At 38.2% G+C, this 55820-nt stretch carries 71 protein-coding genes, 1 tRNA gene, 1 rRNA gene and 1 riboswitch (2 of these 74 cut by a window edge); of the genes, 66 read left to right on the forward strand and 7 right to left on the reverse strand.

Annotated features, from left to right (window positions below; translation table 11 throughout):
• The 10 genes from polA to comGG form a co-directional block, all read left to right on the forward strand.
• Nucleotides 1-975 carry the end of a DNA polymerase I gene (polA, locus tag OZX68_00550; GenBank protein WEV60779.1) on the forward strand. Its footprint begins 1659 nt before the window's first position, so only the last 975 of its 2634 coding nucleotides appear in the window; the start codon falls outside the window, past its left edge; the stop codon is at nucleotides 973-975.
• Between the two features lie 108 nt (nucleotides 976-1083).
• Entirely contained in the window at nucleotides 1084-1527 is a 444-nt protein-coding gene (locus tag OZX68_00555) for a CoA-binding protein (GenBank protein ID WEV60780.1), read from the forward strand.
• A 40-nt stretch (nucleotides 1528-1567) separates the two neighbouring features.
• Nucleotides 1568-1993: a DUF1033 family protein gene (locus OZX68_00560; GenBank protein WEV60781.1), complete on the forward strand. Its 426-nt coding sequence runs from the start codon at nucleotides 1568-1570 to the stop codon at nucleotides 1991-1993.
• 79 nt (nucleotides 1994-2072) lie between these two features.
• Entirely contained in the window at nucleotides 2073-3014 is a 942-nt protein-coding gene (comGA, locus tag OZX68_00565) for a competence type IV pilus ATPase ComGA (GenBank protein WEV60782.1), read from the forward strand.
• Nucleotides 2980-3981 (forward strand): competence type IV pilus assembly protein ComGB, encoded by a 1002-nt coding sequence (comGB, locus tag OZX68_00570; protein WEV60783.1) that lies wholly within the window; start codon nucleotides 2980-2982, stop codon nucleotides 3979-3981. The genes comGA and comGB overlap by 35 nt, the downstream gene beginning before the upstream one ends.
• The gene (gene comGC / locus OZX68_00575) at nucleotides 3978-4292 is read left to right on the forward strand and encodes a competence type IV pilus major pilin ComGC (protein ID WEV60784.1); all 315 of its coding nucleotides are present in this window, start codon (nucleotides 3978-3980) and stop codon (nucleotides 4290-4292) included. Before comGB ends, comGC begins: the two co-directional genes overlap by 4 nt.
• Nucleotides 4252-4686, forward strand: a complete 435-nt coding sequence (comGD, locus tag OZX68_00580; protein ID WEV60785.1) for a competence type IV pilus minor pilin ComGD — start codon at nucleotides 4252-4254, stop codon at nucleotides 4684-4686. The genes comGC and comGD overlap by 41 nt, the downstream gene beginning before the upstream one ends.
• On the forward strand, nucleotides 4658-4954 hold the full coding sequence (gene comGE, locus OZX68_00585; protein ID WEV60786.1) for a competence type IV pilus minor pilin ComGE: 297 nt from the start codon (nucleotides 4658-4660) through the stop codon (nucleotides 4952-4954). The genes comGD and comGE overlap by 29 nt, the downstream gene beginning before the upstream one ends.
• A complete protein-coding gene (gene comGF / locus OZX68_00590) occupies nucleotides 4938-5369 on the forward strand; it encodes a competence type IV pilus minor pilin ComGF (GenBank protein ID WEV60787.1) in 432 nt (143 codons plus the stop codon). The genes comGE and comGF overlap by 17 nt, the downstream gene beginning before the upstream one ends.
• 1 nt (nucleotide 5370) lies before the next feature.
• Nucleotides 5371-5706: a competence type IV pilus minor pilin ComGG gene (comGG, locus tag OZX68_00595; protein WEV60788.1), complete on the forward strand. Its 336-nt coding sequence runs from the start codon at nucleotides 5371-5373 to the stop codon at nucleotides 5704-5706.
• Here the strand turns inward: comGG and OZX68_00600 are convergent.
• Together OZX68_00600 and OZX68_00605 are read right to left on the reverse strand one after the other, a co-directional pair.
• Nucleotides 5703-6305, reverse strand: a complete 603-nt coding sequence (locus OZX68_00600; GenBank protein WEV60789.1) for a YdhK family protein — start codon at nucleotides 6303-6305, stop codon at nucleotides 5703-5705. The genes comGG and OZX68_00600 overlap by 4 nt on opposite strands.
• 46 nt (nucleotides 6306-6351) lie before the next feature.
• Nucleotides 6352-6810: a YdhK family protein gene (locus tag OZX68_00605; GenBank protein ID WEV60790.1), complete on the reverse strand. Its 459-nt coding sequence runs from the start codon at nucleotides 6808-6810 to the stop codon at nucleotides 6352-6354.
• Between the two features lie 168 nt (nucleotides 6811-6978).
• Between OZX68_00605 and ispE the strand changes: the two genes are divergently transcribed.
• The 4 genes from ispE (at nucleotide 6979) to OZX68_00625 (ending at nucleotide 10313) form a co-directional block, all read left to right on the forward strand.
• Nucleotides 6979-7827, forward strand: coding sequence for a 4-(cytidine 5'-diphospho)-2-C-methyl-D-erythritol kinase (gene ispE / locus OZX68_00610; GenBank protein WEV60791.1), 849 nt, complete (start codon nucleotides 6979-6981; stop codon nucleotides 7825-7827).
• A 72-nt stretch (nucleotides 7828-7899) separates the two neighbouring features.
• A complete protein-coding gene (locus OZX68_00615; GenBank protein WEV60792.1) occupies nucleotides 7900-8808 on the forward strand; it encodes a metal ABC transporter substrate-binding protein in 909 nt (302 codons plus the stop codon).
• Nucleotides 8809-9504, forward strand: coding sequence for a metal ABC transporter ATP-binding protein (locus tag OZX68_00620; protein ID WEV60793.1), 696 nt, complete (start codon nucleotides 8809-8811; stop codon nucleotides 9502-9504).
• Nucleotides 9501-10313, forward strand: coding sequence for a metal ABC transporter permease (locus OZX68_00625; protein ID WEV61344.1), 813 nt, complete (start codon nucleotides 9501-9503; stop codon nucleotides 10311-10313). Before OZX68_00620 ends, OZX68_00625 begins: the two co-directional genes overlap by 4 nt.
• 55 nt (nucleotides 10314-10368) lie before the next feature.
• On the opposite strand, the gene OZX68_00630 is transcribed toward OZX68_00625, so the two are convergent.
• Complete coding sequence (locus tag OZX68_00630) at nucleotides 10369-11235, reverse strand: RluA family pseudouridine synthase (GenBank protein WEV60794.1); 867 nt, start codon at nucleotides 11233-11235, stop codon at nucleotides 10369-10371.
• Nucleotides 11236-11345: 110 nt separating this feature from the next.
• Between OZX68_00630 and pbp2a the strand changes: the two genes are divergently transcribed.
• The 34 genes from pbp2a to rplQ all read left to right on the forward strand — a co-directional run bounded on the left by pbp2a (nucleotide 11346) and on the right by rplQ (nucleotide 30826).
• Nucleotides 11346-13493, forward strand: a complete 2148-nt coding sequence (gene pbp2a / locus OZX68_00635) for a penicillin-binding protein PBP2A (GenBank protein WEV61345.1) — start codon at nucleotides 11346-11348, stop codon at nucleotides 13491-13493.
• A gap of 51 nt (nucleotides 13494-13544) precedes the next feature.
• Entirely contained in the window at nucleotides 13545-13694 is a 150-nt protein-coding gene (gene rpmG / locus OZX68_00640) for a 50S ribosomal protein L33 (protein ID WEV60795.1), read from the forward strand.
• A 21-nt stretch (nucleotides 13695-13715) separates the two neighbouring features.
• Nucleotides 13716-13898 (forward strand): preprotein translocase subunit SecE, encoded by a 183-nt coding sequence (gene secE, locus OZX68_00645; GenBank protein ID WEV60796.1) that lies wholly within the window; start codon nucleotides 13716-13718, stop codon nucleotides 13896-13898.
• 80 nt (nucleotides 13899-13978) lie between these two features.
• Nucleotides 13979-14533 carry a transcription termination/antitermination protein NusG gene (gene nusG / locus OZX68_00650; protein WEV60797.1) on the forward strand — a complete coding sequence of 185 codons (555 nt, stop codon included), beginning with the start codon at nucleotides 13979-13981 and terminating at the stop codon, nucleotides 14531-14533.
• Between the two features lie 91 nt (nucleotides 14534-14624).
• A complete protein-coding gene (gene thrC, locus OZX68_00655; GenBank protein ID WEV60798.1) occupies nucleotides 14625-16115 on the forward strand; it encodes a threonine synthase in 1491 nt (496 codons plus the stop codon).
• 250 nt (nucleotides 16116-16365) lie between these two features.
• Nucleotides 16366-16674: a 30S ribosomal protein S10 gene (gene rpsJ / locus OZX68_00660; GenBank protein ID WEV60799.1), complete on the forward strand. Its 309-nt coding sequence runs from the start codon at nucleotides 16366-16368 to the stop codon at nucleotides 16672-16674.
• 14 nt (nucleotides 16675-16688) lie between these two features.
• Nucleotides 16689-17315 carry a 50S ribosomal protein L3 gene (gene rplC, locus OZX68_00665; GenBank protein ID WEV60800.1) on the forward strand — a complete coding sequence of 209 codons (627 nt, stop codon included), beginning with the start codon at nucleotides 16689-16691 and terminating at the stop codon, nucleotides 17313-17315.
• A 24-nt stretch (nucleotides 17316-17339) separates the two neighbouring features.
• Complete coding sequence (rplD, locus tag OZX68_00670; protein ID WEV60801.1) at nucleotides 17340-17966, forward strand: 50S ribosomal protein L4; 627 nt, start codon at nucleotides 17340-17342, stop codon at nucleotides 17964-17966.
• Nucleotides 17966-18253 (forward strand): 50S ribosomal protein L23, encoded by a 288-nt coding sequence (locus OZX68_00675; protein WEV60802.1) that lies wholly within the window; start codon nucleotides 17966-17968, stop codon nucleotides 18251-18253. The genes rplD and OZX68_00675 overlap by 1 nt, the downstream gene beginning before the upstream one ends.
• 16 nt (nucleotides 18254-18269) lie before the next feature.
• A complete protein-coding gene (rplB, locus tag OZX68_00680; protein ID WEV60803.1) occupies nucleotides 18270-19103 on the forward strand; it encodes a 50S ribosomal protein L2 in 834 nt (277 codons plus the stop codon).
• Nucleotides 19104-19309: 206 nt separating this feature from the next.
• On the forward strand, nucleotides 19310-19588 hold the full coding sequence (rpsS, locus tag OZX68_00685) for a 30S ribosomal protein S19 (protein WEV60804.1): 279 nt from the start codon (nucleotides 19310-19312) through the stop codon (nucleotides 19586-19588).
• A gap of 15 nt (nucleotides 19589-19603) precedes the next feature.
• Complete coding sequence (gene rplV, locus OZX68_00690; GenBank protein ID WEV60805.1) at nucleotides 19604-19948, forward strand: 50S ribosomal protein L22; 345 nt, start codon at nucleotides 19604-19606, stop codon at nucleotides 19946-19948.
• 12 nt (nucleotides 19949-19960) lie between these two features.
• Complete coding sequence (rpsC, locus tag OZX68_00695; protein WEV60806.1) at nucleotides 19961-20614, forward strand: 30S ribosomal protein S3; 654 nt, start codon at nucleotides 19961-19963, stop codon at nucleotides 20612-20614.
• Nucleotides 20615-20617: 3 nt separating this feature from the next.
• A complete protein-coding gene (rplP, locus tag OZX68_00700) occupies nucleotides 20618-21043 on the forward strand; it encodes a 50S ribosomal protein L16 (protein ID WEV60807.1) in 426 nt (141 codons plus the stop codon).
• On the forward strand, nucleotides 21033-21239 hold the full coding sequence (rpmC, locus tag OZX68_00705; GenBank protein ID WEV60808.1) for a 50S ribosomal protein L29: 207 nt from the start codon (nucleotides 21033-21035) through the stop codon (nucleotides 21237-21239). The genes rplP and rpmC overlap by 11 nt, the downstream gene beginning before the upstream one ends.
• A 19-nt stretch (nucleotides 21240-21258) precedes the next feature.
• Nucleotides 21259-21522: a 30S ribosomal protein S17 gene (gene rpsQ / locus OZX68_00710; protein WEV60809.1), complete on the forward strand. Its 264-nt coding sequence runs from the start codon at nucleotides 21259-21261 to the stop codon at nucleotides 21520-21522.
• 22 nt (nucleotides 21523-21544) lie between these two features.
• On the forward strand, nucleotides 21545-21913 hold the full coding sequence (rplN, locus tag OZX68_00715; protein ID WEV60810.1) for a 50S ribosomal protein L14: 369 nt from the start codon (nucleotides 21545-21547) through the stop codon (nucleotides 21911-21913).
• Nucleotides 21914-21996: 83 nt separating this feature from the next.
• Nucleotides 21997-22302: a 50S ribosomal protein L24 gene (gene rplX / locus OZX68_00720; GenBank protein ID WEV60811.1), complete on the forward strand. Its 306-nt coding sequence runs from the start codon at nucleotides 21997-21999 to the stop codon at nucleotides 22300-22302.
• A 23-nt stretch (nucleotides 22303-22325) separates the two neighbouring features.
• Complete coding sequence (gene rplE, locus OZX68_00725; protein WEV60812.1) at nucleotides 22326-22868, forward strand: 50S ribosomal protein L5; 543 nt, start codon at nucleotides 22326-22328, stop codon at nucleotides 22866-22868.
• A gap of 17 nt (nucleotides 22869-22885) precedes the next feature.
• On the forward strand, nucleotides 22886-23071 hold the full coding sequence (locus OZX68_00730; protein ID WEV60813.1) for a type Z 30S ribosomal protein S14: 186 nt from the start codon (nucleotides 22886-22888) through the stop codon (nucleotides 23069-23071).
• Nucleotides 23072-23199: 128 nt separating this feature from the next.
• Nucleotides 23200-23610 carry a 30S ribosomal protein S8 gene (rpsH, locus tag OZX68_00735; GenBank protein ID WEV60814.1) on the forward strand — a complete coding sequence of 137 codons (411 nt, stop codon included), beginning with the start codon at nucleotides 23200-23202 and terminating at the stop codon, nucleotides 23608-23610.
• 187 nt (nucleotides 23611-23797) lie between these two features.
• The gene (gene rplF, locus OZX68_00740) at nucleotides 23798-24334 is read left to right on the forward strand and encodes a 50S ribosomal protein L6 (protein ID WEV60815.1); all 537 of its coding nucleotides are present in this window, start codon (nucleotides 23798-23800) and stop codon (nucleotides 24332-24334) included.
• Nucleotides 24335-24467: 133 nt separating this feature from the next.
• Nucleotides 24468-24815 carry a 50S ribosomal protein L18 gene (gene rplR, locus OZX68_00745; GenBank protein ID WEV60816.1) on the forward strand — a complete coding sequence of 116 codons (348 nt, stop codon included), beginning with the start codon at nucleotides 24468-24470 and terminating at the stop codon, nucleotides 24813-24815.
• 21 nt (nucleotides 24816-24836) lie between these two features.
• Nucleotides 24837-25331, forward strand: coding sequence for a 30S ribosomal protein S5 (gene rpsE / locus OZX68_00750; GenBank protein ID WEV60817.1), 495 nt, complete (start codon nucleotides 24837-24839; stop codon nucleotides 25329-25331).
• Nucleotides 25332-25344: 13 nt separating this feature from the next.
• The gene (rpmD, locus tag OZX68_00755; GenBank protein ID WEV60818.1) at nucleotides 25345-25524 is read left to right on the forward strand and encodes a 50S ribosomal protein L30; all 180 of its coding nucleotides are present in this window, start codon (nucleotides 25345-25347) and stop codon (nucleotides 25522-25524) included.
• Between the two features lie 94 nt (nucleotides 25525-25618).
• Entirely contained in the window at nucleotides 25619-26071 is a 453-nt protein-coding gene (gene rplO / locus OZX68_00760) for a 50S ribosomal protein L15 (GenBank protein ID WEV60819.1), read from the forward strand.
• Between the two features lie 12 nt (nucleotides 26072-26083).
• Nucleotides 26084-27397: a preprotein translocase subunit SecY gene (secY, locus tag OZX68_00765; protein WEV60820.1), complete on the forward strand. Its 1314-nt coding sequence runs from the start codon at nucleotides 26084-26086 to the stop codon at nucleotides 27395-27397.
• 115 nt (nucleotides 27398-27512) lie between these two features.
• Complete coding sequence (locus OZX68_00770) at nucleotides 27513-28160, forward strand: adenylate kinase (protein ID WEV60821.1); 648 nt, start codon at nucleotides 27513-27515, stop codon at nucleotides 28158-28160.
• A gap of 107 nt (nucleotides 28161-28267) precedes the next feature.
• Nucleotides 28268-28486, forward strand: a complete 219-nt coding sequence (gene infA, locus OZX68_00775) for a translation initiation factor IF-1 (protein ID WEV60822.1) — start codon at nucleotides 28268-28270, stop codon at nucleotides 28484-28486.
• Between the two features lie 45 nt (nucleotides 28487-28531).
• Nucleotides 28532-28648 (forward strand): 50S ribosomal protein L36, encoded by a 117-nt coding sequence (gene rpmJ, locus OZX68_00780; GenBank protein ID WEV60823.1) that lies wholly within the window; start codon nucleotides 28532-28534, stop codon nucleotides 28646-28648.
• Nucleotides 28649-28665: 17 nt separating this feature from the next.
• Nucleotides 28666-29031, forward strand: a complete 366-nt coding sequence (gene rpsM, locus OZX68_00785) for a 30S ribosomal protein S13 (protein ID WEV60824.1) — start codon at nucleotides 28666-28668, stop codon at nucleotides 29029-29031.
• Between the two features lie 21 nt (nucleotides 29032-29052).
• Nucleotides 29053-29436: a 30S ribosomal protein S11 gene (gene rpsK / locus OZX68_00790; protein ID WEV60825.1), complete on the forward strand. Its 384-nt coding sequence runs from the start codon at nucleotides 29053-29055 to the stop codon at nucleotides 29434-29436.
• A gap of 49 nt (nucleotides 29437-29485) precedes the next feature.
• Nucleotides 29486-30424: a DNA-directed RNA polymerase subunit alpha gene (locus tag OZX68_00795; GenBank protein WEV60826.1), complete on the forward strand. Its 939-nt coding sequence runs from the start codon at nucleotides 29486-29488 to the stop codon at nucleotides 30422-30424.
• Nucleotides 30425-30445: 21 nt separating this feature from the next.
• Nucleotides 30446-30826 (forward strand): 50S ribosomal protein L17, encoded by a 381-nt coding sequence (rplQ, locus tag OZX68_00800; protein WEV60827.1) that lies wholly within the window; start codon nucleotides 30446-30448, stop codon nucleotides 30824-30826.
• Nucleotides 30827-31386: 560 nt separating this feature from the next.
• On the opposite strand, the gene OZX68_00805 is transcribed toward rplQ, so the two are convergent.
• Complete coding sequence (locus OZX68_00805; protein WEV60828.1) at nucleotides 31387-31587, reverse strand: hypothetical protein; 201 nt, start codon at nucleotides 31585-31587, stop codon at nucleotides 31387-31389.
• A gap of 264 nt (nucleotides 31588-31851) precedes the next feature.
• On the opposite strand from OZX68_00805, the gene ilvD reads away from it, so the two are divergent.
• The 12 genes from ilvD (at nucleotide 31852) to OZX68_00865 (ending at nucleotide 47867) form a co-directional block, all read left to right on the forward strand.
• Nucleotides 31852-33564, forward strand: coding sequence for a dihydroxy-acid dehydratase (gene ilvD / locus OZX68_00810; protein ID WEV60829.1), 1713 nt, complete (start codon nucleotides 31852-31854; stop codon nucleotides 33562-33564).
• Between the two features lie 49 nt (nucleotides 33565-33613).
• A complete protein-coding gene (ilvB, locus tag OZX68_00815) occupies nucleotides 33614-35323 on the forward strand; it encodes a biosynthetic-type acetolactate synthase large subunit (protein WEV60830.1) in 1710 nt (569 codons plus the stop codon).
• Entirely contained in the window at nucleotides 35316-35558 is a 243-nt protein-coding gene (locus tag OZX68_00820) for an ACT domain-containing protein (protein ID WEV60831.1), read from the forward strand. The genes ilvB and OZX68_00820 overlap by 8 nt, the downstream gene beginning before the upstream one ends.
• A 64-nt stretch (nucleotides 35559-35622) precedes the next feature.
• A complete protein-coding gene (gene brnQ, locus OZX68_00825; protein WEV60832.1) occupies nucleotides 35623-36966 on the forward strand; it encodes a branched-chain amino acid transport system II carrier protein in 1344 nt (447 codons plus the stop codon).
• Nucleotides 36967-37136: 170 nt separating this feature from the next.
• Nucleotides 37137-37403, forward strand: coding sequence for an ACT domain-containing protein (locus OZX68_00830; protein ID WEV60833.1), 267 nt, complete (start codon nucleotides 37137-37139; stop codon nucleotides 37401-37403).
• 9 nt (nucleotides 37404-37412) lie between these two features.
• Nucleotides 37413-38762: a PFL family protein gene (locus OZX68_00835; GenBank protein WEV60834.1), complete on the forward strand. Its 1350-nt coding sequence runs from the start codon at nucleotides 37413-37415 to the stop codon at nucleotides 38760-38762.
• A gap of 152 nt (nucleotides 38763-38914) precedes the next feature.
• A complete protein-coding gene (gene ilvC / locus OZX68_00840; protein WEV60835.1) occupies nucleotides 38915-39937 on the forward strand; it encodes a ketol-acid reductoisomerase in 1023 nt (340 codons plus the stop codon).
• A 20-nt stretch (nucleotides 39938-39957) separates the two neighbouring features.
• Nucleotides 39958-41211, forward strand: a complete 1254-nt coding sequence (gene ilvA, locus OZX68_00845) for a threonine ammonia-lyase IlvA (protein WEV61346.1) — start codon at nucleotides 39958-39960, stop codon at nucleotides 41209-41211.
• Nucleotides 41212-41640: 429 nt separating this feature from the next.
• Nucleotides 41641-45489 (forward strand): hypothetical protein, encoded by a 3849-nt coding sequence (locus OZX68_00850; GenBank protein WEV60836.1) that lies wholly within the window; start codon nucleotides 41641-41643, stop codon nucleotides 45487-45489.
• A 197-nt stretch (nucleotides 45490-45686) separates the two neighbouring features.
• Nucleotides 45687-46109 (forward strand): hypothetical protein, encoded by a 423-nt coding sequence (locus OZX68_00855; protein ID WEV60837.1) that lies wholly within the window; start codon nucleotides 45687-45689, stop codon nucleotides 46107-46109.
• 226 nt (nucleotides 46110-46335) lie between these two features.
• Nucleotides 46336-47154, forward strand: a complete 819-nt coding sequence (locus OZX68_00860) for an ABC transporter ATP-binding protein (protein WEV60838.1) — start codon at nucleotides 46336-46338, stop codon at nucleotides 47152-47154.
• Nucleotides 47154-47867, forward strand: a complete 714-nt coding sequence (locus tag OZX68_00865) for an ABC transporter permease (protein ID WEV60839.1) — start codon at nucleotides 47154-47156, stop codon at nucleotides 47865-47867. The genes OZX68_00860 and OZX68_00865 overlap by 1 nt, the downstream gene beginning before the upstream one ends.
• A 172-nt stretch (nucleotides 47868-48039) precedes the next feature.
• Here the strand turns inward: OZX68_00865 and OZX68_00870 are convergent.
• A tRNA-Thr gene (locus OZX68_00870) sits at nucleotides 48040-48112 on the reverse strand.
• A gap of 214 nt (nucleotides 48113-48326) precedes the next feature.
• Between OZX68_00870 and OZX68_00875 the strand changes: the two genes are divergently transcribed.
• From OZX68_00875 to upp, 5 genes are all read left to right on the forward strand, one after another.
• Complete coding sequence (locus tag OZX68_00875) at nucleotides 48327-49238, forward strand: GRP family sugar transporter (GenBank protein ID WEV60840.1); 912 nt, start codon at nucleotides 48327-48329, stop codon at nucleotides 49236-49238.
• Between the two features lie 182 nt (nucleotides 49239-49420).
• A riboswitch (purine riboswitch) is annotated at nucleotides 49421-49516 on the forward strand.
• Nucleotides 49517-49590: 74 nt separating this feature from the next.
• A complete protein-coding gene (locus tag OZX68_00880) occupies nucleotides 49591-50172 on the forward strand; it encodes a xanthine phosphoribosyltransferase (GenBank protein WEV60841.1) in 582 nt (193 codons plus the stop codon).
• A gap of 16 nt (nucleotides 50173-50188) precedes the next feature.
• Nucleotides 50189-51454 (forward strand): nucleobase:cation symporter-2 family protein, encoded by a 1266-nt coding sequence (locus OZX68_00885; GenBank protein ID WEV60842.1) that lies wholly within the window; start codon nucleotides 50189-50191, stop codon nucleotides 51452-51454.
• Between the two features lie 120 nt (nucleotides 51455-51574).
• The gene (locus OZX68_00890; GenBank protein WEV61347.1) at nucleotides 51575-52747 is read left to right on the forward strand and encodes a pyridoxal phosphate-dependent aminotransferase; all 1173 of its coding nucleotides are present in this window, start codon (nucleotides 51575-51577) and stop codon (nucleotides 52745-52747) included.
• Nucleotides 52748-52801: 54 nt separating this feature from the next.
• Nucleotides 52802-53431 (forward strand): uracil phosphoribosyltransferase, encoded by a 630-nt coding sequence (gene upp, locus OZX68_00895; protein WEV60843.1) that lies wholly within the window; start codon nucleotides 52802-52804, stop codon nucleotides 53429-53431.
• Between the two features lie 21 nt (nucleotides 53432-53452).
• Here the strand turns inward: upp and fetB are convergent, their stop codons facing one another.
• Nucleotides 53453-54223 carry an iron export ABC transporter permease subunit FetB gene (fetB, locus tag OZX68_00900; GenBank protein WEV60844.1) on the reverse strand — a complete coding sequence of 257 codons (771 nt, stop codon included), beginning with the start codon at nucleotides 54221-54223 and terminating at the stop codon, nucleotides 53453-53455.
• Entirely contained in the window at nucleotides 54220-54858 is a 639-nt protein-coding gene (locus OZX68_00905; protein WEV60845.1) for an ATP-binding cassette domain-containing protein, read from the reverse strand. The genes fetB and OZX68_00905 overlap by 4 nt, the downstream gene beginning before the upstream one ends.
• Nucleotides 54859-55419: 561 nt before the next feature.
• Between OZX68_00905 and OZX68_00910 the strand changes: the two genes are divergently transcribed.
• Nucleotides 55420-55820, forward strand: a 16S ribosomal RNA gene (locus tag OZX68_00910) (it continues 1149 nt past the right edge of the window).

Consider the following 55820-nt stretch of genomic DNA (forward strand, 5'->3'; position numbering starts at 1 on the left):
GGTTATTCAACTGCTGTTGATGTCCTTGAAACTCTTGCTCCCCAGGCACCAATCGTAAAATATATTCTTCAGTACCGCCAACTGGCAAAAATCCAGTCGACCTATGTTCAGGGTCTTGGTAATGAAATTTCTCCTGATGGTAAAATTCATACCAGATATGTGCAGGACTTGACTCAAACTGGTCGCTTAAGTAGTGTTGAGCCTAATCTGCAAAACATTCCAATTCGTTTGGAAGAGGGAAGAAAAATCAGGAAGGCCTTTGTTCCAGAATGGTCTGACAGTGTTCTGCTATCAAGTGACTACTCTCAAATTGAGCTTAGGGTTTTAGCTCATATTTCTGGCGATGAGCATCTGATTGCGGCCTTTGAACGAGGAGATGACATTCATACCTCAACAGCCCAAAGGGTCTTTGATATTAAAGATCCAAAGGATGTCAGCTCAAATGATCGTCGAAATGCCAAGGCTGTAAACTTTGGTGTAGTCTACGGAATATCTGATTTTGGCCTTTCTCAAAACCTTGGTATTTCAAGGGCTGAAGCTAAAAAATATATTGACACGTATTTTGACCGCTATCCTGGTATTAAAAATTACATGGAAGAGATTGTTCGCTCTGCAAGAGATAAAGGCTATGTTGAGACCCTTTATAAGAGGCGTCGTAAACTACCAGACATTAATGCCCGTAATTTCAATGTCCGTCAGTTTGCTGAAAGAACAGCCATCAATTCACCAATTCAAGGTAGTGCTGCTGATATTTTAAAGGTTGCCATGATAAATCTTGACGAGAAATTAACTTCGGGTAATTTTAAAGCAAGAATGCTTTTACAGGTTCATGATGAGATTGTCCTTGAAGTTCCAAATGAGGAGCTTGGGGAAGTTAAGAAGATTGTTAAAACAACCATGGAAGATGCTATAAAATTAAAGGTTCCATTAATCGCTGATGAAGATAGTGGTAAGACCTGGTATGATGCCAAATAAAAAATAAGCTTGGACTTTGGTCCAGGCTTTTTTATCTTTTTTAGAAAGACGATGTATTTGTAGAAAGAAAATGTGATAGAATTAACTTATCTAATCAGGAGGAATATTATGAGTTTTGAATTTAGAAATCCAGACAATCAGGTAATTGATGATTACCTGAAAGAAGCTGGGGTTATTGCAGTAGTTGGGCTTAGTAATGATGAAAAAAAGGCAAGTAATCGGGTGGCTAAATTCCTTCAGGAGCAGGGTTATAAAATCGTACCTGTAAATCCAAGGTTTACAGGTGAAGAAATCTTAGGTCAGAAGGTTTATGCTAGTCTAAAGGACATTCCCTTTCATGTTGATATAGTTGATGTTTTTAGGAGGAGTGAGCTTCTTTCTGAAGTTGCTCGTGATTTTTTAGAGACTGATGCTGACGTATTTTGGGCACAACTTGGCCTTCAAAGTAAGGATGTAGAAGATATTTTACGCTCAGGTTTGAGAGATAAAATTGTTATGAACAGGTGTACCAAGATAGAATTTATTAGGATGAAAGATAGGTCTAAATTTTAAAAAAGGCAAATTCTTTGTAAATATTTTATAAGTTGTTAGAATGAAGGTAGTTTTACATGTAGAAAGGAGGAAAGAGGCAGATAAGTCTTTTACTATTGTTATGTATCAAGTGGTTAAATTATTTGGTGACACAGAACCTTGGTGGTTCTTTGATGATTGGAAGAAGGATATAATTGAGTTTAAGGAATTTAAGGATTTTTATTCGGCCTTAAAATGCTATAAGGAGGGCCTTGGTGAGGCTGTTTGTTGTTATGAGCAGTTTTTAAGTCGATCAGATTTTCTAGCAACCTTTTGGGACCGAGGGGAGCAGGTTTGGTGCGAAGAATGCGGTGATGACCTGCAGCAGTACCATTCTCTGACCCTTTTGGAAGACTGGCAACCAGTGACTAGTTATGAAAAAAGGTGGGCTTATTCAAAAAAAACAGGCTGTACGCCCTTTAAATCCTGTAAAAGAAAAAGTAAATAATAAGATAAATATCCCATTTGGGATATTTTTTTGTTATAAATAAGAAATTTTTCCGTATTAGCTAGTAGGAGGACGGGAAATGATTCTTAAGAAAGCTCAGAATATTATTAAAGAAGCTGTGGATAAAGGAGTTCAGGATATTTATTTTCTGCCTAAAAAGGAGGGTTATGAGTTAATAATTAGGTCTTCTAGGGGAAGCAGTCTCCTTGAAACTTTAGATGATAAATCGGCAATTTCCTTGATAGGACACTTTAAATATCTAGCTGGAATGAATGTGGGTGAAAAAAGGCGAATTCAGCTGGGTGCCTGCCTTTATCAGCTTGAAAATGGGGAATCCCGTAGAATTAGACTGTCGACTGCAGGTGATGCCTTTGGTTTTGAAAGTTTGGTCATTAGGATTTTACACCAGGAGGAGGATGCACCTAAATTTTGGTTTGAAGGACGAAGTAAGGCAGAAGAGGTGATTAACCGCCGGGGCCTTTACTTATTTTCTGGACCTGTGGGAAGTGGTAAAACAACCCTCATGTACCTGCTTGCTCATGAAAAATTTAAGGAAAAACAAGTCATATCAATTGAAGATCCAGTTGAAATTATCCAAGATGATTTTTTACAGCTGCAAATTAATGAAACTATTGGTAATGATTATAATAGCTTGATTAAATTATCTCTAAGACACATGCCAGATTTGGTTATTGTGGGAGAGATACGGGATGAAAAAACCGCACGGGCTGTAATCAGGGCCAGTCTAACGGGTTATACTGTTTTTTCAACCATCCATGCAAGAAGTGTTGGAGGTGTTTATTCCAGATTACTTGAACTTGGGATTAAGCAGCAGGAGATAGATAATTGTCTAGTAGCAGTTACCTACCAGAGACTAATTGCAGGACGGGTATTAGTTGATTTAGAAGCTAGTAACTTTTTAAATCATAAGGGGGATGTGTGGAATGAGCAGCTTAGGCAATTATTTGAAGGGGGTCACCTATCCCTTGAACAAAAAAGTCAGGAAGAGATTATCTCTTAAGCAGCAGATAAAACTCATTCAGTTAATGAACAATTTACTGGCCAGCTCTTTTACCCTGACTGAAGTAGTTGATTTTTTAACACGCAGCAGACTAGTATCCCAAAAATTTGTTGCTATTATGGAAGACGGATTATTAGCAGGGGAAAATTTATCCACCATTCTTGAGGACTTAGGGTTTTCTAAGAATGTGGTGACCCAGGTATCCCTTGCTGATTACCACGGAAATTTACTCCTATCCTTGGGCTTGATTGAAAAACATTTAAAAAAGAGCCTTGAAATTCGTAAAAAGTTGATTCAAGTATCGACCTATCCCTTGATTCTCCTCTTCTTTTTACTGTTAATTATGCTGGGTCTAAATACCTATCTTTTTCCTCAGCTTGAAAAGGATACATTTTTAACCTTTATTATTGGAAATTTACCAGTGATCCTTAGCTTTTTTATGGCTGGACTTGTCTTTTTTACTCTTTTCATTTTTCTTTATTTAAGGAAAAAGTCGGCAATCTCAAATTATAAAAAAATAATGGTTTTACCTTATGTCTCAAGGCTTGTAAGACTTTATTTGACGGCTTATTATGCTAGGGAATGGGGCAACCTTATCGGACAAGGGATAGAGATGTGCGTGATTGCAGATATTATGCAAAATCAGAAGAGCAGACTTTTTAGGGAGCTTGGGGCTTCCCTTGAAAAGTCGATGGCAGAGGGGGTAGAATTCCATGAAAAGATTTTGAATTATCCTTTTTTCAAGGAGGAACTTGCTTTAATTATAGAGTACGGGGAGTTTAAGGCAAAATTAGGTAAAGAATTGGAACTCTATGCTAATGAATCTTGGAAGGAATTTTTTTATCAACTTGAAAGGGTACTTAATCTGATTCAACCGCTAATATTTCTCCTGGTAGCTCTCATGATTGTTGTCGTTTATGCAGCCATGTTGTTGCCCATTTATCAGAATATGGAAGGACTTGTATGAAAAAAATTTTAAAAAAAGAGGTGGCAGCCTTTACCTTAATTGAGATGCTTATGGTTTTATTAATTATCAGTGTTTTGATCTTGCTATTTGTTCCCAACCTTTCCAAACAAAAGGATAAGATTAATGAATCTGGTCAAGCAGCAGTTGTAAAGGTTGTTGAGAGTCAGGCAGATCTTTTTGAATTGACCAGCGGACAAGGGGCAAGCCTTAATAAACTTTTGGAGGCGGGTAATATAACCCAGGAACAGTACAAAAAATATAAGGAATATTATGAAAAAAATCCTAGGGAAGCTGGTAAGTTACCAGATTAGAGCCTTTACCATTTTGGAAAGTCTTCTTGCCTTGTCCATTGTTTCCTTGATTTTGCTACTATCTTCTAAATCCCTTACCCAGGTTCTATCAAAGGTTGAAGGGGAGTTATTTGTCTTAAAATTTGAAAAAATATATCGGGATACGCAGCTTCAAAGTATGGTCACAAGAAGGAGGGAGAGCTTAGAAATTAAGGATGGAATAATTTACTACCTTAACAGGAAGCTTAAGATACCAAGCATGGTAAGTTTTGAAAAATCATATGTGATAAATTTTTCCGAACGGGGTAGTAATTCGAGCCTACAAAAAATAGATATAAAATTTCCCCTGCAAAATAAGCAGGTGAGCTATCAATTATATATGGGGAGTGGTAAGTATAAGAAAACAGTTAGTTAAGGGATACGTTCTTTTAGAAAGTTTGATTGCAACCCTTCTTTTATCAGTCATTACAGGATTAATATTATGTGAGGTCGGTAAAAATAGACAGGAGCAGATCCAATCATTAAGGGAGCTGGAAGTTTTGAATACTGCTAAAATGGCCTATGATGCAAGAATAAACCATTTAGATTTGAATGGAGTTTCTGTCGAGATTAGGGAAAATTCAAATGGAGTCAGTATCTTTGACGGGAAAAAGGAGGCTATAAGGATTGAAATTAAAAATTAAGGCCTTTACCTTGCTTGAATGCCTGATAGCCCTTATTGTAATCTCAGGAAGCTTACTAGTGGTAGGAGGCCTTACAAATCTTATTGGAAAGGAGATTGCCTATGTAGCAAGAGACGAACAACTCGAGTGGCAATTATTTTGTAGCCTACTAAGGGAGGAGTTAAGGGATAGTGAATTTCTAAAGGTTGAACATAACTACTTATATGTTAAAAAAAGCAGCGAGCTTCGCTTTGGCCAGAATGAAAGAAGTTCAGATTTTCGTAAAACTCATATTAGCGGGCGTGGCTATCAGCCTATGATTTTTAATTTAAAATCAACTGAGATTAGGGAAAGTAACGGCCTTGTAACCTTTAATTTTACCTTTATTAGTGGGGCGAGCTATACCATGATTTATCAATTTGAAAAGGAGGGATAAAATGAATAGGATAAAAGTTAGAGCAGGTGTTTTAATCCAGGTTTTATTTTTAGTAGCGATATTTACTGCAATCTTAGAATTTTATCTTTTTTCAATGCTTTCTAATCGAAGAAATATAGTGGCCCAGACCAATAGAATTAAGGCTGAGTTGATGGCAGATTTGACCTTTGAAAAAATTAAGGACGAGCAAAAAGCAGGAAGCATTGTCTTTAGTGACGCTTTCTGCTTTTTTGAATTTGTTGATGGTAGATATATTTTAAAGGTTGTCTTTAGTGATAATCATGGTGAAGTATATCAAATTAGTCGGGATAAAAAATCTGAAGATACCGGTCTTTAATCTTTACTTTCAAGCTCAGATTGACTTAGCCACTTATGGTTAGTAACCATCATTTTTGATGAATCGTTTGAAGTATAGTCAACCATATAGGCAGGCCCATCGCTAATGGCAACGATAGAGCCACTCGCTCCCTTCATGCCAGACATGTGGTCAGCTTCAAGCGTAATCTTGCTACCGACAGTCAAATCTCCTTTAATTTCATCTGCTATCAGGTACTTGTGGTTGGTAACCATTTGATGGTCTTCTGTATCCATGTAGTCAACGGTGTATAATTTTGTATCATAGACACCAACAACCTTACCGCTTGCTCCTTTCATCCCAGGCATGTGATCGGCTGTAATCGTAATCTCGCTCCCTACAGGGAATTTAGGATCAGCTGCGGCCTTTAAATCTGCTGGAGCAGGGGAACCGTTCATATTCATCTTACTCATCTCGTCCATGGACATGCTGCTAGATGACATATTATCCATTTGGCTCATTGAAGATGAGTTGGTCATCTCAGATGAGGTGTTTTTTGAACTTTCCTTAGTACTACAAGCACCAAGGGATAGGGCTAATAAAAGGACTGCACTAGCCTTCAAAAAATTAGTTTTTTTCATAGTATCTCTCCTAGGTTCTACATATAAAGTTACTGCTGCTAAGTTACTAGCGTTGTTCAAGCTCAGTTTGGGTCAACCACTTATGGTTAGTAACCATCATTTTTGATGAATCGTTTGAAGTATAGTCAACCATATAGGCAGGACCGTCGCTAATGGCAACGATAGAGCCACTCGCTCCCTTCATGCCAGACATGTGGTCAGCTTCAAGTGTAATCTTGCTACCGACAGTCAAATCTCCCACGATTTCATCTGCTATCAGGTACTTGTGGTTGGTAATCATTTGGTGGTCTTCTGTATCCATGTAGTCAACGGTGTACAATTTTGTATCATAGACACCGACAACCTTACCGCTTGCTCCCTTCATTCCAGGCATGTGATCGGCTGTAATCGTAATCTCGCTCCTTACAGGGAATTTAGGATCAGCTGTGGCCTTTAAATCTGCTGGGGCAGGGGAACCATGCATATTCATCTTTGGCATATGTCCTGACATCTTACTCATATCCATAATCAAACCTCTTTCAACCATTTAATATAATAGTAGTTATTTGTGATTAAAGTATAGCAAATATTTTTATTTATTTAAAATATAAGAGAGGTATATTTAAAGGGAAGAAGTTGTTAGTAGTTTTAAACATGGATGAAAAATATACTTGAATTTGCTATACTTTAGACTATGGAAATAACAGAAAAAGCGCCCGCAAAGATAAATCTTGGGCTTAATGTAGTTGGTAAAAGAACAGATGGCTTTCACGAACTTGATATGGTAATGGCAAGTATTGATCTTTCTGATCGAATTACAATCAAGGAACTTGATGAGGATAAGATAGTCATCAAGTCTGATGGTGTTTCAGTTCCTAAAAACAATAAAAATCATGCCTATAAGGCTGCTGAATTGATCAAAAATACTTTTGGTATAAAAAAAGGAGTAGAAATATATATTAAAAAAGTTATCCCAGTGGCTGCAGGCCTTGCTGGTGGCTCAAGTGATGCTGCGGCAACCTTTAGAGCCCTCAATAAGCTTTGGAATCTTAAGCTGAGCCTGGCTGATTTGGCCAAGCTTGGCGAGAGCGTAGGAAGTGACGTTCCCTACTGTATTTACGGGGGGATTGCCCGAGTTAAAGGACGGGGAGAGCTTGTAGAACCTATCGAAGGTCTTGAAAATTATTGGGTTTTACTGGTTAAACCAAAATTTGGTGTCTCAACTCCTGATGTCTTTAAAAGAGTTGATCTAAAAACTATTAAAAATTTTGACATGGACGGTATTGAAGCTTCGGTTCTTACAAATGACTTTGATCAGCTAGCAGGAAGGCTTGGAAATTCTTTAGAGGATATAACCATAAAAATGCACCCAGAAATTGAGAAAATTAAGCAGGTTTTAGCTGAAGCAGGTGCTAGCGGTGTATTAATGAGTGGCAGTGGGCCAACAGTTTTTGCTCTTTTTGATAAAAAGGCAAGGGCAACACGCGCTGTTAATAGCATTAAAGGTTTCTGTAAGGAAGTTTATCTGGTTAGGAGTTTATGATTACACTTGTAAACGTTACTTTCTTCTGCTATAATGCACTGTATATTAATGGAAGTGTGGAGATTAAAGAAAATGAATAAGGTAGTTAAAAAGCTGCTGGGCATTATGGCGGTTAGCTTGATTGCTCTGATGCTTGGAGCATGTGGCAAGCAAAAAAGTAGCGACAAGATTAAGATAAGTACAAGTTTCTATCCCATGTATGAATTTACCAAGAATGTTGTGGGCGAACATGCCGATGTATCCTACATTGTTCCCGCAGGTCAAGAGGTTCATGACTATGAGCCAAGTGCGCGTGATATAGCAAAAATTACTGATAGCGACGTGGTTATTTATAATAATGATAATTTGGAAAAATGGTTTACAAGTGCTAAGAAGAATCTAAAATCAACCAGTCTTGTCATTGAAGCCAGTAAGGATGTTAAGCTCCTCAAATTTTCTGGCCAGTCTAGCAGCCAAGAAACAGTTGATCCTCACACTTGGTTATCCTTAAAAAATGCTCAGATTGAAGTTACTACCATCTTGAATGAACTATCTGAGAAATATCCAAACTATAAAAAAGATTTCGAAGAAAATGCTTCGGCCTACCTTGAAAAACTTGATAACTTGGATAAGGAGTATGCTTCAAGCTTTGAGGGAGCAGAAAATAAAAAATTTGTGACCCAGCATGCAGCCTTTGGTTACTTGGCTAATGATTACGGTCTAACTCAAATCTATATAGCTGGTCTAACACCTGATGCTGAACCTTCTAGTGCAACTCTTGCCAGTCTTAAAAAGACCATGGAAGCAGATAAATTAGACATTGTTTATTTTGAAGAGAATGCTGATGATAAGATTGCAAAAACCCTTGCCCAGGAAGTTGGAGCCCAAACCCTTGTTCTAAATACTGTCGAAGGTATTACAAAAGAGGAGCAAAAGGATGGTGTTACTTATATTTCAATTATGGAGCAGAATTTAGAGAATTTGAAGAAGAGTATAAAATAGATGCACTATATAAATGTTAAAGATTTATCCTTTTATTATGACGATGAGCCGGTACTTGAGAATGTGAGCTACCATGTGGATGACCGTGAGTTTGTAACCCTAACAGGTGAAAATGGGGCAGCCAAATCAACCTTAATCAAAGCTTCTTTGGGGATTCTTAAGCCTAAGGAAGGAAAGGTTGAAATTTCAAAGGTTAATAATAAGGGGAAAAAATTAAGAATATCTTATTTACCCCAACAGGTAGCAAGCTTCAATGCAGGTTTTCCAAGTACCGTTTTAGAGTTTGTAACCAGCGGACGTTATCCGCGTAAGGGTTGGTTTCGTAAAATCAATGACCATGACTGGGAACATGTAGAAAAATCTCTAAAAGCCGTAGGTATGTGGGAATTTAGGCACAAGAAAATTGGAGAGTTGTCTGGTGGACAAAAGCAAAGGGTGGTAATTGCTAGAATGTTTGCCTCAGATCCTGATTTATTTGTACTAGATGAGCCGACAACTGGGATGGATGATGTTAGTAGAAGGGACTTCTACGAACTCATGCATCATAGTGTTCATGAGCACGGAAAGTCTGTCTTAATGATTACCCATGATGCTGAGGATGTAAAGAACTTTGCTGATCGGAATATCCATCTGGTGAGAAAGCAAGATTCACCTTGGCGTTGTTTTAGTGTCCATGATGATTGGAGGGAAAAATAATGGAAATATTCCAGTATGACTTTATGATTCGGGCCTTTTTAGCCATTGTGGCCATGTCTATCTTTGCTCCCCTCCTAGGAGTCTTTCTCATATTGAGGCGACAAAGTCTGATGAGTGATACCCTAAGTCATGTATCCTTAGCGGGTGTAGCCATGGGTCTCTTTCTTGGTATATCCCCAACCCTTGCCACTCTTGTCGTTGTTATTCTTGCAGCCATTTTACTTGAATATCTAAGGACAGTTTACAGTGACTTTTTAGAGGTAGCAACGGCTATACTAATGAGTCTGGGATTATCTGTAGCCTTGATTCTAACCAGTAAATCAGGTGGTTCAAATTCGGTCAGTATTGACCAGTACCTTTTTGGATCAATTGTTACTATTTCGGAGATTCAAGTAATTCTTCTATTTGTATTAGCTTTAGTAATAGTAGTTCTCTTTCTTTTATTTATGAGGCCCATGTACATCTTAACCTTTGATGAGGATGTGGCCTTTGTTGATGGTTTGCCTACAAGATTCATGTCAACGGCCTTTAATATCATAACAGGTATTTCAATTGCCTTGATGATACCAGTGGCTGGAGCCTTACTTGTCAGTGCCATTATGGTTATGCCAGGAAGCATCGCCTTGAGAGTTGCTAAATCATTTAAGTCAGTTATGCTAATAAGTATTATTTTAGGCTTTTTTGGAATGGTTAGCGGTTTACTTATTTCATACTACTGGGCAACACCTGCCAGTGCAAGTATTACCATTGTCTTTGTGGCCATGTTTGTTGTTATGCTTATTTATAAGAAATTGCTTCAAAAAAAATAATAAAAACCAGCTGAGGAAGATTCTTAAATCTCAGTTGGTTTTTATTAAGTCCTATTTAAGAGTATTTATTTATTATCGAGTTAAATGTGCTACTTGGGGCAAAAAATTCTAATTTTTCACCAGTAAAAGGATGCGTGAGAGAAAGTTTGCTGGCATGAAGCATCATTCTTTCTTCCTTAATTTTCCCGTAGAGGGAATCTCCAATAATGGGATGATTGATACTTGCTAGATGGACTCTTATTTGATGGGTTCTACCAGTTTCGAGTATGCAGGAAAGGTAAGAATTTTGCCTGCTAGTATCAAGTAAGTTCAGGTGGGTAATAGCCCTTTTACCTGACTTAGTAACAAGCCTTTTACTCCGATTGTGGCGGTCTCGTCCGATAGGCTTATCAATGGTCATCTTATCCTCCTTAATCCTACCACCAACCAATGCCTGATAGTTCCTATAGATTTTTTTGTCCTCAAGCATTGTATTAAGAATGGGTAAAACGAATTGATTTTTAGCAAATAAGATGGCTCCGCTGGTTTCCTGATCGAGTCTGTGGACAACATAGGCAGGGTGACCAAGATAGGCTGAAACATGGTTTAAAAGAGCAAGCTCACCTGGTTCATTGGGGTGGGTTTTCATACCCTCAGGCTTATTTACAACAATTAAATGCTCATCCTCATAAAGGCAGTCAACCAAATTTTTATGACCAAGGACAACTTCCTTGTGCGGATAATCGCTTACATCAAAAATGAGGGTGATTAAATCCCCAGGCCCTACGAGGGTATCCCAAGGCTTATTTTCATTATTGATCAGAACCCCTTTTTTAGTCCTTAAAAGGTGCCTTTTTTTACGGGGAAGAAGCCACTTGTCTTCCAAAAGAATATTTAATGTCATATTTGGAGAATTTTGTGGTATTGTAATATTATATTTCATGTTTTTTATTCTAACACATATAATAAGAAATCGGATTTAAGAAATTAATACAAGTGGAGGTTAAACACTTGAGTCAAAAATACAGTCGTTCAAAAAGAACTAATAATAAGCTGAGTAAGGAAAAGGTAAGTTCTAGCCCTGAAACTTCTAATGAGGACTTAGAGCTTAAAAAATCAAAACATCCCTACTGGCATAAGTTTAGAATGTGGTGGAAGCGTCATAATCTAACAAAGATATTCCTACTAATAATTTTATCCTTCATCCTGATGATTGGGGGTTACCTCTTTTACCTAGCTAAAACAGCCAATGTATCTGACCTTCAGGAATCCTTGAGGTCAACAACGGTTATTATCGATAAAAATGGTGATTCAGCAGGGTCTATGTATGGCCAAAAGGGAACCTATGTTGACATTGATCAAATATCCCCTCATGTTATTGATGCCGTTGTGGCAACTGAGGACAGGAGTTTTTATAGTAACCGCGGCGTAAATATTCCAAGGACCCTTTTAGCTGTGGCAACCTTAGGTAAGTTTGGTGGGGGTTCAACCATTACCCAACAGCTGGCTAAAAATGCCTACTTGACCCAGAAACAGACGGTTGACCGTAAAGCCAAGGAGATTTTCCTAGCCATGGAAATCACCAAAAAATATAGTAAGAGTGATATTATGGCCATGTACCTAAATAACTCATACTTTGGTAATGGAATCTGGGGGATTGAAGATGCATCCCACAAGTACTTTGGTAAAAGTGCGGCGGAGTTGACCCTAGATGAAAGTGCAACCCTTGCTGGGATTTTAAAATGGCCCGAGGTCTATAATCCCCTCTACAAAGATGGTAAATTTGCAACTGATAGGAGAAATACCGTCCTTCAAAACATGGTCAATGCCAAATTGGCTAGCCAGGATGAGGCCAATCAAGCAGCAAATATTGATATGAATAGCAAGATTGACGATGACTATACAGGCAAAGATAGTGACTATAAATACCCATCCTATTTTGATGCGGTCATTCAGGAGGCAGCAAGTAAGTACGGCCTAAGTGAAAATGACATCTTAAACAATGGCTATAAAATATATACAGGGCTTGACCAAAATTATCAAATTGGTCTACAAGATACCTATGCAGCAACCTATCTTTTTCCAAGAGCTTCTGATGGAGTGGTTGCCCAAAGTGCAAGTGTCGCCCTTGATCCGTCAACTGGGGCTGTCGCAGCTCTAGTGGGAAGAGTTCCAACTGATAAGGATAATACCTTCAGGGGCTTTAACTTTGCGACCCAGGCTCAAAGAAGCCCAGGATCAACCATTAAACCACTTGTTGTTTATAGTCCAGCCATTGAAGCTGGTTGGACCATCAATCAGGTTCTTGAGGACAAACCTCATGACTATAATGGCTATAACCCGCAAAATTATACCAGAACCTACCAGGGGCAGGTGCCCATGTATGAAGCCCTAGCTCAGAGTTTGAATCTACCTGCCGTTTATACGGTAAACAAATTAGGAGTTAAGACAGCTGTTGCTAAGGGTAAAGCCTTTGGTCTTAATTTGACTGATAAAAATGAGGAGCTTCAAGTAGCTCTTGGTGGTGGAGTTGTGACCAACCCTTGGCAGATGGCCCAAGCTTATGGAACATTTGCCAACAATGGTATAATGAATGAAGCCCATTTGATTACAAAAATTGAAAACTCTAGTGGTCAGGTCATTAAAAGTTACAAGCAAAACCAAAAACGTGTCTTAGATAAGAGTACCAATGACAAGATGACCAGCATGATGCTTGGAACCTATTCAAATGGTACAGGGGTTTATGCTGAGCCTTATGGCTACACTTTAGCCGGAAAAACAGGAACAACAGAGACGGCTGACGGCAATAATACCAATGACCAGTGGGTTATTGGCTATACGCCAGATGTTGTAATCAGTCTGTGGCTTGGCTTTGAAAAAACAGATGAGACCCACTACCTAGAAGGTGCAAGTAGCGGTCAAGCTTCTAAGATATTTAAGCAGGCAGCATCTTACATTCTTCCTAATACTAAGGGTACTAAGTTTTCAGTTGAAAATGCCTATGCCTTAAATGGCAAGTCGCCAGTAGACACAGGTGAGGATGATAAGGATAGTATTATCATCGGTAGTGATTCCAACCTCTTAGATGATGCCCAGGAAAAGGCTAAGGATTTTAGTAACAGGGTTAAAGAACAAGTTGAAAAATCTGGCATTGGTGAAAAAATTAAAGATTTTTGGAATAATCTTAAATCTAAATTTTAGGCAATTGTCAGTAAAAGAATAATATGATAGAATGAATCGATAGGAGACGATATGTTAAAAAAAGCATCTCTTGCGTGTGGAGTATGTGGATCACGCAATTATTCAATAAACCTAAGTAGCAATGCTAAAGAAAAACGTTTAGTCGTAAATAAGTTTTGCAAGCATTGTGGGAAATACACAGAACATAAAGAAACGAGGTAGGGCATTAGCTCATAAGAAAGTATGAAATTTATCAAAAGCGTCTTAAGTTTAATGAATAAAGTTACATGGCCAACTAAAAAAGAGGCAGCAATTGATTTCGCAGGCGTTATCGAGTATTCTGCTTTCTTCCTGCTCATTATCTTTGTATTTGATAAGCTAATCAAATTAGGTATTACATCAGTTTTAAGTTTATTTGTAAAATAGTATAACTTAATTTAACTTTTGTGATATAATAAAAAAAACGAAGTCCTTAGGGGCTTTTTTAGTTGAAAAAAGGAGACAAAATGGACAACTTAACAAGTTTTGACCAAGGTTGGTTTGTAATCCAAACCTACTCAGGATATGAAAATAAGGTAAAGGAGACACTACTTGAGCGTGCTCATACCTATAATATGACGGACAATATTCTTCGTATTGAAATTCCTACAGAAACAGTTACTCGTGACGTTAACGGGAAAATCAAGGAAACTGAAGAAAACATGTTCCCAGGATATGTGTTAGTTGAGATGAATATGACAGATGAAGCTTGGTTTGTCGTGCGTAACACACCAAACGTTACAGGATTCGTTGGGTCTCACGGTAACCGTAGTAAACCAACACCTTTATTTGAAGAAGAGATTCGCCATATTCTAAACGGTATGGGCAAAACGCTTCGTAATCATGAAATCGACCTTAAGGTTGGGGATCCAGTTAAGATTATTGACGGAGCCTTTGCTGACATGGTTGGTAATGTTACAGAGATTGTTGATAGCCGTAAGCTTAAGGTATCAATTGAAATGTTTGGTCGTGAAACAGTAGTAGACCTTGAAGTTGATCAAATCGACGAAATTAGTAAATAAATCAAAGGAGCCTAGCTCCTTTTTTAAAATCCATTAATTTATTGGTAATTTTTGTTATAATAATAAAAATAAAATCAAGGAGACAGGAAGCATGCCACTTAAATATCAGAGTACAAGAGATAAGAGCAATATAGTTACAGCCAGTCAGGCTATTTTACAAGGATTGGCGACCGATGGGGGGCTATATGTACCAAGCAAACTCCCTCAGATAGACTTGGATTTTGAAAAACTTAAGGATGCAAGTTATCAGGAAGTAGCCAAGCTTGTTCTAGCAGGATTCTTAGATGATTTTACAGAAGAAGAGCTTGATTACTGTGTGAATTCGGCCTACGATGACAAGTTTGACGACAAGAGGATTGCTCCCTTGGTTCAAGTAGGTGATCACTACAACCTGGAGTTGTTCCATGGAAATACTATTGCCTTTAAGGATATGGCCCTATCAATTCTGCCTTATTTAATGACTACCGCTGCTAAAAAATCTGGTACTCAAAATGAGATTGTAATCCTTACAGCAACAAGTGGTGACACAGGGAAGGCTGCCATGGCGGGATTTGCTGATGTCGAAAATACGCAAATCATTGTCTTTTATCCAAAAGACGGGGTCAGTGAAATCCAAAGGCAACAAATGATAACCCAAAAGGGTGCCAATACCCACGTGGTAGCAATTGAAGGAAATTTTGACGATGCCCAAACTAAGGTCAAGGAGATGTTTAATAACCTTAATCTGCGTGAGAAGATGCTTACAAACAAGAAACAATTCTCAAGTGCTAACTCAATGAATATTGGACGTCTGGTCCCTCAGATTGTTTATTATGTTTATGCCTATGCCCAGCTTCTTAAGGAAAATCAGATTGAAAACGGAGAACAAATCAATTTTAGTGTACCAACAGGTAACTTTGGAAACATCCTTGCTGCTTACTATGCTAAAGAAATAGGACTACCTGTAAACAAATTAATCTGTGCCTCTAATGAGAACAAGGTTTTAACGGATTTCTTCCAAACAGGACTTTATGATAAAAATAGGGAGTTCTTTGTGACCTCAAGCCCTTCAATGGATATTCTGGTTTCGAGTAATCTTGAACGCTTAATCTTCCATGCAACAGAAGACAATGATCAGCTGACAAATTCGTTGATGGATGAGCTTTACAGTAAGGGAACTTATGAAATCACTAAAGGCATGCAAAAACATTTGGCTGATTTTATTTCAGGATATGCCAGCCAGGAGGATACTAAGCAAGAGATAAGGGAAGTTTTTGATTTAACTTCTTATACAGAAGACCCGCATACAGCGGTTGCAAGTAAGGTTTACAGGGACTACCGAGAAGCTAGCTCAGATTCTACTAGGACTGTGGTCGTATCTACTGCAAGCCCTTATAAGTTTCCGCGAGTAGTCGTTGAGGCATTAACCGATAGTAAGAGTGATTTGGATGATTTTGCCTTGGTTGATCAACTAGAAGAACTTTCTAAGGTTAAACAACCCGAAGCCGTAAGAAATCTAAAAGAAGAACCTGTCCTTCATAAGACAGTCGTTGGTATTTCTGACATGCAAAAGGCAGTTGAAAAATACTTAGATTTAAAATAATCATTAAAGGTGGTGGGTAATCTACTGCCTTTTTTATTTGCTTATTATAGAAGAAAGAAAAAAATAAAATTTTTACAATAAAAGTCTTGCCAAGCAGAAGATAATTTGATAGTATAGTCAAGTACTGCAAAAATGCAGACTATGGCATTGAAGCAAGAGGTTGCGACACACCCGGGAGCATTGCCAAGCTAGGGGAGTTGGTTTTCTTGTGGAGCTAGCCTATTCAAGACAATAGACGAGAGGAGAAAAAATGGCAAATAAAAAAATTCGCATTCGTTTGAAAGCATACGAACACCGTATCCTTGATCAAGCGGCTGAAAAGATCGTAGAAACTACTAAACGTACAGGTGCTCAAGTAAGTGGTCCAATCCCACTTCCAACTGATCGTTCACTATACACAGTAATTCGTGCGACTCACAAATACAAAGATAGCCGCGAACAATTCGAAATGCGCACACACAAACGCTTAATCGACATCATCGAGCCAACACAAAAAACTGTTGACGCTCTTATGAAACTTGATTTACCAAGCGGTGTAAACATCGAAATTAAACTTTAAGAAAGGGAACTCTAATGACAAAAGGAATCTTAGGGAAAAAAGTGGGAATGACCCAAATCTTCACTGAGTCTGGTGAATTAATCCCAGTTACTGTCATCGAAGCAACTCCAAACGTTGTTCTTCAAGTTAAAACTGTTGAAACAGACGGTTATGAAGCAACTCAAGTTGGTTTTGACGACAAACGTGAAGTTTTGAGTAACAAACCTGCCAAAGGTCATGTTGCTAAAGCAAATACGGCTCCTAAGCGCTTCATCCGTGAATTTAAAGGTATTGAAGGCTTAGAAGTTGGATCAGAAATCACTGTTGATACATTCGCAGCTGGAGATATCGTTGATGTCACAGGTACGACTAAAGGTAAAGGTTTCCAAGGTGTTATCAAACGCCACGGACAATCACGTGGACCAATGTCACACGGGTCTCGTTACCACCGTCGTCCAGGGTCAATGGGTCCTGTAGCGCCTAACCGCGTGTTCAAAAATAAACACTTGGCAGGTCGTATGGGTGGAAACCGTGTAACAATTCAAAACCTTGAAATTGCACAGGTTGTTCCAGAGAAGAATGTTATCCTTGTTAAAGGTAACGTTCCAGGAGCGAAAAAATCACTCATCACTATCAAAACTGCAGTAAAATCTGCGAAATAATAAGGAAGGGAGAAACTTACCGAAATGGCTAACGTAGCATTATTTAAACAAGATGGTAGCAAAGCTGGCGAAGTTACTCTGAATGACGCAGTATTTGGAATTGAACCAAATGAAACTGTAGTTTTCGATGTAATCCTAAGCCAACGCGCAAGTCTTCGTCAAGGTACAAGTGCAGTTAAGAACCGTTCAGCAGTATCAGGTGGTGGTCGTAAACCATGGCGCCAAAAAGGTACTGGACGTGCACGTCAAGGTTCAATCAGAAGCCCACAATGGCGTGGTGGTGGTGTTGTCTTCGGACCAAACCCACGTAGCTATGCTTACAAGCTTCCACAAAAAGTTCGTCAACTTGCTCTTAAATCTGTTTACTCAGAAAAAGTTGCTGGTGACAAACTTGTAGCTGTTGACGCTTTATCATTTGACGCACCAAAAACAAGCGAATTCGTAAAAGTTCTTTCAGCTCTTGCAATCGACCGTAAAGTCCTTGTAATCGTTGAAAACGAAGGAAATGAATTTGCTGAACTATCTGCTCGTAACATTCCAAATGTACAAGTAACAACTGCTAACTCAGCAAGCGTTCTTGACATTGTTAACAATGATAAATTATTGGTTACTCAAGCAGCTCTATCTCAAATCGAGGAGGTCCTTGCATAATGAACCTTTATGATGTAATCAAAAAACCAATCATCACTGAAGCATCTATGCTTGCAATGGATGAGAAAAAATATACTTTCGAAGTTGATGCTCGTGCTCACAAAGAACTTATCAAACAAGCCGTTGAACGTGCTTTTGATGGAGTTAAGGTAGCATCTGTAAACACAATTAACGTTAAACCAAAAGCTAAACGCGTTGGTCGTTACACTGGATTTACAAGCAAATACAAGAAAGCAATCATCACACTAACTGAAGATTCTAAAAAAATCGAAATCTTCGGTGAATAATTAAAGGAGGAAAAACGTGGGAATTAAAGTTTACAAACCTACCACTAACGGTCGTCGTCACATGACTGGTAGCGACTTTGCAGAAATCACTACAAGTACTCCTGAAAAGAGCTTGTTAGTTTCACTAAAAAGCAAAGCAGGTCGTAACAACAACGGTCGTATTACAGTTCGTCACCAAGGTGGTGGACACAAACGTAAATACCGTTTAGTTGACTTCAAACGTACTAAAGATGGTGTTGTTGCAAAAGTAACACAAATCGAATACGATCCAAACCGTTCAGCTAACATCGCATTGATCACTTACACTGACGGGGTTAAATCATACATCCTTGCACCTAAAGGTCTTGAAGTTGGTATGACTGTGGTTTCAGGTCCTGACGCGGATATCAAAGTTGGTAACACTTTACCACTTGCAAACATCCCAGTTGGTACACTTATCCACAACATCGAACTTAAACCTGGTAAAGGTGGACAACTTATCCGTTCTGCGGGAACAAGTGCACAAGTACTTGGTAACGAAGGTAAATACGTTCTTGTACGTCTTAACTCAGGCGAAGTTCGTATGATTCTTTCTACTTGTCGTGCAACTGTTGGGGTTGTTGGTAACGAACAACACAGCCTTATCAACATTGGTAAAGCTGGACGTAACCGCTGGCGTGGTATCCGTCCAACTGTACGTGGTAGCGTAATGAACCCGAACGATCACCCACACGGTGGTGGTGAAGGTAAACAACCAGTTGGTCGTAAAGCTCCAGTTTCACCTTGGGGTCAACCAGCAATCGGACTTAAAACACGTAGTAAGAAAGCTAAATCAAGCAAACTTATCGTTCGTCGTCGCGGTCAAAAATAATTATAAAATCACTTCAAAGTTACTAGAAAAGTCAGCTGCCTAACCGCAGGGGCTATCTACTAAGAAGTTGCAGACATGTAGTGGTTTAGCTAGCCTAAATCACAGCATTGTCCAAGTGTGTTCAGACAGTGTAATAAAAAATAATAAATTCCGCCAACTCTGCCTTAGTAGCAGTTGTGGTATCTTTTAAAGGAGAGATAACTAAAATGGGACGTAGTCTTAAAAAAGGACCTTTCGTCGATGAGCATTTAATGAAAAAAGTTGAAGCTCAAGCTAAAGACGAAAAGAAAAAAGTAATCAAAACTTGGTCACGTCGTTCAACGATTTTCCCAAGTTTCATCGGATACACTATCGCTGTATATGATGGACGTAAACATGTACCAGTTTACATCCAAGAAGACATGGTAGGTCACAAGCTTGGTGAATTCGCACCAACTCGTACTTACAAAGGTCACGTTGCAGACGATAAGAAAACAAGACGTTAATAGGAGGAGAAAGAAATGGCAGAAAATACTTCAGCTAAAGCTACTGCACGTACAGTTCGCGTTTCACCTCGTAAATCACGCTTGGTTATCGACTTGATCCGTGGAAAAAACATTGCAGAAGCAATTACAATTTTAAAATTCACACCAAATAAAGCAGCAGGAGTCATCGAGAAAGTTCTTAATTCAGCAGTTGCAAACGCTGAAAACAATCTTGGTCTTGAAAAAGCTGATTTATACGTGAGCGAAGCATTCGTAAACGAAGGACCAACAATGAAACGTTTCCGTCCACGTGCGAAAGGTAGTGCTTCACCAATCAACAAACGTACTAGCCACATCACAGTGGTAGTAGAAGAAAGATAAGGAGGTAAAATCGTGGGTCAAAAAGTAAATCCAATCGGACTTCGTGTCGGAATCATCCGTGACTGGGATGCCAAATGGTATGCTGAAAAAGAATACGCAGATTACCTTCATGAAGATCTTGAAATCCGTAACCTTATCCAATCTCGTCTTGGAGATGCTTCAGTATCAACTATTGAAACTGAACGTGCAGTGAACAAAGTGATTGTTTCAATCCACACTGCTAAACCAGGTATGGTTATTGGTAAAGGTGGAGCAAACGTTGATGCACTTCGTGCAGACTTAAACGCTCTTACTGGAAAACAAGTTCACATCAACATCGTTGAAATCAAGAAACCAGATCTTGACGCTCACCTTGTTGGTGAAGGAATTGCACGTCAACTTGAAGCACGTGTTGCATTCCGTCGTGCACAAAAACAAGCAATTCAACGCGCTATGCGTGCTGGAGCTCGAGGAATTAAAACTCAAGTATCTGGACGTCTTAATGGTGCTGATATCGCTCGTAGCGAAGGTTACTCTGAAGGGACAGTTCCACTTCACACACTTCGTTCAGATATCGACTACGCTTGGGAAGAAGCTGATACTACTTACGGTAAACTAGGTGTTAAAATCTGGATCGACCGTGGTGAAATCCTTCCAACAAGAAAATCAGTGAAAGGAGATAAATAGTTCATGTTAGTACCTAAACGTGTAAAACACCGTCGTGAATTTCGTGGGAAAATGCGTGGTGAAGCTAAAGGTGGTAAGGAAGTAACTTTCGGTGAATTTGGTCTTCAAGCGACTACAAGTCACTGGATCACTAACCGCCAAATCGAAGCAGCCCGTATCGCAATGACTCGTTACATGAAGCGTGGTGGTAAAGTTTGGATTAAAATCTTCCCTCACAAATCATATACAGGTAAAGCCATTGGGGTTCGTATGGGTAAAGGTAAAGGAGCTCCAGAAGGTTGGGTAGCACCGGTTAAACGCGGTAAAGTAATGTTTGAAATCGCAGGTGTATCTGAAGAAGTGGCTCGCGAAGCTTTACGCCTAGCGTCTCATAAATTACCAGTAAAAACTAAGATTGTAAAACGTGCGGAGGATTCAAATGAAGCTTAATGAAGTAAAAACACTTTTGACAGAACTTCGTGGTCTTTCAGCTGAAGAACTTGCTACTCGTGAGCAAGAACTTAAGAAAGAATTATTCGAACTACGTTTTCAAGCGGCAGCTGGTCAACTTGAAAATACAGCGAAAATTAACGAAGTTAAAAAATCAATTGCACGTGTTAAAACAGTAGCACGTGAAGCAAAATAATAGATAGGGGAGGAAGATCATGTCTGAACGTAATCAACGTAAAGTTTATCAAGGTCGTGTGGTATCTGACAAGATGGATAAAACTATCACAGTTGTTGTCGAAACAAAACGTAACCACCCTGTCTACGGTAAACGTATTAATTATTCTAAAAAATACAAAGCTCATGACGAAAACAACTCAGCAAAAACTGGCGACATCGTGCGCATTATGGAAACTCGTCCATTGTCAAAAGACAAACGTTTCCGTTTAGTTGAAATCGTTGAAGAAGCTGTAATTATCTAAATTCTGAAAGGAGAAATGAACAGTGATTCAAGCAGAAACTCGTTTGAAAGTTGCTGATAACAGTGGTGCCCGCGAAATCCTAACTATCAAAGTTCTTGGTGGTTCAGGGCGTAAAATCGCAAACATCGGTGACGTTATCGTTGCAACAGTAAAAGCTGCAACTCCTGGAGGAGTTGTTAAAAAAGGTGAAGTTGTTAAAGCAGTTATCGTACGTACTAAATCAGGCGCTCGTCGTACTGATGGTTCATACATCAAATTTGATGAAAATGCTGCTGTTATCATCCGTGATGACAAAACACCTCGTGGAACTCGTATCTTCGGCCCTGTTGCCCGTGAATTACGTGAAGGAAACTTCATGAAGATCGTTTCACTTGCACCTGAAGTTCTATAATAATAGAATATAAAAGTCGCATAGTCCCCTCACCTATGGTGAGGGTGTCCTAGTCGGACGTAAGAAAAAAAGGAGAAATCTAAATGTTTGTAAAAACAGGCGATACAGTTAAAGTCATTGCTGGTAAAGATAAAGGCAAGACTGGTAAAGTAATCAAAGCTTTACCAAAAGTAAACAAAGTTGTAGTTGAAGGTGTTGCAATCATGAAAAAACACCAAAAACCTAACCACGTAAATCCAAACGGTGCTATCCTTGAAGTGGAAGCTCCAATCAATGCATCAAACGTTCAAGTCCTTGACAAAAACGGTGTTGCTGGACGTGTTGGATACAAGGTTGAAGGCGACAAAAAAGTACGCTACAACAAAAAATCTGGCGAAATCCTAGATTAATCACTGAAGAGAGGAGGAAAAAAATGGCTAATCGTTTAAAAGAAAAATATAGTGCTGAAGTAATCCCAGCTCTAACTGAAAAATTCAACTATACATCTGTTATGGCTGTGCCTAAAGTCGATAAAATCGTACTTAACATGGGTGTTGGAGATGCAGTAAGCAACTCTAAAAACCTTGATAAGGCAGTTGAAGAACTTGCTATCATTTCTGGTCAAAAACCACTTATCACTAAAGCTAAGAAATCAATCGCTGGTTTCCGTCTACGTGAAGGTATGCCAATCGGTGCGAAAGTAACTCTTCGCGGAGAACGCATGTACGAATTCCTAGATAAATTAGTGACTGTCTCTCTTCCACGTGTACGTGACTTCCACGGTGTGTCAAGCAAATCATTTGACGGACGCGGAAACTACACACTAGGTGTTAAAGAACAACTAATTTTCCCAGAAATTAACTACGATAACGTTGATAAAATCCGTGGTTTAGACGTAGTAATCGTTACTACTGCTAACACTGATGAAGAAGGACGCGAATTGCTTGCCCAAATGGGTATGCCATTTGCTAAATAATATAGGAGGCAAAAGACGTGGCAAAAAAATCAATGATTGCTAAAAACAAACGTCCAGCGAAATTCTCAACGCAAGCTTACACTCGTTGTGAACGTTGTGGGCGTCCACACTCAGTTTACCGCAAATTCAAATTATGCCGTATTTGCTTCCGTGAGCTGGCTTACAAAGGTCAAGTTCCGGGCGTTAAGAAAGCTTCATGGTAATCTGAAGCGGCATTCGCCACTTCAATTTAACTATTGCTTATAGGCAAGATTAATTTGCAAGTGGGATACTGACGTTTTATTTAATAAAACAAACCCAAACTACAAATGATTAAGGAGAAATAACCGTAATGGTAATGACAGATCCAATCGCAGACTTCCTAACACGCATCCGTAATGCTAACATGGTAAAACACGATGTTGTTGAAGTACCTGCATCAAAAATCAAACGCGAAATCGCTTCAATCTTACTTGCTGAAGGATTCGTTAAAGATGTTGAATATATCGAAGATGACAAACAAGGAATCGTTCGTGTATATCTTAAATACGCTCAAGATGGTGAACACAAAGGACAACGCGTAATCACTGGACTTAAACGTATTTCTAAACCAGGTCTACGTGTATACGTTAAATCTGCTGATGTGCCAAAAGTTCTTAATGGACTAGGTATCGCTATCATCTCTACTTCTGAAGGTGTTGTAACTGATAAAGTTGCTCGCGCTAAGAACATTGGTGGAGAAGTACTAGCATACGTTTGGTAAAATGAACGAGAAGTCGTATGTGGGAATTTTTCTATAAATATTTCCGCATATAACTCTTTTTCATTAATGCTTGAAGCAGGTGATTTATTTTCAAGTCATCGGTGAAAAGTAGTAAGTAAAGGTCAAGCGTAAAGCTTAACCCCCGTGAAAACCTACGACAAGTAGGAAAATTTAACAGGAGGAAATTATGAGCCGTATTGGTAATAAAGTAGTAGTACTACCTGCAGGCGTTACTGTTGACGCTAAAGCTGGTGTAGTTACTGTTAAAGGTCCTAGAGGTGAACTTACTCGTACGTTCCCTACAGCGATCGAATTAAAACAAGATGGACAAGAAGTGACTTTCGCTCGTCCAAATGATTCAAAAGAAATGAAAACTATTCACGGTACAACTCGTGCCAACTTCAATAACATGGTTATCGGAGTTTCTGAAGGTTTCAAAAAAGAACTTGAAATGCGTGGGGTTGGTTACCGTGCTCAACTACAAGGAAACAAACTTGTACTTAGCGTTGGTAAATCTCACCCAGACGAAGTTGTTGCTCCTGAAGGAATCACTTTCGAACTTCCAAACCCAACTACAATCGTAGTAAGTGGTTCTAACAAAGAAGTTGTTGGTGAAGTAGCAGCATACATCCGTAGCAAACGTACTCCAGAACCTTATAAAGGTAAAGGGATTCGTTATGTTGGAGAATTCGTTCGCCGTAAAGAAGGTAAAACTGGTAAATAATTTTATAGGTTTTTTGGCAAGCCCGGACTTCTTTGGATTTTTCCAAGAGTCCTTCCTGCCAAACTTATAGATTATAATCAGATTAAAGATAGGCAAAAACTTATCATAATAAAGAAATAGAAGAGGTAAAATTGTGATTTCTAAACCAGATAAAAACAAAACGCGTCAAAAACGCCACCGTCGCGTACGCGGAAGAATCTCTGGTACTGCAGAGCGCCCACGTTTGAATGTTTTCCGTTCTAACACAAACATCTACGCGCAAGTAATTGATGACGTAGCAGGTGTAACGCTCGCAAGTGCCTCATCACTAAATGAGACTGGTACTAAAGTAGAACAAGCTCAAAAAGTTGGTGAATTAGTAGCTAAAGCAGCAACTGCCAAAGGTGTAACTGAAGTTGTCTTCGACCGTGGTGGTTACCTTTACCATGGACGTGTGCAAGCTCTTGCAGAAGCAGCACGTGAAAATGGACTTAAATTCTAATAGAAAGGGGTAATCATCAGAATGGCTAGAGAAATTGAAGTAAAAGAATTCGAAGAACGCGTAGTTGGAATCAACCGTGTAACTAAAGTTGTTAAAGGTGGACGTCGTCTACGTTTCGCAGCGCTTGTAGTTGTTGGTGACCGTAATGGTCGCGTAGGATTTGGTACTGGTAAAGCTCAAGAAGTTCCAGAAGCAATCCGTAAAGCAGTAGAAGCAGCTAAGAAGAATCTTGTTGAAGTACCAATGGTAGGAACTACTGTACCTCACGAAGTCATCGGACAATTCGGTGGAGGACGTATCCTTATCAAACCAGCCGTAGAAGGATCTGGAGTTGCAGCTGGTGGAGCTGTTCGTGCCGTACTTGAGTTAGCAGGAGTTGCTGACGTGACAAGTAAATCACTAGGTTCAAACACACCAATCAACGTTGTTCGTGCAACAGTTGATGGACTTAAACAACTTAAACGTGCTGAAGAAGTTGCTGCATTACGTGGTAAATCTGTAGAAGATTTAGCATAAGGAGGATAAGATAATGGCTCAATTAAAAATTACTTTAACTAAGTCTCCAATCGGTCGCCTTCCTGTTCAACGTAAAACAGTGACTGCATTAGGACTTAAAAAACTACAATCAAGTGTTGTTAAAAATGACACACCTGCTATTCGTGGAATGGTTAACTCAATTTCACATTTAGTAACAGTTGAAGAAGTTTAAAATTTAAACTTTTAGACAAAATAAAAGCGAGCCAAACTTTCGCCGACTCCGGCGGAAGTTTTGGCGCATAGTAAAGAATTAGGAGAAAATAATAATGAAACTTCATGAATTAACACCAGCGGCTGGAAGCCGTAAAGTACGCAACCGTGTTGGACGCGGAACTTCATCAGGTAACGGTAAAACTTCAGGACGCGGACAAAAAGGTCAAAAAGCTCGTAGTGGTGGCGGAGTACGTCTTGGTTTTGAAGGTGGACAAACTCCATTATTCAAACGTCTTCCAAAACGTGGATTCTCAAACGTAAACCGTAAAGAATACGCAGTTGTAAACCTTGAAGTTCTAAACCGTTTTGAAGATGGTGCAGAAGTTAATGCAGACACTCTTGTAGCTGCTAAAATCGTTAAAGATGTAAAATCTGGTATCAAGATTCTTGGTAACGGAGAACTTACAGCTAAAAATCTTAAAGTAACTGCAACTAAAGCTTCAAAATCAGCAGTAGCTGCTATTGAAAACAACGGTGGAACTGTAACACTTCCAGAAGCTAACTAGTAAGGAGGCTCTATGTTTTTCAAGACATTGAAAGACGCCTTCAAAGTAAAGGACATTAGAAGTCGCATTTTATTTACAATTTTTATTCTTTTTGTATTTAGATTGGGAACTCATATAACTGTACCTGGTATCAATGCAAATAGTTTAAATAATATAGCTGACCTTCCCTTCATCAATATGATGAACTTGGTCAGTGGTAATGCCATGCAGAACTTCTCTGTCTTTGCAATGGGTGTGTCGCCGTATATTACAGCGTCAATCATTGTGCAACTTCTTCAGATGGATATACTACCAGTATTTGTTGAATGGAGTAAGCAGGGTGAGGTTGGGCGTCGAAAGCTTAATCAAACTACTCGTTATATTACCTTAGTTTTAGCTATGGCTCAGTCTATTGCCATTACTGCAGGTTTTAACCTAATGAGTTCAACAGGAATTGTTAACACTCCAAATACCGCTACCTACTTAATGATTGGTATGATTCTTACAACTGGATCGATGATTGTCGTTTGGTTGGGAGAGCAGATTACTGATAAAGGTTTTGGTAACGGAGTATCGATGATTATCTTTGCGGGTATCATCTCATCAATTCCACAAGCAATAAAGAATATTTACGATTCTAAATTTGTAAATATTCGACCAGAGCAACTTTCAAGTTCGATTGTATTTGTAGTCTTACTAATAATTGCTATGTGTTTAATAATTGCTTTTACAACTTATTTCACGCAGGCAATCCTGAAAATACCGATTCAGTATACCAAGTTAGTCCAAGGAGCACCTACAAGTTCGTATCTGCCCCTAAGGCTTAATCCAGCTGGAGTAATTCCTGTAATCTTTGCAAGCTCTATTACAGCACTTCCAGCGACCTTGATTCAAATTTTGAATTCAACTAAAGGTCAGGTTGCTTGGGTGGAAAATTTAAGGAATGCTCTTGACTATAATACTTGGTCAGGTATGTTAGTATATGCAACATTGATCATATTATTTACTTTCTTCTATTCATTTGTTCAGGTTAATCCTGAAAAAATGTCAGAAAATCTTCAGAAGCAGGGAAGCTACATCCCAAGTGTGAGACCTGGTAAGGGAACTGAAAAATATATTTCAAAAATCCTTATTAGACTGGCAACAGTTGGATCTCTCTTCCTAGGGATAATTTCTATTATTCCAATCCTTGCAACCAACCTATGGGATTTACCAAAAATGGTAGCCCTTGGTGGAACAAGTTTACTTATTGTTATTACAACAAGTATTGAAGGAATTAAGCAACTAGAGGGTTATCTCCTTAAGAGGAAGTACATAGGATTTATGGACAATCCATTTGAGGATTAATTCAGGCAGTGAGGCGAGTTTCTCGCCTCTCTTGTTTTGAATTATAAGTTGAGATATAATAATTTATATTTGAGCTTATAATTTAAACAAACTTAATATCTAAGGAGAAATAAAGATGAATCTTTTAATCATGGGCCTACCAGGAGCTGGTAAAGGTACTCAAGCTGAAACTATCATTGAAGCAAAAGGTGTAAAACACATTTCAACTGGTGATATGTTCAGGGAAGCCATGAAAAATGAAACACCTATGGGGACTCTTGCTAAAAGCTATATCGACAAGGGTGAATTGGTACCAGATGATGTTACCAATGGAATTGTTAAGGAGCGTCTGGCCCAAGATGATATCAAAGAAACAGGTTTCCTTCTTGATGGATACCCACGTACAATAGAACAAGCTTACGCACTTGATGCTATGCTTGAAGAGCTGGGTCTAAAACTTGACGGAGTTATTAATATTGATGTTAACCCAGAAATTCTTGTAGACCGTCTAAGTGGACGTTTCATCTGTCGTACTTGTGGGGCCACTTACCACAAAATTTTCAATCCAACCAAGGTTGAAGGAACTTGTGATAAATGTGGTGGACATGATTTCTACCAACGTGAAGATGATAAGCCTGAAACAGTTAAAAATCGCCTAGATATTAACATCGAACAAGGACAACCAATTCTTGAACACTACGGAAAACTTGGTCTTGTTAAGGATGTTAATGGTGAGCAGGATATTGAAAAAGTTTCTCAAGAAATCATCGAAATTTTAAAATAAAGCTTGATAAAAAAGTCTTGCCTAATGGACTAAAAAATGATAAAATAATCTAGTCCGACTTTTAGATATTATTATCATAGCGGGGAATTTTAAGGAGGTGCTTTTGCGTGGCAAAAGATGATGTAATTGAAATCGAAGGTAAAGTAATTGATACTATGCCCAATGCGATGTTTACTGTTGAGCTTGAAAATGGCCATCAAGTTTTGGCTACTATTTCAGGTAAGATGCGTAAAAATTATATTCGTATTTTAACCGGTGACCGTGTTACCGTTGAGCTTAGTCCATATGACTTATCTCGTGGTCGCATTACATACCGCTTTAAATAAACCGAGGGGAAAAATATTCCCTATAAATTAATAGGAGGTATTAAAATGAAAGTAAGACCATCAGTAAAACCAATTTGCGAATACTGTAAAGTTATCCGTCGTAATGGTCGTGTTATGGTGATTTGCGCTGTAAACCCTAAACACAAACAACGTCAAGGTTAGAAAGGAGAAAGAACTAAATGGCTCGTATCGCTGGAGTTGATATTCCAAACGACAAACAAGTAGTGATCTCACTTACTTACGTTTATGGAATCGGTCTACAAACATCTAAGAAGATTCTTGCAGCTGCTGGTGTAGCAGAAGATATTCGTGTTAAAGACCTTACAACTGATCAAGAAGATGCAATTCGTCGTGAAGTTGATGGACTTAAAGTCGAAGGTGACCTTCGTCGTGAAGTAAATCTTAACATCAAACGTTTGATGGAAATCGGTAGCTACCGTGGAATCCGTCACCGTCGTGGATTGCCTGTTCGTGGTCAAAACACTAAGAACAACGCTCGTACGCGTAAAGGACCTGCGAAATCAATCGCTGGTAAGAAAAAATAATAAATAGAAAGGAGAAAAACATTGGCTAAACCAACACGTAAACGTCGTGTGAAAAAGAATATTGAATCTGGGATTGCTCACATTCACGCTACTTTTAACAACACAATCGTTATGATTACAGATGTTCATGGTAATGCTCTTGCTTGGTCATCAGCTGGTGCTCTTGGATTCAAAGGATCTAAAAAATCAACACCTTTTGCTGCTCAAATGGCAAGTGAAGCTGCTGCGAAATCTGCTCAAGAACATGGTTTGAAAACTGTTGCTGTTACTGTAAAGGGACCTGGTTCAGGACGCGAATCAGCTATCCGTGCTTTACAAGCTGCTGGCCTACAAGTTACTGCTATCAGTGATGTGACTCCAGTACCTCATAATGGTGCACGTCCTCCAAAACGTCGTCGTGTATAATTTTCGTAAGTGCTGAATTTACACACTTTAATAATTGAGGAGATTACACATGATTGAGTTTGAAAAACCAAAAATTACAAAATTTGATGAAGAAAAAACTTACGGCAAGTTTGTCGTAGAACCACTTGAACGTGGATATGGTACAACTCTTGGTAATTCATTACGTCGTATTCTTTTATCATCTCTTCCTGGTGCTGCTGTGACTGGTATTCAAATCGATGGAGTTCTCCATGAATTTGCTACTATTCCAGGTGTTCGTGAAGACGTGACTCAGATCATTTTGAATATCAAAGGGCTTGCTATCAAGTCTTATGTTGATGGTGAAAAGCAAATTGAATTAGATATTACAGGTCCTGCTGTTGTTACTGCTGGTGACATCCTAACAGATAGTGATATCGAAATTACAAACAAAGATCATTACCTATTTACAATTGCTGACGGACATAGCCTTAAGGCTAAGATGACAGTAAACACTGGTCGTGGTTATGTTGCCGCTGAAGATAATAAAGTGGAAGACGCACCAATTGGTACGCTTGCTGTTGACTCAATTTACACTCCAGTAAACAAGGTTAACTATCAAGTAGAACCAGCTCGAGTTGGGGGTCAAGACGGCTTTGATAAGCTTACACTTGAAATCGTAACAGATGGTACAATTGATCCAGAAGAGGCTTTAAGTCTTTCTGCAAAAATTTTAACCGATCATTTGAGTCTTTTTGTAAACCTATCTGAAGTTGCACAAAGTGCTGACATCATGGTTGAAAAAGATGAAGTTTCTCCTGAGAAGACTTTGGACAAACCTATTGAAGAGCTTGATTTATCAGTTCGTTCTTACAACTGTTTGAAACGTGCAGGAATTAATACTGTACAAGATTTAACAGACAAGACTGAAGCTGAAATGATGAAAGTTCGTAACCTAGGACGTAAGTCAATGGAAGAAGTTAAATTCAAAATTGCTGATCTTGGTTTAAAATTTAAAAACGAAAAATAATATTTAAGAAGGGAGAATAACATGGGTTACCGTAAACTTGGACGCAAAAGTGCACAACGTAAAGCAATGCTTCGTGATCTAACTACAGATCTTCTTATGAATGAATACATTGTAACTACTGAAGCACGCGCTAAAGAAGTTCGTAAATCAGTTGAAAAAATGATCACTCTTGGTAAACGTGGAGATTTACACGCACGTCGTCAAGCAGCTGCATTCGTTCGTAATGAAGTTTCATTAAAAGACTTCAACGAAGAAACAGAATCATTCCCAACTGCTCTACAAAAACTATTTAATGATGTCGCACCTCGCTACGAAGGACGTAACGGAGGATACACTCGTATTCTTAAAACTGAACCTCGTCGTGGAGATGGCGCACCAATGGCTATCATCGAATTAGTTTAATAAATAGAAGTGTCTTCATCACTTTTTGTTGAGTGTTATGATGGTGGTAGGAGCATGGACTTATTTAGTTCGGTCTTGTGACCAACTCCTACTTAGTCTAGCTCTGGCTTTCCGAAGGGGGTTGCCCCCTTTGGGACACTCATCATAAATATGACAAACACTTATCTTAAGAAGAAAATGCACATTAGTGCTATTTTTTTTGCTTTATAAACCTGTCCAGACAAAAAACCGCTCCTTACGAGCGGTTTTTATTTTTTTGAATAATAAAGCCAATCAAGAAGTAGGCTAAGAAAAAGGTCAAATAACTTATTTTTGAATACAAAGAAAAGAAATCAATTTTACTAATAAAGCTTAAGATAATGGTAAGGATAAAAACAAGTCCCATGACTTCCAACGTTTTTCGAAGCTGTTTAATCATTAAATCCATCATTTATCACCCAACTATCATAAATAATCGTAATTCCTGTAGAAATTTCCTGGTCTTTTTTCATAAAATTTAATTCTCTTAATTTCTAATGACTTGTAATTTTGTAAGTTAGCATAAGTTAAATTGATAATATTTATTTTTCTTTTATTTTATCAAATTTATCTACGATTATTGTGGCAATAAGAACTCCAATAAAGGTAAAAATAATTGATAAGAAGAAGTCAGAATCGATTAAAAACTTTCCTCTAATTAAATCAATGATTATCTTCCAAGTAATAAGTAAAAATGAAAATTTGAGAGAAGAAATTAAGTCTTGTTTGATATCTATTTTCATAAAATGTAATTCTCCTAATTCCTAATGACTTGTAATTTTGTAAGCTTACTTAGTCAGTGTATACCTATGATTTTTACCTGTCAATAATTTTTGTTAAGAAAATAACAAAAAAGTAGGTGGTTACAAATAGAAAATTAATGGTTAATTTAAGGAAAATAGGATGTTTTTTATAATTAATTTAAAATTTTCTGACTATTCAATTGATTTTTGAAATTGCCATGTTATAATATTACTAAGTTTTTAATGAAGGAAAAGAGGTAATTTATGCGTAGTGATACTATAAAAAAAGGAATTGAGCAGGCTCCAGCACGGTCTCTTCTATATGCAACAGGTCAGGTTAAGTCTGCAAGGGATATGGGCAAACCTTTTATTGCCATTTGTAATTCTTATATTGATATTGTTCCAGGACATGTCCACTTACGGGAGCTTGCTGACATTGCAAAAGAAGCCATCAGGGAAGCCGGTGGAATTCCATTTGAATTTAACACAATTGGAGTTGATGATGGTATTGCTATGGGACACATTGGTATGCGTTACAGTCTTCCAAGTAGGGAGCTCATTGCTGATAGTGCAGAAACTGTAATCAATGCCCACTGGTTTGACGGGGTCTTCTTTATTCCTAACTGTGACAAGATAACTCCTGGCATGCTTATGGCCTCAATGAGAACTAATGTTCCAAGTATCTTTTGCTCAGGTGGTCCCATGAAGGCAGGGATTGACATGAGGGGACATCAGGCCACCCTTTCATCAATCTTTGAGGCTGTTGGAAGTTATAAGGAAGGTACCATGAGCTCTGAGGAAGTTACTTTCATGGAAGAAAATGCCTGTCCCACTTGTGGGTCTTGTGCCGGAATGTTTACAGCCAACTCGATGAATTCACTGATGGAGATTCTTGGTATGGCCCTTCCAGGAAATGGAACAGCCCTTGCTGTTGGTGAAGAAAGAAGGCAGTTGATCCGCGAAGCTGCTTTCAAACTAATGGATTTGGTCAAAAAAGATATCCGTCCAAGGGATATTGTAACCAAGGATGCTATTGATGATGCCTTTGCCCTTGACATGGCCATGGGTGGATCAACCAATACCGTCCTTCATACCCTAGCCATTGCTAGTGAAGCTGGGATTAACTATGATTTGACCCGGGTAAATGAGATTGCAAAAAGGGTTCCTTATCTGTCAAAAATCGCTCCAAGCTCCCTTTATTCCATGCATGATGTTCATGAAGCCGGTGGTGTTTCAGCCATTGTAAAAGAGCTAGTTGACATTGATGTAATCCATCCAGATAGGATGACAGTTACGGGAGATACCATTAGAAATAATGTGGCCCAGGCAAAAATTTTAAATGAAGAGGTAATTCATCCAGTTGATAAGGCTTATTCTAAAACAGGAGGCCTTTCGATTCTCTACGGAAATATTGCTCCTAAGGGTGCAGTTATCAAGGTTGGTGGAGTTGACCCAAGTATTAAGAAATTTGTTGGTAAGGCCATCTGCTTTAGTTCCCATGATGAAGCTGTAGAAGCCATTGATAAAAAGATTGTAGACAAGGGTCATGTTGTTGTAATCCGCTATGAGGGACCAAAAGGTGGACCTGGGATGCCTGAAATGCTTGCTCCGACAAGTTCGATTGTTGGTCGTGGTCTTGGTAAGGACGTTGCCCTAATTACAGATGGACGTTTTTCAGGAGCCACGAGGGGAATTGCCATTGGGCATATAAGTCCTGAAGCCGCAAGTGGAGGTCCGATTGCCCTTATTAAAGATGGGGATGAGATTGTAATTGACCTTACCGAAAGAACCTTGGATGTTAGTCTGTCAGATGAAGAACTTGAGAGTCGCAAGAAGGAAGTTGAAGCTTTTGTTCCAAAGGTTGAAAGTGGTTGGTTGGCAAGGTATGCAGCCCTGACTACAAGTGCTAATACTGGAGGAATTCTTCTAAGTCCAAGTGAGCTACAGAAGTTGGTACTTGAAGAGTTGCGTCAATAAATCGAAGATTGAAAATAATTTTCAATCTTTTTATAAGAGGAGGATATAGATGGAAAAGATAAAATTACAGGAAAAGCAGTCGGGATCTGAGCTCCTTTTAGATAGTTTAAAAAGCCTTGGAGTAGACACGATTTTTGGCTATCCTGGTGGTGCTGTCCTTCCCTTCTATGATGCCCTTTATGACTTTAAAGGAATAAGGCATATTTTATCACGGCATGAGCAAGGTGCCATCCATGAAGCAGAAGGTTATGCCAAGTCATCTGACAAGGCAGGTGTTGTAATTGTTACTAGCGGTCCTGGTGCTACAAATGTTGTGACAGGCCTTGCTGATGCCTATATGGACTCAGTGCCCCTTCTTGTTTTTACTGGCCAGGTTGCAAGTCCAGGAATCGGTAAAGATGCCTTTCAAGAAGTTGATTTAATTGATATTACCATTCCGATTACCAAGTACAACTATCAAATTAGGGATACTAAAGATATTCCAAGGATTGTAAGAGAGGCTTATCATCTGGCAACAACTGGACGAAAAGGTCCCGTGGTTATTGATTTACCCAAGGATGTGTCGGCAAAGATGGTAGCAGAAATCTATGATCCAGCTCTTAAACTCCCAAATTATGAACCTACTGCCTATCCAGATCTTGCTGAGCTTAAGAAAATTATTTATAGCCTTAGTCAGGCTAAGAAGCCAGTGGTCCTTGTTGGAGGTGGGGTGAATTATGCTGAAGCCAAGGATGAATTTATTGATTTTATTGAAAAACATAATTTACCAGTAGTTACTACCCTCTTGGGTCAGGGGATTATGGATGTAAGTCATCCTCTCTTTCTTGGAATGGGTGGCATGCATGGAAGTTATGCAGCAAACACAGCTCTCATGGAAACTGATTTTCTCATAAATATTGGTAGTCGTTTTGATGATCGAGTGGTAAGTAATCCAAAAGATTTTGCTCCAGCAGCTAAGATTGCCCATATTGATATTGATAATGTCGAAATTGATAAAATTATTAAGGCAGACATTAAGGTCATAAGCGATGCCAAGCTCGCTCTTATTGAACTTTTAAAATTTGATGCCAGTGATATTCTTGTTCATAGGGACTGGCTGGATGAAACAAAAAATAATAAGTTTAGGGCTCCGTATTCTTATGACCTAAATGATGACTTTATTAGTCCCCAGGAACTTGTAAAAATTATTGGAGACTATACCCAAGGGGATGCAATTATCGTAACCGACGTGGGTCAGCATCAGATGTGGGCAGCCCAGCACTATCCCTATAAAAATAGTAAGCAGCTGATAACCAGTGGGGGACTTGGAACCATGGGCTTTGGTATTCCAGCAGCCATAGGGGCTAAATTAGCTAATCCAGACAAGGAGGTCATTTTGTTTGTAGGTGATGGTGGTTTCCAGATGACCAACCAAGAACTTGCCCTACTCAATCAATATGGAATTGGTATTAAAATTATTCTAATTAATAATACTTCCCTAGGTATGGTTCGCCAGTGGCAGACAAGTTTTCATAACAATCACTTGAGCCAAAGTGTCCTTGGATTTTCAGACCCAGATTTCCAAATTTTAGCTGAAGCATATGGGATTGAACACTATAGGTTGACTAATCCTAGGACATTAGGTGAGGATCTAAAGGTTATTGAAAAAAATAATCCCCTACTAGTTGAAGTTATGATAAATCCTGAGGAGCAGGTTCTTCCTATGGTACCCGCTGGTCAAGCAAATAATAAGATGATTGGGGTGGTATTTAATGATTAAAACAATTGAGGCCTTGTTGTCTAATAAACCTGGAGTCCTTGACCGAGTGGTTAGCGTTCTAAGTAGAATCCAGGTCAATGTTCTCTACCTCCATGTTGAGGTAACAGAAGACCCTAGATACTCTAAGATTCAAATCTCATTTAAGGAAAATAATCCAGCTGAGTTTGAGCTTGTGATTAAACAACTGCAAAGGCAGATTGATGTCCTGCAAATTGATAGCCTGACGGATAATTAAAAATAGTGAAATTGTTCAAATAATATGCTAATATTAAGCCTATATAATTTAAGGAGGATACTTAATGGAGAAAAAATTAAGTAGGAGTGATTATCTCTATATAGGCTCAATGCTTTTTGGCTTGTTTTTTGGAGCAGGAAATCTGATTTTCCCGGTTCACATGGGACAAGAGGCTGGATCTAATGTATTACTAGCCAATTTTGGCTTTTTGGTTACAGGAATAGGTCTGCCGTTTTTAGGTGTTATCGCCATTGGAATTAGTCGAAGCACGGGAGTTTTTGATTTAGCAAGTAGAATTAATAAAACTTATGCATATATTTTTACAGTTTTACTGTACTTGGTTATTGGCCCTTTCTTTGCCATTCCAAGGCTTGCATCAACCTCTTATCAGATTGGTCTAGCACCATTTATCAGTGACAAAAATCAAACCCTTGCCCTGGCACTTTTTAGTATAGCCTTCTTTGCAGTGGCTTGGTTCCTGTCAAGAAATCCTGGTAAGCTTCTTGATTATGTTGGTAAATACCTCAACCCAATTTTCTTGCTTCTTTTGGGTATAATTCTTGTGCTGGCCTTTGTAAATCCAATGGGACCAACTTCAGGAGTTAGCGTTCAGGAGACTTACTCAGCAAGTCCCTTTATGAAAGGTTTTACCGAAGGTTATCAAACCCTTGACGCCCTTGCTTCTTTGGCCTTTGGTATCATTATCATCACAGCCATTAAAGGAAAAGGGGTTGAAAAACCTTCGGCGATTGCTAGTGCGACCATTAAATCAGGTGCCATTAGTATTGTTTTAATGGGTATTATCTACACCTTACTTTCACTTATGGGGACAATGAGCCTTGGAACATTCCCGATGTCTGAAAATGGGGGAATTGCTCTTGCAGAGATTGCTCAACACTATCTAGGTAACTACGGAGCTGTTCTTTTGGCCCTAATCATCATCTTTGCCTGCCTAAAGACTGGAATTGGTCTAATCACAGCCTTTTCAGAGACATTTTCAGAGCTCTTCCCAAGTAGGTCTTATGGTTTTTATGTGGCCCTTGTAAGTATTCTGCCATGTATCTTTGCAAATGTTGGTTTGACAAACATTATTACCTATGCGGTGCCTGTTCTTTACTTCATCTACCCGCTTGCCATTACCTTGATTCTTTTAACCCTTGCCAACAATCTATTTAAGGGTGATTCAAGGGCTTATCAGATGACAACGTATTTTACCCTAATCGCATCAGTTATTGATGCCCTAAATACAAGTCCTGATTTCATCAAAAACAGTAAGTTTGGGGAAGTGGTCATTGGACTGGGACAAAAACTACCCTTCTTTGACCTTGGAATGACTTGGGTTCTACCAGCTCTAGTAGGTTTCCTTGTGGGACTTGTTCTAATTAAAGTTTCACCTAAGAAAAATTAACAAGTAAATTAACGGATATTGATTATAATTTTAATTAATATTCGTTTTTTTAGTAAAAAAATATAAAATAAAAGACTAAAGTACGTCAATTTTGAGGTGAAAACATTGATAGTAATTTAACATTCGGTATTTGTATGATATAATAAACAAAAATTAAGAGGAGATAAGACATGCGTGGAATTTTAACGGTAATTGGTAAAGATAAGGTTGGTATTGTTGCGGCCGTAAGTAATGAGTTGGTTAATTTAGATATTAATATTATTGATATTAGCCAGACCATCATGGATGATTATTTTACAATGATTATGGCGACTGCCCTACCAGCTGGGTCAGATTTTGAAAAAATAAGAAAGATTTTTGATGAACTTGGAGCTGATTTGGGAGTTAAAATCACCATCCAAAATGCCGAAATCTTTGACACCATGCACAAGTTATAGGAGTAGACAATGGAAGCAAATCAAATATTAGAAACAATCAGAATGGTTGATGAAGAGAACCTAGATATTCGAACCATCACCATGGGAATTTCCCTCTTGGACTGTATGGATCCGGATGTAGATGCGGCCTGTGAGAAGATTTATCAAAAAATAACAACCAAGGCAAAAAATTTAGTTAAGGTTGGTGAGGATATTGAACTTGAGTACGGTATTCCCATCATCAATAAAAGAATTTCGGTAACCCCAATAGCAATTGTTGCCTCAGCCTCTAAGGCGACTAGCGAGGAATGCATTAAATTTGCTAAAACTTTAGACCGTGCTGCCAAAGAGGTTGGTGTAAACTTTATTGGTGGCTATAGTGCCCTTGTTGAAAAAGGATATCAGGGAAGTGATCTTGAGCTTATCAAATCAATCCCACAAGCTTTAGCTCAAACAGACTATGTTTGTTCTTCGGTTAATATCGGATCAACCAAGGCTGGGATTAATATGGACGCTGTAAAACTTATGGGTCAAACAGTTAAGGAAACAGCGGAAGCTTCTGATATGGGTTGTGCCAAGCTTGTTGTTTTTGCCAATGCTGTTGAGGATAATCCCTTTATGGCTGGTGCCTTCCACGGGGTAGGTGAGGCTGATTGTGAGATTAATGTTGGGGTATCTGGTCCTGGTGTAGTTAAAAAGGCTCTTGAAAAGGTTAAGGGACAATCCTTTGATGTTGTTGCAGAAACTGTTAAAAAGACAGCCTTTAAAATTACCCGTATGGGTCAAATGGTAGGACGAATTGCCTCAGATAGACTTGGTGTCCCTTTTGGGATTGTCGATTTATCTCTTGCTCCAACACCTGCTGTAGGGGATAGCGTTGCCCTAATTCTTGAAGAAATGGGTCTTGAGTCAGTTGGAACCCACGGAACAACTGCAGCTCTAGCTCTTTTAAATGACGCAGTCAAAAAAGGTGGCGTTATGGCCTGCAACCACGTAGGTGGATTATCAGGTGCTTTTATTCCCGTTTCAGAAGATGCTGGAATGATTAAGGCTGTTGAAACAGGTCATTTGAATCTTGAGAAACTTGAAGCCATGACTGCCATTTGTTCGGTAGGTCTTGATATGATTGCTATCCCTGGTGATACGAGGGCTGAGACCATTGCTGCCATGATTGCAGATGAGGCAGCGATTGGGGTTATTAACCACAAGACGACAGCTGTTAGAATTATTCCTGCTAAGGATACAGTAGTTGGAGATATGGTTGAATTTGGAGGTCTTCTTGGTACTGCTCCTGTAATGAAGGTCAATTCAGCCCAGTCAATTGATTTTATCAATCGCGGAGGAAGAATCCCAGCTCCCATCCATTCCTTTAAAAATTAAGAGAAAAAGCAAGAGTTCGCCTCTTGCTTTTTTTGTATGTTTTCATAAAATAAGTTTATTTATTCAGAAAATTTGAAATAATTAATATATTCCTTGAAATATTATCTGAAAAGTTGTAATATTGTATAAAATTAGAAAGGGAGTTAATATTTATGCCAGTAACGATGTATTATGAAAATGATGTAAAAGATAAGGTTCTAGGAGACAAGAGGATTGCGGTCATTGGTTATGGAAGCCAAGGTCATGCCCACGCTCAAAATTTACGTGATAGCGGCCAGGATGTGATTATTGGGGTAAGACCTGGTAAATCTTTTGACAAGGCCAAGGAAGATGGCTTTGAAGTATTTCCAGTGGCAGAAGCAGTAGCCCAAGCTGATGTTGTAATGATTCTTGCACCAGATGAGATTCAAGGAGATCTTTACAAAAACGAAATTGAGCCCAACTTAAAAGAAGGTGTAGCCCTAGGATTTGGTCACGGATTTAACATTCATTTTGGAATTATTGAACCACCTGCAAGTGCTGACGTCTTCATGCTTGCACCTAAGGGTCCAGGACATCTAGTTCGTAGAACCTACGATGAGGGATTTGGAGTGCCAGCACTATTTGCTGTCTACCAAGATGCCAGTGGAAATGCACGTGATATTGCCATGGACTGGGGAGTTGGAGTTGGAGCAGCCCGCGTCGGAATGCTTGAAACAAGCTTTAAGGAAGAAACAGAAGAAGATCTCTTTGGTGAACAAGCTGTCTTGTGTGGTGGAGTAACAGCCCTAATCGAAGCAGGATTTGAGATTCTAACAGAATCAGGCTATGCTCCTGAACTTGCCTATTTTGAAGTTCTCCATGAAATGAAGCTGATTGTAGATCTTCTTTATGAGGGTGGTTTTAAGAAAATGCGTCAATCAATTTCAAATACAGCTGAGTTTGGTGATTATACAGCAGGACCAAGAATTATTACCGACCAAGTTAAGGAAAACATGCGTCAAGTTCTAAAAGATATTCAAACAGGTTCTTTTGCCGAAGAATTTATGGAAGATTATAAGGCAGGAAATCCTAAAATGAAAGCTTATAGGGAACGTGCACAAAACCTTGAGATTGAAAAAGTTGGTAATGAACTTCGCCAGGCTATGCCGTTTACTCAATCAGGTGATGATGCAGCCTTTAAAATCTACGAATAAATACTAGAAGAAGGAAAATGATGGAATTTACAGCAGAAAGAATTTTGCAAGCCCAAGAAAAATTGGCAGATGTTGTTAGTAAGACACCTCTTGTAAAGGATCCGTCATTATCTGAAAGGTTTGGAGCAAACATCTACCTTAAGCAGGAGAATTTTCAAATTGTTCGCTCCTTTAAATTGAGGGGGGCCTTCCATGCCATCTCAAATTTACCTGCTTCTAAAATGCAAGCTGGTGTGGTTGCGGCAAGTGCCGGTAACCACGCCCAGGGTGTAGCCTATACCTGCCAAAGACTTGGAATAAGAGCAAGAATTTTTATGCCAACTACAACGCCCCAGCAAAAGGTAAATCAGGTTAAATTTTTTGGAGGAGATCAGGTAGAGATAGCCTTGGTTGGAGATACCTTTGATGAGTCGGCAAAAGCAGCCAAGGAATTTGCTGAAACTAATCATATGACCTTTGTTGATCCCTTTGATGATTATGATGTTATTGCAGGGCAAGGTACGGTAGCCTATGAGATCTTTGAAGAGGCCAAGCAACAAGCCATTGATTTTGATTATCTCCTAGCTGCGGTTGGTGGAGGTGGCTTAATTTCTGGTGTATCAACTTATACAAAATCAGTTAGTCCAGCAACTAAAGTCGTTGGTGTAGAGGCTTTAGGTGCTCAAAGCATGCGGGCAGCTTTTGAGGCGGGGCATCCAGTTAGGCTTGAATTGATTGATAAATTTGCTGATGGCATAGCAGTTCAGGAAGTTGGTAAGAAGACTTTTGAACTTGCCAGAAAATATGTTGATGAACTGCTGGCTGTTGATGAAGGTCTCATTGCAACGACTATTATTGACCTTTATTCTAAGCAGGGCATAGTAGCTGAACCTGCTGGGGCTACAACCATTGCTGGCTTGGACCTTATAGCAGATGAAATTAAGGGCAAAAACGTTGTCTGCATTGTAAGTGGCGGTAATAATGATATCAACCGAATGCCTGAAATAGAGGAGCGAAGTTTAGTCTATCAAGGGCTCAAACATTACTTTATTATTAATTTCCCCCAGAGACCTGGGGCCCTTCGTGAACTGGTAAATGATGTTTTAGGCCCTAAAGATGACATAACACGTTTTGAGTATATGAAAAAGGCCAATAAAGGGATGGGGCCAGGCCTTGTCGGTATTTTATTGAATGAAAAAGAAGATTATGAACCTTTAATTAGTAGGATGAAGGAATTTGATCCAGGATTTATTGATTTAGAATCAGATAATAAGCTTTACAATCTTCTAGTTTAGAAGTTTTAAAAGCTCTGATTTTTATAAGCATTAATAAGTGAGAAACCCAGATAGGAGGAAGGCCTCTTATCTGGGTTTTTAATTTTTTTGTAATAAATAAAAATTCATTAAACATTTAATAATCTTATTGATGTTTAATGATTGAAAAGAGCTGAAATAAATTGAAAGTATTTTCAATGTATGATAGACTTTAAGCAGTTTGTAAATAATAATATTAAAAATTTTATTTTATTTACAAACTACAGGGACAATATTAGAAAGATATTATGACGGACTTATAGAAAATATGAGGTATTCTTTCATAATTTTTTCTCTATTTTCTGGGAACTTTTATTATTTTTTCTTTATTACTAAATTCTATTGTAGCCATTAGACCTGATATTCGCTATGGTAGAAATTTTAATCTAAAGCTTTAGGAGGTTTAATTAAATGAACTCAGATAATTTACAAAAAACTAGTCAAAGAGAGCTTAGGTATATGCATAAGGTTAATAGAAAATGGCTTGCCTTGTCGCTTATATCCCTTGCTTTAGCAGGTGGGACAATATCTTATATGACCATTCCTTATATTTCCTTGGCTGATGAAACAAGTGAAGCTCAGGGTCAGACTTATGATTATGCAAACCTGGTAGAAAAGGGAGCAGTAAAAACCCTTAATATTTCTTGGAAATATAATGATGGCGATGAAATTCCTACAGGATCGATGGACTATGCTAATCCTAATGGGAAGACGTCTATCTTCTTTAATATCGGTGCAGGAAAATTAAAGGCTGGGGATGTGATTAGGATTCCTGTTAAGACAAATTTGGCCAATCAGCCAGGGACACAAACCTTTAATATCTCAAACCTAAATCCAGTAATCTATGATGCTGCTGCCAAGCAGGGGATTTCAAAGTCTGTTAGGGTTTCATCAGATGGTCAGTATATTGAGGTTCCCTTAGATGGGGATGGTTTTGATAGTAGTACTTCCCATGATATAACGATAAATTTTACGGCTAATGGAGGGTCAGTTTTTCCAAAGACTGCGGGAAATGGGACAGACCTATCATTTTCTGAGACAATCGCTGACCAAACGCATACTTACCACTGGGCACCAAAACCTACAAGTCCAAACTTTACTGAAAATAATACGGTTGGACCCATGCAAAATGGTGTTAGCTCTATGACCAACACAGGAATCAGTATTGGAACAAGTGTGAGCAATACTGATGGAAACCAGTTCACCCAAGCAGTACCTTTGAATGATGGTAATGACTATATCCAAACAATCGTTGTCACAGCAACAACCCTTGCCAACGGTCAGGTTATTCCAGTAGTTATTAATCCCAGTTCTTTGAATCATTATGTAGCGGTCTCAAGTGATTATGGTCCAGCTACAGAGGCTCCTGGTTGGACAGATCAGGCAGCTAATAACTGGGGTGGTACTTCAAATGCAAATAGCCGCATTGCCAATTGGTTTAATCGTACTACTGATGAGACTGTTGCGGAAAATAATTACTCAGTGGTTAAGTTAGCTGATAACTCTTATAAAATTACTGTAAATTTTGGTAAGAGCCAGTCCTTAGCTTATTCTAAAAGTGAATTTGAGACCATTATAAAATCCCAATATGCAAGTGTTTCTGATCAAGTTATTAAGGACATGGAAGAACGGTACGGGGATGGAAATGGAAATGTCATCATGCCTTATTCAATCAAGACATTACTTTCATTTACAAATCCCAACAATACAGAAGATAGTGTTAAGTATGATATTTCATTTGCTGACAATAAGGGTATTCAAGACAATAAGAGCGTTTTGACAACCCCTATTAACCATAATACGGCAGCAGGAGAAAGTGAGCTTATTGTTCGTTACGTTGATGCAACCAATGGCGATAAGGTGCTTTATGAAAGTAGCTCCTTTGGTTTTGAAAGCCATAATGATCAATTTTCGGCTAAGAGTTCTAAAATAGACAATTATGTGCTTGATACCAGCAAACTACCTGAAGGTGCTAAATTAAATAGCGATGGTCAGTATGAGCTTGATGGAACCTTTAAGGCCGATTGGGAAAACGGCAAGCGTGTAATTACTTATTATTATAACGGCGATGAGGCAAAAGTTAAGGTTCGCTATGTGCTTGATAAGGACAGTAATACAAATACAGTTGGAGATTGGGTAGAGATTAATAGTGGCTTAGATGATGAGATTCTAAGTGGACACTACCATCAAGAATTCACGACCACAGCAAAGGATTTTTCATCAGAAGGATATTCTCTTGTTCAAGTTATTAATGGGCCGACGGGAAATTTTGATGGGACTGATAACCAGACTGTGACCTATGTCTATGCGGCTTACCATAAGTTGTATGTTGACTATGTGGACCAGGACAATAATAATCAAAAAATTGATGGGGATACTTACACCTATACAAATGATAGAGGAATGTATAATGTCTTGGATAATTACCGGACCTCACCAACTATTGCAATTCTAAAATCAAAGGGATATGAGCTGGTAAGTGACCCATATCCATCTACAGGTTATACCTTTGCTTCAAATTTAGATTCTGATTTTACAGTAGTCCTTAAGCACCGAATTGACCAAAGTGAGGAAACAAAGACCGTTAATGAAGATGTTCACTATCAGTATGCAGATGGCAGTCAGGCCGCTGAAACCTATACCAAGGCCCTAACCTTCACTCGGACAGTTTCAACAGATGCAGTCACAGGAGTGAAGACCTATGGTTCTTGGAGCGTGGATCAAACTTTTGATGCAGTAAAAAGCCCAGAACTTAAGGGATATACAGCAGATAAAGCTGAGATTAATGCTCAAACAGTAAATGGAGACAGTGGTAATCTAAATTATGTAGTAACTTATACCAAGGATGCCCCAATTACTGCTAGTGAGTCAAAAACAATCAACGAAGTGATTCACTATCAGTATGCAGATGGCAGTCAGGCCGCTGAAACCTATACCAAGGCCCTGACCTTCACTCGGATAGTTTCAACAGATGCAGTCACAGGAGTGAAGACTTATGGTGCCTGGAGCGCGGATCAAACTTTTGATGCAGTAAAGAGCCCAGAACTTAAGGGATATACAGCTGATAAGGCAGAGATTAATTCCCAAACAGTCAATGGGGATACAGATGACTTGAATTATGTGGTAACTTACACCAAGGATGCCCCAGGAATCTCTAATGAAACAAGAACGGTCAATGAGACAATTCATTACCAGTATACAGATGGCAGTCAGGCCGCTGAAACCTATACCAAGGCCCTGACCTTCACTCGGACAGTTTCAACAGATGCAGTCACAGGAGTGAAGACTTATGGTTCTTGGAGCGTGGATCAAACTTTTGATGCAGTAGAAAGTCCACAACTTAAGGGATATACAGCTGATAAGGCAGAGATTAATGCTCAAACGGTAAACGGAAATTCCAGTGATTTGAATTATACAGTTACTTATACTAAAGATGCTCCAAATATTTCAAGTGAATCGAAGACTATCAACGAAAGCATTCACTATCAGTATGCGGATGGTAGTCAAGCTGCTGAAGTCTATACTAAGGCCTTGACCTTTACTCGCACAGTCCTAACAGACCCTGTAACCGGTGAGAAGACCTATAGTGACTGGGGCGAAAGTCAGGTCTTTGATGCAGTAGAAAGTCCTAAATTAAAAGGATATACAGCTGATAAAGGAGAAATTTCAGCTCAAACGGTTAATGGAAATTCTAGTGATTTGAATTATGTAGTAACCTATACCAAGAATGCTCCAATCGTTTTTGAGGAATCAAAAACAGTTAATGAAACAATTAATTACCAGTATTCTGATGGCAGCCAGGCTGCTGACACCTTTACCAAAGCCTTAACTTTCACTCGCAAGGTTTCAGTGGATGCAGTGACGGAAGAAAAATCTTATGGTTCTTGGAGTGAAGCTCAAACCTTTGATGCAGTAAAAAGTCCTGAATTAAAAGGCTATACAGCTGATAAAAAAGAAATTTCAGCTCAGACTGTTGATGCTTTAAGTAGCGACTTAAACTATAAGGTAGTCTATACAAAAAATACCAATTCTGCTCAAGCGAATCCGTCTACCTCACCGTCTGATACCAGCAAGGTGGATAGTAAAGAAGTATCTGCTAATAATCCTGCTATTAACCAGGAAAATTTACCAAGTACAGGTATTAGTCTTGTTAGGAAGACTAGCGGTATAGTGGCTCTAGTAACAGCTCTTGTTATGGCCTTCTTGGGCGTGCTTTTTAGCTATAGGCACAGCAGAAAGAACAGTGAAAAAGACGAGTAATTTTCTTGAAAACATTCAGTAAAAAAGTAAACCAGATAGGATAATTTTCATCTTATCTGGTTTTTATTTTTTATAGACTCTTTACTTTTGGGTGATAAAAGTTTAAAATCAAGCTTTACAAATAAATTTATAGGTGTATTTCTTAATTTTACCTATTAAGCAGTTATTAGACAAAATTATAAGGATATTAAAATAAAATGAACGATAAAGAAAAAATTAGTCAGAATCAGATTGAAGAGATGATTAATAAGCAAAATTTGACCAAGCCACGAAAGGTTTTGATATTCAATAAGTGTAATCTATCAGAAATTGATTTTTCTCACCTAGATATTAATAATTTACATTTTTTAAATTGTTTTTTTGATAAGGTTTATTTAAAAAATACTAATAAAAAAGAGATTAGGGATTGTAGTTTTAAAAATTGTGACTTCACCATGATTTCATCTAGTGGAGACCTTAATATTTATGATAGCAGGATTACTGATAGCTCTCTTGGTTCGCTTGAGCTGAACAAGCTTTTAGCCTATGATTCAAAATTCATGGATAATCGCTACCAAAAGAGGGAGATTAACCAGCTGGACTTTAGAAGCTGTGATCTTGTAAGTTCAAAAGGTGTGTAAAAAGATTTGTTGAACAGATACTAGCTAATTAAAACCCATAAAAAGCAGGAGGGCGTGAATCTCCTGTTTTTTGTATTTAATCAACTTAACATTATGTTCTTTAAATGTTTTGTATTTAATAATGAATAATTAATCACAAAATTAATGCTATACTGTTTATATAAAAAATAGGTTTCTATTTTTTATATGGGGCTAATAAATTTTATTTTATCAAGGAGGAAAAAGAATGGACGTTTTAACCATTAGAAATTTAAATTTTTCGTATGGGAAAAAAGTGATTATTGATGATGGGAATTTATCGATAGAGGCAGGAGATATTGTAGGCCTGATAGGTAATAATGGTGCCGGAAAAAGTACCTTAATGAAACTGATTTCTGGAATAATTCCAGGATATTCAGCGAATATTACTGTTAATTCGAGAAGCATAGGAGTTCTTATTGAAGAACCAAGTCTTTATAAGGATATGTCCGTCTTAAGTAATCTTAAATTTTACTGTAAATTGTATGAAAAAGATTACGATATTATCGCTAAATATAAGAATATGCTTGGTGTAGAAAGTTTTTTGAATAAAAAGGTTTCTAGGCTTTCTCTGGGGATGAAGCAAAGAATTGGCTTGTTTGTCGCCTTGATTGCCTCTAATGAATTTATTTTGCTAGATGAGCCAACAAATGGTTTAGATCCAGCCGGAATAGATAGTCTTTTAAAGCTCATAAAACAATTGTCTGTGGATCAGGGTATAACCTTTATCATTTCAAGTCATATTTTAGAAAACTTAGATAAGGTTTGTAATAAGAATGTTCTGCTTAGAGATCAAAAGTTAATCATGCTAGATTCGGTAGAATATTTGAAATTCAAAATCTATAGTTTTGAGCTTAGCCAAAGTGGATTGATTGAACTTTTGGAACTAGAAGGTATTCCTTACGAGCAAGAGGGGCGAGATATTATTGTTTCAGCCGTAAATATTGGACAGGTCGAGTTACTTTTGAGCACAAAAAATATCCCAATGAATAAGGAAAAAGTAAGTCTAAGCGAGGTAATTTTTTAATGGCAAGTAAATTTGAAACTTTATTTTTAAGGAAGGATGTCTGTAAGCTAAGTATCCCAATTTTTTGGATGTTATCATTAATATCAGGATTCGGTATTATTTATTCCAGGGAATATTTAGGTGGACCATTTAGAGTGGACAACATCTATGCTATGTTTTCGACTTTCTCAATTTTTTTGATCTTATACTTATCTGTAAGTTTATTTGGAGTAGAATTTCAATATAAGACAATCAATATGATTCGAATTAGTAACAGAAGTCCTTTAGAGATTATTTTAAGAAAGCTTGCGGTCATGCTCATAGTAAGCTTAGTTACTTCTTTGATTGCATATTTTGAGGTTCTTATTCAGCAGCTTTATTATGGCCATGATGAGGTTAACTTAGTAAATCTTTTGGGTCATATAACTGCATCTTATTTAATTTTTGGTTTGTTCTTATTTTCTATAGGCACCATCGTGGTCTTATATTTAAAAAATACCTTATTTTCCTTCATTTTTGTTCTTCTATTCCTTAGAATAGGTGTAGCGATTATGAATATTTTAGGAAATTTTTCAGAACTACGTTCTTTCATAGAATATATTCCTCTTACCTTTGCAGAAAATGCTTTTTCCTTTGCAAATTATACAGGAAAACAAGCTCTTGTCATGATAGTTTGGAGTTTGATTCTTCTAGCATTTACGCCATTAATCTACAAAAAAAGAGGATACGTATAAAAATTTTATATCGTAATTAAAAGCTACAAAAGCAGGAGGGCCTGAACCTCCTGCTTTTTTGATACATAAATATCGATGATATCGGAAATTAGGTTAAAGAAGTAATTGACCAAAATTTTGACCAAAAAAAACGAATCCCTTATATTTAAAGGATTCATTGGTTGTTTTTTAATGCCACAAATAGGAATCGAACCTACGACCTTCACCTTACCATGGTGCTGCTCTACCGACTGAGCTATTGCGGCAAATCTTTATCTTCAATTATTATAGCAGATAATTTATTTTTTGAAAATAGGTAAATTAAAAATACTTTCAAATGGTAAAATTTAGGCATCTGATGGACAAAATAGTGAAAAAAACGTTAAAATCTTGCTATCATTTTACAAAAGTATTAAAATAGGATAGATACGTATACGATTATATAATAAAGTTAACGAGATAGAAAGAGAAGTATTCGACATGATGTATTTAATAGCTTTGATTCCAGCCATTTCTTGGGGGTTAATCGGAGTAGGCTTTGCAAAGACTAAGGCAACTCCAGAAGAGACGACCTTGGGATCTATGGCTGGTTTTCTGATATTTTCGACAGCTGTAACCCTAATAAGCACAACCAATATTACCCTGCCTATTTTTGCGGTTGGGTTTGCAAGTGGATTTTTACTATCCCTAGCTAATATTGGTCAATTTTCGGCAATGAATGAACTTGGGGTTTCAAAAACAGTTCCTCTCGTTGCTGCCTTGCAGTTGATTTTAAACTCCCTTCTAGGGGCCTTTATCTTCCATGAATGGGTTGGGCTTGTCCAGTGGATTTTTGGAATCATCTCAATTGTCCTAGTAATTGCTGGAGCAAGTATGACCAGCTACCAAGAAGCATCTAATAAGAGTAAGTCTAATAAGGACAGGTCTAAATTTAGTAAAAAAGGGATTGCCAGTCTTTTGGTTGCAGGAATCTTTGGGGGCCTTTACTCAGTCCTACCAAAGGCTTATCAATTTTTCAACGATATCAATACGGGCCGGGAATTTACAGATAGCCTTTTACTGCCGCAAGCTATTGGTGGTATTACAGGAGCCCTCTTGATCTACTTCTTTGTAAGGAAGGAAAATCCATTTAAGGCCTTAGCTACAAGTCCTGTTGTAAAAAGTCTCTTTGTTGGTTTCTTGTGGGCCATTGGTAATATGTGCCTACTTATCTCATCAACAAGTAGCCTTGGACTTGCTACAGCCTTTACCTTTTCTCAACTTAACCTGGTTATTGGAGGCTTTAGTGGAATCTATATTCTACATGAAAGCAAGACAAAAAAAGAATTTCGTCACTTCCTGCTGGGAATTCTTCTAGTAGTTGCAGGAGCTGTTATTACAGCCTTAATTTAAAAAATTTTTAGGGGATCTCCTTTGGTGGGGATTCCCTTTTAAAAACGAACTATCTACTATATAAAACTTAAATCTATCGGATATTGTAGATTTTTTGCCAAAAAATGATATAATAGTAGCTGTAGTTAGGTCATAAAGTTAATATAAAAGTAAAAAGACCTGCTAATGTACATATAAATCTAAAAATAAAAATAGTTATCACTTATTTATTCTAGGAATTGGCCTAGAGTCTCTACAAGACACCGGAATGTCTTACAATGAGTGAAAGTTGTCTTCTCATTTGTAATGGCTAGCACTTTCACGATAGGTGCTGGTTTTTTTATTTCTTATAAAATTTAGGAGATGGATACAAATGAAGTTGCTGGAAGAAAGAATAAGGACAAATGGTCAAGTTTTAAAGGAAGATATCTTAAAGGTTGACAGTTTCCTAACCCACCAGGTTGATTACAAGCTAATGAAGGCTATTGGACAAAGATTTGCGGAAGTTTTTGCTGACGCTGGAATTACTAAGGTAGTGACTATTGAGGCAAGCGGTATTGCCCCAGCCCTTTATGTGGCAGAAGCCTTAGACCTACCAATGATTTTTGCCAAGAAGGCTAAGAATATCAGCATGAATGATGAGCTTTTAACAGCAGAGGTCTATTCTTTCACCAAACAAGTTACAAGTACCGTTTCGATTTCAAAAAAATTCCTTGAGGAGGATGACCGAGTTTTAATCATTGACGATTTCCTGGCCAACGGACAGGCTGCTCTTGGACTTATTGAAATCATCGAAGCTTCAGGAGCTAGTGTTGAGGGTATTGGAATTGTTATTGAAAAATCATTCCAAGATGGACGAAAACTTTTACAAGATACAGGCTACAAGCTTGTATCCCTGGCCCGAATTGAAAAATTTGAAGATGGCCAAGTTGTTTTTGCTCAAGCAGATGCCTAGATAGGAGCCTAGTTAAATGGAATTTAATGAAAACAAAAATAGTCAAGCCGCAGTTCTTGGCCTCCAACACCTACTTGCCATGTATTCAGGAAGTATCCTGGTGCCGATTTTAATTGCAAGTGCTCTAAACTATACACCGGCCCAGTTGACCTACTTAATTTCAACAGATATTTTTATGTGTGGTCTAGCGACATTTCTTCAGCTCCAACTCAATAAACATTTTGGTATTGGTCTGCCAGTTGTTTTGGGAGTAGCCTTTCAGTCAGTAGCTCCACTTTCAATTATTGGAGCCAAGCATGGAGCTGGTGCCATGTTTGGATCAATTATTGCCTCAGGAATATTTGTTGTTCTAATTGCTGGTTTCTTTTCAAAAATTAGAAAGTTCTTTCCACCAATTGTAACAGGGAGTGTAATCACAACGATTGGACTTACCCTTATTCCTGTAGCCGTTGGAAACATGGGAAGTAACTCAGACAGTCCAAGTATGGAAAGTGTTATCCTAGCTCTAGTAACCATCTTTATTATCCTGGCCATCAATTACTTCTTTAAGGGATTTATTAGATCAATTGCCATCCTTATTGGTCTAGTTGCAGGAACCCTGATTGGTTCATTCTTTGGCCTAGTTGATACCCAAGCCATTGCACTAGCTCCCTGGGTGCACGTTCCAAGCCCCTTCTTCTTTGGAAAGCCAGTCTTTGAACTTTCAAGTATCCTTATGATGTGTATTATCGCTCTTGTTTCCTTAGTAGAATCAACAGGTGTTTATTTTGCCCTTGCTGACATTACAGGTGATAAGTTGACCGAAGAAAGACTTCGTAATGGTTATAGGGCAGAAGGTTTGGCTGTTGTTTTAGGTGGTATCTTTAACACCTTCCCCTACACAGGTTTCTCACAAAATGTTGGTCTGGTTCAGCTTTCAGGCATTAAATCTCGCAAGCCAATTTATTATACAGCCCTCTTCTTAGTTATTCTTGGTCTGGTTCCAAAATTTGGAGCATTGGCTCAAATGATTCCAAGTCCTGTCTTAGGTGGTGGAATGCTTGTAATGTTTGGTATGGTAGCCGTTCAAGGTATGAGAATGTTAAATAGCATTGATTTTGAAAAAAATGAGTATAACTTACTAATTGCTGCCGTATCAATTGCAAGTGGTGTAGGACTTCATAATACTAGCCTCTTTAATTCATTCCCTCAAACAGCACAAATGTTCTTAACAAATGGGATTGTTATTGCGGCACTTGTTTCAATCACTTTAAATATTATTTTTAACTCAAAAAGAAAATAATTATCTTAACCATAATAGCAGGAAGAAATTTCTTCCTGCTATTATTTTTTTCTCTTTGTAATGATTAATGTTACAATGAAAATCAGTTTAAGTTTAAAATCTAGCTAGCTCAAGGAGAAGATAAAAGTGTACAATTTTACAGACATACCTAATAGATTAAATGATGATAGTATCAAGTGGGCTGAGGTCAAAAATGACCCTGAGCTTTTACCCATGTGGATTGCAGATATGGATTTTGAAGTCCTAGATGATATCAGAAAAGCTGCTCAAAATTTTGCCCTCTCTGATGTTTATGGCTATAGCTATCCACCAGAGGGCTTATACCAAGCTATTATAGATTGGGCGGAGCGTGAGCATAACTATAAAATTTCAAAAGATAGCATAACCTTCTTAGACGGTGTCCTAGCTGGTCTATCAATTGCTATAGAGTCTTTTACCAAAAAGGGAGATGCGGTCTTGATCAATAGTCCAGTTTACCCACCTTTTGCTAAAACAGTAAGGCTTAAGGGAAGAAAGCTTGTCGCTAACTCCTTGACTGAAAAAAAAGGGCAATTTGAGATTGATTTTGTCCAATTGGAAGAAGATTTAGCTACAAAAGAAGTTAAGCTATACATCCTTTGTAGTCCTCATAATCCTGGTGGACGTGTTTGGTCTAAAGATGAGCTTTCAAGGATTGGAAAACTTTGCCAAAAATATGGTGTAATTCTAGTAGTTGATGAGATTCATCAAGATCTAGTTCTTTATGAAAATGTACATCATTCAATAAATACAGTTGATAGAAGTTTTTCTGACTTTACCATTCTTTTAACAGCTGCAACTAAGACCTTTAATATTGCAGGTACTAAAAATTCTTATGCAGTAATTGAAAATCCAAAATTGCGGGCAAAATTTAAGGAAGTTCAGGAGGCCAACCATCAAACAGGAATTAGTACACTGGGCTATCTAGCAACAGAAGCTGCTTATACCCATGGTAAGGCCTGGCTAGAGGAGCTTAAAAAAGTTTTGGAAGAAAACATTACCTATCTCATCGATTATCTTTCAAAGCATGCAAGTAAATTGAAGGTTATGAAACCACAAGGAACCTACCTATTGTGGCTTGATTTTTCAGCCTACAAACTAGATGATAAGGAATTAAATCGCCTTTTGAAGGAAGAAGCCAAGCTAATTTTAAATCCAGGCTTAACATTTGGAAAAGAAGGCAAGCTTCATGCAAGAATGAATGTAGCAACTTCCTTAGAAAATATTAAGCTAGCTTGCACGCGACTTGCTCACATGCTTGAAGGACTTGAATAAGAAAGTTTAGCTATTTTTTGCTATAATATCTATAATAAATCTAGGAGGAAAAAGATGGGAAACTTTCAAGTAATTGATCATCCGCTTATTCAGCATAAGCTGACTATAATTCGTCAAACAAAGACAGGAACTAAGGAATTTCGTGAGATAGTTAATGAGATTGCCATGCTTATGGGTTATGAAATCAGTCGAGACCTTCCCCTTGAAGACCTTGAAATTGAAACACCCATCACAAGGACTGTTCAAAAGACCTTGGCTGGTAAAAAATTAGCCATTGTTCCTATCCTAAGGGCAGGTATTGGTATGGTTGATGGAATTTTAAGCCTAATTCCAGCTGCCAAGGTGGGCCATATCGGTATGTACCGTGATGAGGAAACTTTACAGCCAGTAGAATATTTGGTAAAACTTCCTGAAGATATTGACCAAAGGCAGATTTTTGTTGTCGATCCCATGCTTGCTACAGGTGGTTCAGCCATTCTTGCCATCGATAGCCTTAAAAAACGTGGTGCTACAAATATCAAATTTGTCTGTCTAGTTGCAGCACCAGAGGGAGTTAAGGCCCTACAAGAAGCTCATCCAGATATTGACATTTACACAGCAAGTCTTGACGAGCGTTTAAATGAACATGGATATATAGTTCCAGGCCTTGGGGATGCTGGAGATAGATTATTTGGTACCAAATAAAAAAGCGACATCGTCGCTTTTTTATTTTTGTTCAATAATAAGTTGGTCTTGGCTATTATAATAATCCTTGTAACTCTTATAGCCTGCAATAAAAGATCCGATACTTGTGGTTGAAAGAAGCATGAAAGTAACCATGATTTGATATTTGATGGCATGAACTGGATCAACTCCTGCAAAGATTAATCCAGACATCATCCCAGGAAGGCTGACCAGACCAACAGTTTTTGCAGAATCAATTGTTGGCTGCATGGCTGTTTTAATGCTACTTCTTAAAATATCAATCGAAGCCTGTTTGGGGCTTGCTCCAAGGGATAGTTTTTCTAAAACCTGTTGTTCCTCCTGCTCAAACTGAGTTCCCATACTGCGGTAGCAAAGACCGATTGCCACCATAGAATTACTGGCAATCATTCCAGTGATAGGAATAACCTGTGAAGGAATAAATTTTAGGGCACCAGATAAAATAAGAATACCTAAAGTAATCGAAGTACTAATCAAAAGGGCCAAGAAGGAGCTAAAGAATTTTCCTCTCGGATTAGGGTTTCTCTTGTGAGCACTTAAAGAAGCGTTTAAGATGATAAAGAAAACCATAAGTAGAGTTAGGACATAATTATTTACCTGAAAGATATATTTTAGGACATAACCAATAGCTGTAAGTTGAATAACAGCACGTGTCACACTATAAAGGATATCTCTTGAAAGTCCCAAATGTTCCTTTTGAGAAATAAAAACCGCTACAAGAACGAGCCCTAGGCTAAGGACTAGGGATAAATTATTTACATTAATTGAATTCATTGGACAACCTTTCCATCAATGACTTTTATTAGGTGCTTGGACTCATCAATCTCACTTTGATCATGGGTAACACGAACGACAGTCACTCCACTTTGGTTGGTGGATGTAATTAATTGAAGAACAATTTTTTTTGTTTGGTCATCAAGACCTGCCGTTACCTCATCAAGCAGTAGAACCTTGGGCGTGAAGATAAGATTACGGATTAAAGCAATCCTTTGCTTTTCACCTCCAGAAAGGTCATTAATTAGTTTTGACTTATAGGAATCATCCAAGTCAACCTCCCTTAAAAAATCAGATATCTTCTTAGAATCAACTTCCATACCTCTAATTTTGAAGGGAAAAGCCAAATTATCTTCAACCGTTTTACCAAATAGAAGGGGTTGCTGGAAACAGTAGGACACTTCCTGCCTGTAGGACATAGGATTTAAAGCTGATACATCCTTGTTCTCATAGATAATCTGCCCGCTAGTAGGGGAAATCAGATTGGCTGCAAGCTTTAAAATAGTCGACTTACCACTTCCTGAGGGGCCCGTAATGGTCAAAAAATCGCCCCTTTCAATTGATAAATTACAATTCTTCAAAATATTTAAATCATCAACTGCGTAATTGACATCTTTAAATTCAATAATATTCATATATTCACTCCTAAAGTTTTCTCTACTGGCCATTATATCAAGATAGGGAGTACAATTCCAAAGATAGGAATTATTTTTGAAAAACTAGTTGACAGCCCTTGCAAACTTTGATAGAATAATAACACTGTCAAGGACAGGTCAATTTGTGATTTAAGACTTTGAAAAAAGTTCAAAAACATATTGACAGAAAATCCAACAGATGGTAAACTAACAAAGTTGCTTAAGGGCAACACTTAGTTGGATAACTTGGTTAAACAACTAAGAAAAAAGTTAAAAAAGTAGTTGACAAAGACATTAAGTCATAGTAAACTATAAAAGTTGTCTGAGGGCAACAGTTCAAAACAAGCTTGAAAAAAACTTTAAAAAAGTGGTTGACAAGTAAAACAAGTTTTGATAAACTAATGAAGTTGTCTCGAAGGAGACAGCGATAGACCTTTGAAAACTGAACAAAGCAAAACGAACCAAATGTGCAGGGTGAATGTTTAGACATTCAACTGTCAATTTTGACAATAAATAAAGCAACAAAAGCGAGCTAGTGACTATTAATAGTCTGCTCATAATTTATATGAGAGTTTGATCCTGGCTCAGGACGAACGCTGGCGGCGTGCCTAATACATGCAAGTTGAGCGCTGAAATCTGGTACTTGTACTAGATGGATGAGCAGCGAACGGGTGAGTAACGCGTGGGTAACCTGCCTTATAGAGGGGGATAACTACTGGAAACGGTAGCTAATACCGCATAACACTTAGTATCACATGATACAGAGTTGAAAGTGCCAAATGGTACACTATGAGATGGACCCGCGTTGTATTAGCTAGTTGGTGAGGTAAAGGCTCACCAAGGCGATGATACATAGCCGACCTGAGAGGGTGATCGGCCACACTGGGACTGAGACACGGCCCAGACTCCTACGGGAGGCAGCAGTAGGGAATCTTCGGCAATGGACGAAAGTCTGACCGAGC

The sequence above is a fragment of the Streptococcaceae bacterium ESL0729 genome (genome assembly GCA_029391995.1).
Taxonomy (GTDB): Bacteria; Bacillota; Bacilli; order Lactobacillales; family Streptococcaceae; genus Floricoccus.

What these genes read in the sequence shown, in the direction of transcription:
- OZX68_00555 (WEV60780.1), top strand. Translation starts at nt 1,084, where the DNA reads ATGAGTTTTGAATTTAGAAATCCAGACAATCAGGTAATTGATGATTAC.
- OZX68_00560 (WEV60781.1), top strand. Translation starts at nt 1,568, where the DNA reads ATGAAGGTAGTTTTACATGTAGAAAGGAGGAAAGAGGCAGATAAGTCT.
- comGA (WEV60782.1), top strand. Translation starts at nt 2,073, where the DNA reads ATGATTCTTAAGAAAGCTCAGAATATTATTAAAGAAGCTGTGGATAAA.
- comGC (WEV60784.1), top strand. Translation starts at nt 3,978, where the DNA reads ATGAAAAAAATTTTAAAAAAAGAGGTGGCAGCCTTTACCTTAATTGAG.
- comGD (WEV60785.1), top strand. Translation starts at nt 4,252, where the DNA reads ATGAAAAAAATCCTAGGGAAGCTGGTAAGTTACCAGATTAGAGCCTTT.
- comGG (WEV60788.1), top strand. Translation starts at nt 5,371, where the DNA reads ATGAATAGGATAAAAGTTAGAGCAGGTGTTTTAATCCAGGTTTTATTT.
- OZX68_00600 (WEV60789.1), bottom strand. Translation starts at nt 6,305, where the DNA reads ATGAAAAAAACTAATTTTTTGAAGGCTAGTGCAGTCCTTTTATTAGCC.
- OZX68_00605 (WEV60790.1), bottom strand. Translation starts at nt 6,810, where the DNA reads ATGGATATGAGTAAGATGTCAGGACATATGCCAAAGATGAATATGCAT.
- ispE (WEV60791.1), top strand. Translation starts at nt 6,979, where the DNA reads ATGGAAATAACAGAAAAAGCGCCCGCAAAGATAAATCTTGGGCTTAAT.
- OZX68_00615 (WEV60792.1), top strand. Translation starts at nt 7,900, where the DNA reads ATGAATAAGGTAGTTAAAAAGCTGCTGGGCATTATGGCGGTTAGCTTG.
- OZX68_00620 (WEV60793.1), top strand. Translation starts at nt 8,809, where the DNA reads ATGCACTATATAAATGTTAAAGATTTATCCTTTTATTATGACGATGAG.
- OZX68_00630 (WEV60794.1), bottom strand. Translation starts at nt 11,235, where the DNA reads ATGAAATATAATATTACAATACCACAAAATTCTCCAAATATGACATTA.
- rpmG (WEV60795.1), top strand. Translation starts at nt 13,545, where the DNA reads ATGTTAAAAAAAGCATCTCTTGCGTGTGGAGTATGTGGATCACGCAAT.
- secE (WEV60796.1), top strand. Translation starts at nt 13,716, where the DNA reads ATGAAATTTATCAAAAGCGTCTTAAGTTTAATGAATAAAGTTACATGG.
- nusG (WEV60797.1), top strand. Translation starts at nt 13,979, where the DNA reads ATGGACAACTTAACAAGTTTTGACCAAGGTTGGTTTGTAATCCAAACC.
- thrC (WEV60798.1), top strand. Translation starts at nt 14,625, where the DNA reads ATGCCACTTAAATATCAGAGTACAAGAGATAAGAGCAATATAGTTACA.
- rpsJ (WEV60799.1), top strand. Translation starts at nt 16,366, where the DNA reads ATGGCAAATAAAAAAATTCGCATTCGTTTGAAAGCATACGAACACCGT.
- rplC (WEV60800.1), top strand. Translation starts at nt 16,689, where the DNA reads ATGACAAAAGGAATCTTAGGGAAAAAAGTGGGAATGACCCAAATCTTC.
- rplD (WEV60801.1), top strand. Translation starts at nt 17,340, where the DNA reads ATGGCTAACGTAGCATTATTTAAACAAGATGGTAGCAAAGCTGGCGAA.
- OZX68_00675 (WEV60802.1), top strand. Translation starts at nt 17,966, where the DNA reads ATGAACCTTTATGATGTAATCAAAAAACCAATCATCACTGAAGCATCT.
- rpsS (WEV60804.1), top strand. Translation starts at nt 19,310, where the DNA reads ATGGGACGTAGTCTTAAAAAAGGACCTTTCGTCGATGAGCATTTAATG.
- rplV (WEV60805.1), top strand. Translation starts at nt 19,604, where the DNA reads ATGGCAGAAAATACTTCAGCTAAAGCTACTGCACGTACAGTTCGCGTT.
- rplP (WEV60807.1), top strand. Translation starts at nt 20,618, where the DNA reads ATGTTAGTACCTAAACGTGTAAAACACCGTCGTGAATTTCGTGGGAAA.
- rpmC (WEV60808.1), top strand. Translation starts at nt 21,033, where the DNA reads ATGAAGCTTAATGAAGTAAAAACACTTTTGACAGAACTTCGTGGTCTT.
- rpsQ (WEV60809.1), top strand. Translation starts at nt 21,259, where the DNA reads ATGTCTGAACGTAATCAACGTAAAGTTTATCAAGGTCGTGTGGTATCT.
- rplX (WEV60811.1), top strand. Translation starts at nt 21,997, where the DNA reads ATGTTTGTAAAAACAGGCGATACAGTTAAAGTCATTGCTGGTAAAGAT.
- rplE (WEV60812.1), top strand. Translation starts at nt 22,326, where the DNA reads ATGGCTAATCGTTTAAAAGAAAAATATAGTGCTGAAGTAATCCCAGCT.
- rpsH (WEV60814.1), top strand. Translation starts at nt 23,200, where the DNA reads ATGGTAATGACAGATCCAATCGCAGACTTCCTAACACGCATCCGTAAT.
- rplF (WEV60815.1), top strand. Translation starts at nt 23,798, where the DNA reads ATGAGCCGTATTGGTAATAAAGTAGTAGTACTACCTGCAGGCGTTACT.
- rpsE (WEV60817.1), top strand. Translation starts at nt 24,837, where the DNA reads ATGGCTAGAGAAATTGAAGTAAAAGAATTCGAAGAACGCGTAGTTGGA.
- rpmD (WEV60818.1), top strand. Translation starts at nt 25,345, where the DNA reads ATGGCTCAATTAAAAATTACTTTAACTAAGTCTCCAATCGGTCGCCTT.
- rplO (WEV60819.1), top strand. Translation starts at nt 25,619, where the DNA reads ATGAAACTTCATGAATTAACACCAGCGGCTGGAAGCCGTAAAGTACGC.
- secY (WEV60820.1), top strand. Translation starts at nt 26,084, where the DNA reads ATGTTTTTCAAGACATTGAAAGACGCCTTCAAAGTAAAGGACATTAGA.
- OZX68_00770 (WEV60821.1), top strand. Translation starts at nt 27,513, where the DNA reads ATGAATCTTTTAATCATGGGCCTACCAGGAGCTGGTAAAGGTACTCAA.
- rpmJ (WEV60823.1), top strand. Translation starts at nt 28,532, where the DNA reads ATGAAAGTAAGACCATCAGTAAAACCAATTTGCGAATACTGTAAAGTT.
- rpsM (WEV60824.1), top strand. Translation starts at nt 28,666, where the DNA reads ATGGCTCGTATCGCTGGAGTTGATATTCCAAACGACAAACAAGTAGTG.
- OZX68_00795 (WEV60826.1), top strand. Translation starts at nt 29,486, where the DNA reads ATGATTGAGTTTGAAAAACCAAAAATTACAAAATTTGATGAAGAAAAA.
- rplQ (WEV60827.1), top strand. Translation starts at nt 30,446, where the DNA reads ATGGGTTACCGTAAACTTGGACGCAAAAGTGCACAACGTAAAGCAATG.
- OZX68_00805 (WEV60828.1), bottom strand. Translation starts at nt 31,587, where the DNA reads ATGAAAATAGATATCAAACAAGACTTAATTTCTTCTCTCAAATTTTCA.
- ilvD (WEV60829.1), top strand. Translation starts at nt 31,852, where the DNA reads ATGCGTAGTGATACTATAAAAAAAGGAATTGAGCAGGCTCCAGCACGG.
- ilvB (WEV60830.1), top strand. Translation starts at nt 33,614, where the DNA reads ATGGAAAAGATAAAATTACAGGAAAAGCAGTCGGGATCTGAGCTCCTT.
- OZX68_00820 (WEV60831.1), top strand. Translation starts at nt 35,316, where the DNA reads ATGATTAAAACAATTGAGGCCTTGTTGTCTAATAAACCTGGAGTCCTT.
- brnQ (WEV60832.1), top strand. Translation starts at nt 35,623, where the DNA reads ATGGAGAAAAAATTAAGTAGGAGTGATTATCTCTATATAGGCTCAATG.
- OZX68_00830 (WEV60833.1), top strand. Translation starts at nt 37,137, where the DNA reads ATGCGTGGAATTTTAACGGTAATTGGTAAAGATAAGGTTGGTATTGTT.
- OZX68_00835 (WEV60834.1), top strand. Translation starts at nt 37,413, where the DNA reads ATGGAAGCAAATCAAATATTAGAAACAATCAGAATGGTTGATGAAGAG.
- ilvC (WEV60835.1), top strand. Translation starts at nt 38,915, where the DNA reads ATGCCAGTAACGATGTATTATGAAAATGATGTAAAAGATAAGGTTCTA.
- ilvA (WEV61346.1), top strand. Translation starts at nt 39,958, where the DNA reads ATGGAATTTACAGCAGAAAGAATTTTGCAAGCCCAAGAAAAATTGGCA.
- OZX68_00850 (WEV60836.1), top strand. Translation starts at nt 41,641, where the DNA reads ATGAACTCAGATAATTTACAAAAAACTAGTCAAAGAGAGCTTAGGTAT.
- OZX68_00855 (WEV60837.1), top strand. Translation starts at nt 45,687, where the DNA reads ATGAACGATAAAGAAAAAATTAGTCAGAATCAGATTGAAGAGATGATT.
- OZX68_00860 (WEV60838.1), top strand. Translation starts at nt 46,336, where the DNA reads ATGGACGTTTTAACCATTAGAAATTTAAATTTTTCGTATGGGAAAAAA.
- OZX68_00865 (WEV60839.1), top strand. Translation starts at nt 47,154, where the DNA reads ATGGCAAGTAAATTTGAAACTTTATTTTTAAGGAAGGATGTCTGTAAG.
- OZX68_00875 (WEV60840.1), top strand. Translation starts at nt 48,327, where the DNA reads ATGATGTATTTAATAGCTTTGATTCCAGCCATTTCTTGGGGGTTAATC.
- OZX68_00880 (WEV60841.1), top strand. Translation starts at nt 49,591, where the DNA reads ATGAAGTTGCTGGAAGAAAGAATAAGGACAAATGGTCAAGTTTTAAAG.
- OZX68_00885 (WEV60842.1), top strand. Translation starts at nt 50,189, where the DNA reads ATGGAATTTAATGAAAACAAAAATAGTCAAGCCGCAGTTCTTGGCCTC.
- upp (WEV60843.1), top strand. Translation starts at nt 52,802, where the DNA reads ATGGGAAACTTTCAAGTAATTGATCATCCGCTTATTCAGCATAAGCTG.
- fetB (WEV60844.1), bottom strand. Translation starts at nt 54,223, where the DNA reads ATGAATTCAATTAATGTAAATAATTTATCCCTAGTCCTTAGCCTAGGG.
- OZX68_00905 (WEV60845.1), bottom strand. Translation starts at nt 54,858, where the DNA reads ATGAATATTATTGAATTTAAAGATGTCAATTACGCAGTTGATGATTTA.